Below are 51201 nucleotides of genomic sequence, written 5' to 3'. Positions count from 1 at the left end.
CCCTGCAGATATTTAAAATTTAAAAAAATTATTTTTGACAAAATATAATTGTTTAGGTATATACTAAAAATTTTTAAGTTTGTCAATTTTTTTGTTGTTCTTTTTCCCGCCGCACGCCACAGGCGGACAGCGTCAAAGAACCAAAAAGTGCAAGGATAAAATTAGTACTAAATCATACTAAAATTGTTTTACATGTAATATAAATTATCAATTTAAGCTAAAATATAGCCCTTCGCAAAGCGTATCCGAGCTTGTCGAGGATATAAGCTTCTTTGTGGCACGCCAAAGGCACTTCCTTCGGTCGCAAAAGAAATGGGGGGACAGATATTTAAAATTAAAAAAAATTATTTCTGACAAAACATAGTTGTTTATGTATATATTACTGAGCAAAACTGCTTATTAATTCTAATATTTTATTAGTATTTTCTGTATCATTTATTGATGGCATAAACATTTCATAAGTTCTTTTATTTTCTGCCATCTTTTTAATTTTTGATATTATTGATATTGGATTTTTTGAATTATATATTAAAGCATTCTTTTCATCTGTTGCTATTTCTGCAGATGAACTTTTTGAGTCTATAATTGGCAATGTTTTATAATGCCATGCTGCTATTAATTGTGTGTAGAAAGAATCTTTAATATTATGTATTATCATGCAATTTGAATTTGCTATAATATTTCCTATATTTGAATTATCATTTTCATCTATAAATTCAACATGCTGTTCTATAGATAATTTTCTTATATTATCCTTTAATTCTTTGTCATATCCTATTATTTTTAATTTATATATATCTTCATTTTCTTTTATGTATTGAGCATAAGCGGCAGTACATTTAAATATACTATCTTCCTTGTTATAAAATAAAACAATAGATTTATCTTTATTTTTATTCTTATTTATAAATATATAAGGTGAAAAATATGGCTGTATAACTTCTATGTTTTTTATTTCCTTATGAATATATAATAATCTTTCTTTTATTTTATTGCTTCCGCAAATTATTAGATCCATATTTAAAGTATGTTCATAATCCAATTTTAATAGTCTTTTTTCAGCTAATTTTGTTTTATTATCTCTATTTTCTTGGAAATATAAATGGCTTTGAAAATTAAGTGCATACCATACTACGACAGGAATTTTTTTCCCAGATTTTTTTTTCATAATAATATTTTTACTCATTGAAGCTATTATATTCATAGGAAAGTCTACTGCTATAATTGCATCAGCATTTTCAGCGGTATTTGCTATATCTTTTGCTGATTTTGTAAAAAATATTGTAGATAAATGCTTTCTTGCTATATAAGCAGGAAAGTTTTTTGAAAATGATTTTGAAAATACTGTTATTCTTATACCAGATTTATAAAAATGTTCTATCATGTTTAAAATAAATTGATTAGATTTATTTTTTAATTCGCTTACATTTGATATTAGTATAACTATTTCTTTCATTTTTTACCTGCCGAAATTAAAATATAGCAACTCCATTTCCGATACTTTAAAGTAGTAAATAAGGACTTGCTATGAAATTAATAAAAATCATACTTATAGTTTGTACTCTCTATATTTCGGCATATTCCAGAGATATTTTACAATATCAAGCCATAATGAACGATAGAAATATAGATATTTCTTTAGAAAGTACAAAAATATCTACTAATTTAACTCAAATTGTTTTAACTGAAGATAATAAAATAAACCTTAATAGAGAATTAGATAATGTTAGAAAGTTAATGGAAAATGGAAAATTTTTTGAGGCTATAACATTATGTAATGATTTAGAATCTGTTTATACAAATTACTATGAAATATATTATTTAAGAGGCTTATCATATTTTAGAAGAGCTGACTTTCATTATGCTTCTTTAGATTTCACAAAACTTTTATCTTTATATGTAGATAAAGAAGATTATGATAAAGTTTATGGAGAGATCGGTAAGTTTTTTGATACTATAAATGAATATGAACAAACAGTTATAGCATATCTTACAGCATATAAAGTAACTAATAATCCTTATTGGTTATTTTTAGCTGGTAATGCTTCATTAAAAAATGGAGATGTAAAAAGTGCTGATTATTATTTTAAATCTTGTTTAAAAGAAAATTCTTCTTATGCTAATGAAGGTTTAGGGGATTTAAACTTATTAAACAATAATTATGACGGTGCTATAAATAATTATAAAAATGCTAAATATTCAAATCAAGATGAAAAAATAAGAATTCAAACAAAAATATCTAATGCCACAGTAAAAAAAGAAATATATTCTTGGAATACAAAGCTTCAAGTTAAAGATTATACTAATGCTTTAAAAATACTTGAAGATATTTCATCATATTCTATAGATTATCCTGAAATAACAGTTGCATTAGGAAAAACATATTTTCAAATGCAAGATTATACAAGGGCAAAAAATATATTATCAAAATTAGTTTCAGTAGAAAAGGATTTTGATGAGGCTTATGCAATTTTAGCACAGATATACTTATATGAAAATAATGAGATAGAGGCAATAAAAATATTAGAGAAAGGTTTAGAATATTCATATAATAAACCAAGATTGTATGAAACTTTTGCTTCTATGCTTTATGATGCAGGTTATACTTATTACCCTGATAAAATTATATCTCAAATAATTAACTTTTATAATATTTCAGATGAAAACAAAATTGATTATAGTAAAAGTTTAATAAGAAAAAAGAGATATGAAGAAGCTAAAAAATTATTGTCAGAAGTAAAAAGTTATGAACCTATTGTCAAAGGTCTTTTAAAGAATATAGAATATAATATGATACTAGACAAAGCAGAAGAATTAAAGAGAAACGATTATTCTGTTGACATGATGCAATTACTTGCAATGTATAGATTCGAAGGACAAGAAGAACAGCTTAGAATAGGGTATATTGCTGAATCTTATTATAATTTAGGTTCTCTTGATAAAGCTATAGATATACTTAAAGAGGCATTTAATGCTAATATTATAAGTGTTAATAATGTTTTCTTATTAAGAAAATTATTATCAATTAGAGCTTCAGATAATGATACATCTCGTTATCAAAAAGAGAGAGATTTAATAGATATAAAAGCTACAGAGTATTGGGAAGAAGAATTAAAATTACATTTAGACCTAGTTACAGATAGAATATATGAGTTTATAAAGTTTAATAGATTTGATGAGGCTTTGGCTTATATATCAGATTTAAGAAATAAAAATTATGATGTTGCATATATAAAGAAAATAGAATCAATAACTTACGGACTTTATGCAGCTTATCTTTATGAAAATCATAAATATGAAGATGCTTCTAAAACAGTTGCTTTAGGTATTAGAAGAAATAGAAGTAATTATGATGCTATTGCTGTAAAAAATGAAATGGATATTGATTCATATTTAAGTTCTGTAGGATATTATGATAATGTTGATGGTTATATTAATTTATCATCTACTATGAAAGAAGTTTTAAGAATAGCTCCTGCATATATAGAGAATAGAATCAAATTAGCTGAAAGTTATATCAGAGAATATAATTTAGAAGGCTTGAATATGATAAATAAAATAACAGATTATATCAATGTTGACGGCGGAAAAGATTTATTATTAGGCAGAGAGTATAATAAGGCTTATTTATATTCTTATTCTATAAAATGCTATGATAGAGCTTCAAAATATTTAAAAGTTAATCCTATATATATAGCTGAAACTGCAGTTAATTTAAATAATTATCAAGTATCATCATCAGATATTAAAAAATCTATCAATGAAAATGATGCAGATTCACTTTATGCTGCTTCAAAACTTTATTCAAAAATAGGTGATTATAATAGTGCTATGAATACTATTAATAAAGCTATATCATTTGATACTAATAATGTTAATTATCTTTATGAAAAAGCTTATATTAATGAGTTAGTTGGAAATACAAGAGAAGCATTAAAAACATATCAAGACATAGTAAAAATTAGAAAGAATTACGCTGCTGCTAATTATAGAGCTGCAATAGTTTATTTGAATAATTTCAAAGATGATATAAGTGCTGAAAGTTATGCATTTAATTATTTGGCATTGGTTCCAGATGATTACAGCGGATATGAGCTTCTTGGAAAGATTTATAAAACAAGAGCAGAAAAATATATAGACAGTAATACAGTTACTTTATTAAAAGAAGCTTTGAATTATTATGAAACAGCTTTAAGTAAAGCAGTATGGGGCAGAGATTCAGAGATTAGAAAATCAATACAAGCAGAAATTGATTATATACAGAATAAAATATTAGAATGATAGATTATTAAGTGATTATTTAGCTGCAGTGAATATTTATTATTTTCTGCAGCTTTTTTATATAATAAATATATATCTAAACAATTATATTATTTTGACAAACTTAAAAATTTTTAGTATATACCTAAACAACTATATTTTGTCAAAATAATTTTTTTAATTTAAAATATTTTCAGGGCTTTGCCCACCGCTCACTTATTTTGTGACCGAAGGAAGTGCCTTTGGCGTGCCACAAAGAAGCTTATACCCTCGACAGGCTCGGATACGCTTCGCGAAGAACTGCATTTTTGACCTAAAACTAGGGTATTACACTATATTTAATATATATTCTTAAAATATAAAGTTCTAGCAATTGCGTTTTTTGCAACTTTTTTGTGCGGCAAAAAAGTTGATAATTCTATATAAAGTGCATCGGTTGACAAACTTAAAAATTTTTAGTATATATAAAAAATAGTATGTTTAATTTTAAAGTAAATGAAGTCTTTTTTCTATAGATATTCCATATACTCTGTCATCATTTTCTTTTACAGATAATTCCACAGATTTATATATGAATTTAGTTGCTTTTTCTAATGCATCTTTTATGGAATGTCCATGTAATATATAACCTAATAAAGAAGAACCGAAAGCATCTCCTGTACCAGGTATGCTTATATCTATTTTAGGATAGTAGCTTGTTATAAACTCATTATTATCATAACATAAACATCCGACTTTATCTTCTTTTGAAACGCTTGTTACTATTACGGTTTTTGGTCCAAATGTAGAAAGTTGTTTAGCCATTTCTTCTACTTCTTTTTCTGTATAACTTTTTGAAGGATCTTTATCTAATAATACAGCTAATTCGGTTATATTTGGAGTTACTATATTAGCATATTTGATAATTTCTTTCATAGAGTTAACATGTTCATTTGACATAGAAGGGTAGAGCTTTCCATTATCTCCAAGTATAGGATCTACTAAAATAGTATTAATATTAAAATGCTTGATTATATCTATTACTATTGAAGGCTGCTTTCCAGAAGATATCCAGCCAACATAAAAAGCATCGAATTTTGGATTCTTTCTTTTTAATTCATCAACAATTTGTTCTAATTCATTTGTCAAATCAAAAGCACAAAACGAATCAAAAGCGGTATGATTTGAAAGTATAACACTTACAAGAGGAGAAACTTTTATACCAAAATGTGACAATACTGGTATATTAACGGTTAGAGAAGCTTTGCCATACGAACATAAATCATTAAGAAGAAGTACATTTAAATTTTTATTATACATTTTATTTAAATATTATCAGAGATTCGCTATCAGCAAGAACTTTATAACCAGCTACTTGAGCAAAATATGCAAATTGGTCAAGAGTTACATCATATCTGTCTTCTATTTCTTTTTTTGTGACTTTCATTTTTTTACCGCCATACAAAAAAGAATTAAGTTCGAAGCCAGAAGTGCCAAATTTTCTTTCTATCTCTTTTTGGAATGGATTTTTTTTACCTCTTTTCATTATCTTCTCCAAAACAATATCGCATATTATAATATCATATAATTATTTTTTTTCAATGGTAAATTTTTAAATAGTTATAATTATAATTTGAAAAAAGCCTATACATAATATTATTATGAATAGGCTTTTATTTTGCTTAATTATTGTTAATTAATTCAACTTTACTTCCATCTGGTTTAGTATATGTTGCTTTTGTCTTATCATCACTAAATACTATTTTATGTTCTTTTGTACCTTCTCTTGAAGAATATTGATACATAGTTAATGTATTTCCTACAATTACAGGAGTGTAATTATCGTATCTTGTAAATATATTAAATTTGATTGTTTCTACTCCAACAGTCAAAGTCATAGTACCATCTTCGGAACTATATGTGCCGCTGTATGTACTAAAAGAATCATATCTTTTTAATGTTTCATATTGTAATTGATTATTAATCCAAGTATTACCAAATATTAATTTATAATTCTGTTTTCCATCTTTGTCATAAAAATGAAGTTCTTGTTTAGTTGAAGTACCGCCTGTTTGTGTATATGTTATTATCAATACATTATTACTTAATTCTGCTTTTGAGTAATTTATTTTAAAATTATCATCTATATATACTTGTCCGGTTGTATCTATAAGTATATAATATTTTTTAGAATCATCATAATCATAATAATAATAGTTTCCTGAATAAGTTATCAATTTTTGTATAGGTTCTCCAATTGCAGTGGCATATCCGCTTGTTTGTTGATATGTATCTTTGTGAAATATTGCATTAGCAAAAAGATAAATATTTCCGTCGCTTCCAAAATTGAAAGTGTACATTTCATCATTCATTTCATATCCTAATGCACCGGAACCTTCTGCTTTTCCTTCTATGTATATTTGAAGTTTATTTCCTAATAAGGTTTTCATTGTTGCTATAACTTCTGTACCATATCCATTGTATATTAAATCTTGATCTATTACATATCTAATGTCAAGGCTGTCATCTTCATATCTTGAATAATAAACGCCATTATGTTTTTTTATAAATTCAGATATTTGTAATGGATCTGTTATTATAACTTCTTCAGGCTTTGGCTCAGGTTCAGGATCTGGTTTTGGGTCAGGATCTGGCTCAGGTTCAGGATTAGGTTTTGGTGTTGGATCTATAAAACTTCCATCTCCTACATCTGGTTCTTTTTCTGGTATTATTGGAGACATTATATCAGATGAACATGATATAAATGAAAAAGCAATTATTATTAAAGTTATTAATAAATTTTTGGTATTCATAATTATACTCCCAACATTAATAAATATACTATTTTGTTATAAAAAGATTGCTTAAAAGATTATGTATTACAGTATTTTTTAAAAAATTAATTGAGGTATTATTTAGAGATTTCATATTATCATATTAATTTACCTTTTATTATATATTTAAAAGGATATATAAAGTACATTAAAAGTCAATATTTAATATTTATTTTTTATGAACTATAATAGGTTTATTTATATATTTAACTATTTTTATATTATGTTATTTAGTGTAAAGATATTAAAAAAGATATGTTTTTTCTTTACAATATATTGACATTATTTTTTTATTTGTTATAATACTTTCATACATAATCAAATACTCATGAGGGAGTAATTGGCGTATCTTACGCGGCAAAGTCAACATCGCAGCTCTTAATTGGTAGAGTTTGGCAAGCCTTAATTAATGAGACTCAAGTATAAATAAATCTTTAAGGATTAGTTTAATATTCTTTAATGATTTATTTATGCATGAGTCTTTTTTTATGCATTTTTTCTTTTTATAAAAATAATTAATTAAATGAGAGGTAGTTTTTTATGGACAGTTTTTTAGGAAGTAAAGATGATATTCTAAAGACCCTGAATGTTGATCCTAAAGTAGGTTTAACAGAAGACGGCAGAAAGAAAAGTTTGGAAAAATACGGTTCAAACAGTTTTACAAAGGAAAAAGGTGCTACATTACTTCAGAAAATATTAGAAGCATTAAAAGAACCTATGATATTAATGCTTATATTTGCTGGTATTATAGCTATAGGTGTAAATACTGTTGCTTATTTTAACGGAGGCCATGCTGACTTTTTAGAATGCTTAGGTATATTTTTAGCTATAAGTTTATCAATTACTATTACTATAGTTATGGAAGGTAAAAGTGCCAAAGCATTTGAGGCATTAAATAGTATTAATGAAGATATTAGAGTAAAAGTTATAAGAGACGGTAATATAGAAATAATAAATCAAAAAGATTTATTAGTAGGTGATATTGCTTTTATAGAAACAGGAAATAAACTTCCTGCTGACGGAAGACTTCTTGAAAGCGTATCATTAAATATTGATGAATCAGCTTTAACAGGTGAAAGTGAACCAGTAGAAAAAGATGCTGAAGCTTTATTATCCGATGTGAAAACTCCAGTAGCTGAAAGAATAAATATGGCTTATTCTGGATCATTTGTTACTACAGGTAATGGTAAAATGGTAGTTACATCTGTAGGAGATACTACAGAGTTTGGTAAAATAGCTAGAGAGTTATCAAAAACTAAAAAGACTTCTACACCTTTACAAGAAAAACTTGCTCAGTTAGGTAAAAGAATAGCCATGTTCGGTATAACTGCTGCTGTAATAGTATTTATTATACAGGTAGTTAATTTTATAAGAACAGGAAATGCTAGTTTTGATACTATTTCAGAGGCATTCATTACAAGTATAGTATTGATTGTAGCTTCAGTACCAGAGGGACTTCCAACAATAGTTGCTGTTTCTTTGTCTATTAATATTATAAAAATGGCTAGACAAAATGCATTAGTAAAGAAGATGGTAGCTTGTGAGACTATAGGAAGCGTTAATGTTATTTGTTCAGATAAGACTGGTACTCTTACAGAAAATAAAATGACATTAAATAAATTATTTGCTAATGGTGAATACATAGAGCCTGAAAATATAAAGAATGAAAAGATTATAAAAAACTTTGCTATTAACTCTACAGCAGATGTTGATTATAAAGACGGCATTGCTAAGTTCTTAGGAAACCCAACAGAATGTGCATTGCTTGTGGCAGCTAGTAAATCAGGATTTAATTATAAAGAGATAAGAGAAAAATCAAAAATTGTATATGAATATCCTTTCTCATCAGATACTAAAAATATGACTACAGTTGCTAAAGTTGAAAATGAAACTATAGTATTTACTAAAGGAAGCCCAGAAAAAATAATGGCTATGTGCAGTATCAGTGATGATGAGAAAAAAGGAATTGAAAAAGCTATAGAACAATTCCAAAATGAAGCTAAAAGAGTAATAGCATTTGCTCATAAAGTTGTTTCTGATAATGTTGAAAATATCAGAGAAAAACTTGAAAGCGATATGATATATGACGGATTTGTTGCTATATCTGACCCAGTAAGAAAAGAGGTTTATGATGCTGTTGACCAATGCAGAAGTGCTGGAATAAACATAAAAATGCTTACAGGTGATAATATAGTTACTGCTACTGCAATTGCAAGAGAATTAAAGATACTTAATGAAAATAGCATTGTTCTTGAAGCAAAAGACATTGATGCCATGGACGATAACACATTAAAACAGAATTTAAGTAAGATATCAGTTATAGCTAGAAGTACTCCTACAGTAAAAATGCGTGTAGTTAATGCTATAAAAGAAATGGGTAATGTTGTTGCTGTTACTGGTGATGGTATTAATGATGCTCCTGCTATTAAGAATGCCGATGTTGGTGTTGCTATGGGTATAACAGGAACTGAAGTATCAAAAGAGGCTAGCGATATAGTTCTTCTTGATGACTCATTTGCTACTATAGTAAAAGCTGTTCAGTGGGGCAGAGGAATATATGACAATTTCCAAAGATTTATACAGTTTCAGCTTACAGTTAACTTGGCTTCTGTAGTAGTTGTTCTTATCTCTACATTAACAGGATTAAAATCTCCATTTTCTGCTATACAGTTATTATGGATAAACATTATTATGGACGGACCTCCTGCTATTGCTTTAGGACTTGAGCCTATTAGAGATAACTTGATGAAAAGAATGCCTACAAAAAGAAATGCAAGCATTGTATCTAAAAAGATGATATTCAAAATAGTATTTTCAGCTACTGTTATGATTACATTATTTATGCTTCAAAGTAAATTAAATATACTTAATGTTGCTGAAGCAGAACAGTCTACTGTACTATTTGCTATGTTTGTAATGTTCCAGATATTCAATTCATTTAATAGCAGAGAATTAGGATTCGATAGTGTATTTAAATACTTTTTGAATAATAAGTTAATGCTTTTAAGTATTGGAGTTACTTTTATATTACAAATATTGGCAACTCAATATGCTGGAGGATTCTTCAATACTGTACCTTTAAGTGTAAATACTTGGTTAAAAATTATTGGAGTTTCTCTAATTGTTATTGCTGCTGCTGAGATTTTTAAAATATTTATGAGATTATTTAAAAAATAATTTGGATAAATTTATATTAAAATATTGAAAATAATTCCGAATTTATATATAGTATAGAAATTAAAAAAATAAAGAATAGAGTATGAATTATAGTATTTATATTATAGTATTTATATGTGTATTTGTTACACTATTGCTTATCTTAAGGAAAGTATTATTTGGCAATAAGCATTATAAAGGTTCTGATATGGATAGGGTTGACGCCCTCATTTCGGAAGGTAAAGATGATCTTGCTTTATTAAAGCTAAAAGAAGTTTTAGCAAAAGATAAGTCTGGAGTAAAGAGAGCTAAAATACATACTATGATAGCTAATTGTTATGCTAGAATGGAAGAATATTCATTTGCTATAGTTGAATATAGACATGCTATAGATGATGGAGATAAGGATCCAGAAACCATTTTGGCATTAGCTAGAGCTTTATGTAAAATAGATAAAAAAGCTGAGGCTTTAGCTCAATATCTTACTTTATTAAAAATAGAAGATTATAGATTAATAGTTGATACTGAAGTAGGTGCTATATATTATGAAAATAGGCAGTATGATACAGCAGTAAAATATTTTTCTGATGCATTAGATATTCAGCCTAATAATTCGGAAGCTTTAAAATACAAGGCTTTTTGTTTTGTTAATTTAGGTAACTATAATGAAGCTATATCCATGATGAATACAATAGCTAAAAAATTCCCAGATGATGCAGCATTAAATTATAATTTGGGAAGAGCTTATAAAGGCAGAGAGGATTATAAAACAGCTATTAAACATTATGCTATTTCATATAAAGATAAAGAATATTCTGTAAAATCATTATATGAAATGGGTCTTTGTTATATTAAACTTGAGAGCATTGAATCGGCTATAAAAAGTTTAGAAAAAGCTATAAGTTATGAAAGCTATGATAAAGACTTAAATTTAGCAATACTTTATACTCTTTCTGAATGTTATGATATAGTTGGAAATGTCAATAAATCTATTGAGATATTAGAGGGTATTATAGTAATAGACCCTAATTATAGAGATGCTAATGAGAAGCTTAATAATTATAAAGATTCAAGATACAGCGAAAATATTAAAAAGTTTTTCAAATTGGAGGGAGAAGAGTTTATCAATGTTGCTTTAAAAGTTGTAGCAAGTATAGGTCTTATACCTTATTCATTAAAAACTACAGATAAAAAGTATTTGATAGTATTTGCTAAAGAAAGCAATAGTGCACATGCTCCAAAAAAGGTAGTGTATTTTAGAACGTCTTACAGCCCTATATTTAATGATGAGCTTGTATGTTTATATGAATATTCTGTAAGTGCTAATATTCCTAATTCTATACTTATAACTTGTGCTATGGTTAGCCCTGATGCTATAAGATATGCTGCTATGTCAAGAATAGATATAGTTGGTATTAAAAGATTAGAAAATTTAGTAGAGAAAGCGGCTCTTACTAATTTACCTGTAGGTGTTACAAGGACAGAGGAAAAATTAAATTGGGTATTATAAAAAATAATATTTAATTTTTGATTGATAAAAAAGCAATAGGCTTGAATAAAGTCTATTGCTTTTATTTTTTATATATTATAATATCTAAAACTAATCATAATAAAATATTTAGGTTTGAACTTAATGAAAAAGGTACAAGATTTTTATTTTAAAAAAGCTAAAGAAGAAAATTATAAAGCTAGAAGTGTTTTCAAATTGGAAGAAGCACAAAATAAGTTTAAGTTTATAAAATCATCTGATAGAGTTCTTGATGTGGGCTGTTCTCCAGGATCATTCAGTCAATATATGCTTAATAAAATATTGAAAAGCGGTTCAGTTGTAGGGGTTGATATATTGCCGAATTCTTTTGCTCATCAAAGATTTACTTTTATATTGGGTGATATAAAGGATATGGATAGTTCTACTTTTGACAATGTTGAGTTTGATGTTGTTGTAAGTGATGCTATGCCTAATACAACTTCTGATAGGGAAACTAATCATTTTAGGTCGATTGCTTTATGCAGAGCTATATTTAATTTAGCTAAAGACGTTTTAAAAAATGAGGGACATTTTTTTATAAAGGTTTTTGACGGTAAAGATTTGCAGGATTTTAAAAAAGAGCTTTCTGAATATTTTGAAACTGTAAATGTATTTAAGCCAAAAAGTTCAAGAGATGAAAGCAGAGAAGTATTTTTATTTTGTAAAAGTTTTAAGAAATTATGATTAAAATATTAGTAGGATAATAAATAATGAAAAGAGAATTTGCTTTAGTATTAGAAACATATAATAACAATATAGCCAAAGTTGAATTACAAAGAGGTTCTAGTTGTGACGGATGCACTATATGTTCAAGAGGAAAACCTATTGTATTAAGGGCTTTTAATAGAATAAATGCGAATAAAGGAGATAGTGTAGTAATTGAAGTTGAAGAATTGAAAAGGGGAACTAATTTTTTTGTTTATGTTATTCCTTTGATATGTCTCATAGCAGGTTATTTTATAGGCGAGTTAGTATCAAAGCTTATTAATATTTCACATAATCTTGGCCCTATATTTTCATTTGTTGTATTTTTTATATATGTCATTTGGGGAATACAAAAATTAAAGAAAGACAATAAAATAATAGCTAATATTATTTGTAAGAATGACGTTATAAAAGATAATAAAGAATAATTTTTTATAAGTTTTTAATAAAGGTTTTTTTATATATGAAGAGAATAATACCTACTACGATTATAATTGTAATTGCAGCAGTTGTAACATACCTTTTTGTTGCTAAGGAAAAGCCATACGATGAGCTTTATACTATAGGAGTTGATGCTATATCTTCAGTTAATAAGGTTACAGGTTTAAAAGTGCATCCTAGAGAAGATATTTCAGAAGGCGGTGATATAAAAATATTAACTTTTCATAATGTAGATGATGTTATGAGTTATAGTGTGAAATATGCAAATTACTTATGGAAAAATGAAGGCTATTACATTACAACTAATTATAATTTTGGGAAGTCGCCTGATGGAAAAATAGAGCTTGCAAAAAATTCTGCAGATAAAGGCAGAGTTATTAGAATAAATGTTGATTGTTATACTAATGATTCTTTTTCTGTTGTTATAAGTTTAATTAATGGAAGTTTAATGATTAGAAATACTAATGAGTAATAAAATAAATTTTTGATTTTTATTACTCATTAGTTATATATAAATTAAATATTATCCATATTGAAGTTAAGCCATGCACCTAATTCTTTAAATGACTGTTTTTCTTCGTCGTTATTGAATTTTATGTAACCGCTTCTATATTTTAGAAGTATTTTATAGAATATATTTTCAAATGTATTTCTGTCTATAGGCATATCGTTATTAGATAAGAATTTAATATCTCTAAGAAGATCATATATAATTTTAGCATTTCCTGTTTCATATAAATCATTCAATGCATTTTTTATATTATCACCTATCAAACTAGATATACCGCTGTTTGAAATAAATATGCCAGCATTTCTAGCGTCTTTTAAATTTTCAGATACCTCATCATAAGCATCTCTGCCTCTATCAGTGATTTTTTCTCTAAGTATAGGAGATGCCATAGCCCCCATTATTCTTCTATAGTCATAATCCGGTGTTATGCTGTTTAAATTGAAATATGTGAATAATTTTCTGTATTCAGGATATATTTGATGCATTAACATATCAAGTTTTTTTATGTCTTCTTCAAATAAACTATCAGCCAATTTGTCTCTTATATCAGAAGTTAAATCTTTTAAATACATTGTATATGCTGTGCTTTTATCCAAAGTTTCATAAGATTCAGAAATCTGAATTTGATTTTTAAATTCATGATTTTCATGAAGCATATTAACTCTGAAGTATATATTAGCATCTATATTATCTATTAATATACCTTCAACATAATGCTGATCTATTTTTGTTGATTTTATTTCATGTTTAAAAATATTTATATCACTATCTTTATAATTGCTTGATATGAGATTAAATATAAAATAGTTTATTACATATAGTTTAGTAAATACATCTACTTTTGCTTCTTTTTCATAAAAGTATCTTGCAGTATGATGTTCCGGTTTATTGCTTATAGATCTTTCTAAAGCTGATAAAAATTCCTTATGAGCTTCATTAACAAAGTCTACATTTTTATCTTTTACTAATAGTCTTGCATAGTGGAAAGACTGTTCTGCATACTGCATATTTTTTATGGGTTCTAATCTTGATACATCTTCAAAGAACCAACCGCAGGAAGTATATGCAAATAAAGAATATTTATATGATTCCATTAAAAATACAAATTCTTTGAATGATATATATTTACTGCATATTTCATATAAATCTTTAGCATCTAAATCATTATACATAGCACGTACATACTCTTCTCTTAAAGAATTTCTAGTTTCATCTGTAAAGTCTAAGAATGTTTTAAATAATTTATCCTGCATCTTTCTTAAGATATCAAATGCTTCACGTAAAGGACCTCTCCAAGATAAATCACATCCGTCCCAACCGCCGCAGCCGCAATTACTTCTCCATCTTTCTACACCATGTGAACAGCTCCAAGAAGTACCTCTTCCGCCTTCACCATGATGAAGTATAACTTCTTCCATAGGAGGATACATACTTAAATAATGTTCATAATTTGTTGGAGTAATATTGTCATAATAAACATTTTCTTTGAAATATCTAGCAAGACACATATCAGCAAATGGTTCATGGTGTCCGTAACTTTCTCCGTCAGTTGCTATATTAACAAGTCTTCTTTCTCCATAAGCATTTCTTATTCTTTCAGCAAGTTTATCAGAAGATGTTAACAAATGTTCAAATGCTATAGCTTGAGATATATAAGGATCATAGAAAAATACTGCAACTCTTTTTCCATTATGTCCGTATAACCAATAAGGTTTTGAAGTATCTATTTTTCCGCCTGAAACATCTTCAGTTGTGATATTTTTTACGTAATGAGCTTGATAAGGAGATAATATAGTAAATTTTACTCTGCAGTCATATAAAGCATCAACTACATCTAAATTGATAGCTGTTTCTGAAAGCCATATTCCGCTGGATTTTCTTCCAAAATATTTTTCAAAATTGTAGAGTCCCCATTTTATTTGAACTCTCATATCTTCTTTTTTTGCTAATGGAAGTATTATATGATTATATACTTGAGCTATGGCATTACCATATCCAAGTCTTTCTATACTTTTTTTATCAGCTTCTATTATTCTGCCTAATAAATCGGTTCTAGTTCTTGCTATATAATCAAGCAGAGTAGGGCCGAAGTTAAAACTAATATATTCATAATTATTAGACATATCAAGTATTCTGCCGTATCCGTCTAATATTCTTGAGTAAGCATTAGGACTGTAACATTCATTAGTAATTCTTTCATTCCAATCATGAGCCGGAGATGCACTAGCTTCTTTTTGAATTTCTCCTAAAAAGGGATTCTCTCTAGGAGGCTGGTAGAAATGTCCGTGCAATATCAAATATCTCATATTATTTCCTATAATCTAATAAAGTATGTTCGATTATAAATAATTTAATGATATTTGCAAGATTTTTTTATGTAATATTATGATTTTTTATTTCTAAATTTATTAACAGATTTTGTTAATATACTTGACATTTAATTACAGTCTAATATAATATGTAATAATTATAAATTTAAGGAGCCATTGATGAAAAGGGTTGTATTAGTAGCATTATTATTTTTATTGACATTGAGCACTTTTACATACGCTGTAGATAAAAAATATATTCCTAATAATGTTGATAGCGTTGTTTCTCTTAATGCTGAATTATTATCGCAAAAAGCTGAAATTGATTTACAACAAATTCTAAATCAGTTATTTATGCAAAAATATGCTGATAATTTTTTAGAATATAGAGATGATCCATTCGTTGCAGAAGTTATGACAAATAAATTAAATGAATATATTGATTTTTCTAAACCTGCTAAAGTAGTTTCTTTCAATGGTTATCAGCAAATATCTGTAATATTAGATGTGAAAAATATTACTGAATTAGATAGAGTGATGATAAAGATAGCAAGCCAGGAAGATAAGCTTGTAGCTTTTTCAGAGAACGCTGAATACAGATACATAATGTTAGATGAATATAATTTAATTTCTTGGAATGATGAAGTTTTTACTGTTACTTTGAAATTAAAGGGCAGCTATTGGTATGATGAGGAATTAAATAAGGAAGATATCACTTCTATAGCTAATTATATATTTGTTAATAATACTCCTTTAGAAGATGAAAAATTTCTTTCATTAGAAAATGAAACTAATGATAGTTATGCTTGGGTTAATTTGTCTATATTGGCTGATGAAAATGCCAGCTTTTCTAAATTCTTATTGGGAAGAAGTTATGACAGCATACCAAAAGAAAGTTATAAAGATTCTATTATAACTACAAAAATAAATTTCACTAATGGCGAAGCTGAAATGATATTTGATAGTTATGCACCTAATTATCCTTATGATATAACATTATTAAAAAAACAATTAGCTGATAATATATATGGATTTGTTAATGGTGAAAATAATTATGGTTTCTTATCTTTATCTTTGAATACTAAGGAATTAGCAACTCATATGAAAAATGTTTTTTCAAATATGAGAGGTTTTTCTTTAGCTGAAGATTTTAAAACTTTAGAAAAATATGGTGTAGATGTTTATAAATTTATAGAGATATTTGGAGGAGATATATTCTTCTCAGTTTGGGATAATAGCGAAGGTGATGAAAATATGCCTTCTTTATTATTTTCAGCATCAATAGCTGATGTTGATATGGCTAAAATAATATTAAAAGCTTTATCTGATAGTATTAATAATGATATTTACACTATTGATGGTTATGTATGTTATATAAAAGACTCTATATTATATGCTTCAGATAGTGAAGATGTTATTAATTCAATAATAAATGGAGAAGCTCCAGCTACTAAATTAGATGAAAATAAACTTAATTTAGCAAAAAATAACACTATGTCTATATATTTAGAGTTTAGTCCTAATTTATCTTTATATGGTGTTGGTGATGAGTATACAGAAGCTTTTGAATCAATGTACTTTACATCTAATATATTAGAAGCTAATCATACACAAATGGTTTTAAAAGTTACTACAAGAGATAAAGAAAGAAATTCTCTTGCAGTTATGAAATCATTTTTTGGACTTGAGTAATTAGTTGCCAATGAGATTAGATGAGTATGTTCACCAGGAAGGATATACAGAAAGCAGATCTAAAGCACAAGATATAATACTTGCTGGGTGCGTATTTGTTAATGGAGTAAAAGTTACTTCTAAAGCACAGAAAATAAAAGATACTGATACTGTAGAAGTTGTGCAAAATATCAAATATGTATCCAGAGCAGGTGATAAATTGGAGAAAGCTTTTACAGAATTTGGTATTTCTGTAGAAAATAAAATATGCTTAGATATAGGAGCTTCTACAGGCGGTTTTACAGATTGCCTGCTTCGATATGGAGCTAAAAAAGTATATGCTTTAGATGTTGGACATAATCAGCTTGTATATAAATTACGCAATGACAATAGGGTAGTATCTATAGAAGATTTTAATGCTAAAGATATTAAAAGAGAAATGTTTAATGATATTATTCCAAGTGTTGTAGTAAGTGATGTTTCTTTTATATCAATATCAAAAATAGCTCCTGTGATATACAAAGAATTATATGATTTGGAATTTTGGGTTAGTTTAATAAAACCGCAATTTGAAGCAGAAAAAGGAGATGTTTCAAAAGGCGGTGTTATTAAAGATGATAGTCTAAGAGAAAAAATAGTAAATACTGCTGTAGAGCGTATAATTTCTTTGGGGTTTACTGAACTTCACAGAACAGTATCCCCAATAAAAGGCTCTAAAGGAAATATAGAGTATTTATCTCATTTTATTATTTAATTGTTTTCTATTTTGTATGAATTTCTTTGTTTATATATTTCATATTCTTTATAAAAGTCATCTATATTATTAATAGCAATATACTCTCCATCTAATATAGTTAATCCTTTTATTTTTGATATTTCATTTTCTATATTAGGGTTATATTCTACTCCTATCATAGTGCATATATCATTTATATTATAAGGGAATTGAATTTTATTTAGTGTTTTAAACAATAATTCATTTTTTATTAATGCTTCTATTATAATAACAAATTTACTTACAATATTGTTTGCATTGAATGCTCTTATTCTTGATATTGTACTATATATACGCATACTCATCATTTTTACATAATATAGTCTTAAAGTTTTATCATATTGCACCAAATTCATGGCATCTTCTTTTTTTATTAATTCTATAATGGAGTCTTGAAGAATTATAGCTGTTGTTGAAAGTGATTTATTTTTTGTAACAGGAGTATATCCATTAACCACATCATTAGTTGATAAAATTCTTCTAGTTACAAGTTTTGAATCGAATATATTGTATATTCCAACTTGTCCATGTTTTATAACATATAAATTATCAGTTCCCTGAAGTTCTGTATAAAGACAATAACCTTTTTTATATTTATAAATATTTTCATCTAATTTTTCAGGTTCTTCAATAGGTTTTACTTTTTTTAGTATATCATCAATTTCTTCATTTTCAATATATTTTTCAGGGTGCAATTCTTTATAGTTATTATATGTTTTGTATACTACATCATCATATCCGGTTTTAAAATATATTTTTAACATTTCTAATATATTATGTTTATGACCATGATTTCCATAGTAAATTTTATTTTCCTTGTGTAGGAAATAATAATATCTTTTGAGCCATCTTTCTATATTAATCATTAGATAATCATATATCTTATTTATAAGACTTAAATTATCTATTTTTTCTATTTCATTAATATTTAATTCAATGACTTCAACATCTTCTAATGCTTTTACTGTAGAGAAATATGGTTCATTTAATACAGCATTGAATAAACCTATGATTTCTCCTTCATTATATTTTATAATGAAATTATCAGCAAAGTAGCTGTAAACGATTACACTTCCTTTTTTAATTATATAGAATGTGTATTTTGGTTCTTGACCTTCTATAAATATAGTGGCATCTTTATTAAATTTAATAGTATTGTATTTTAGCATAAATAATCCATTGAGTAGTTTATAAATATTTTAATACATTTATAAACTATGTCAATAATTATTTTTTTGATATTCATGATATTCTTTAAAGAAATTATTGATATTTGTAATTTTGATATTTTGATTTTTTATTAATTCTATAGAGTTAATTTTTCTTATATTATTTATGATATCTTCTTCTGTTAAATTAATGGAATTCTTTATGTCTTTAACTGTATGAGATAATAAAATACTTTCAGGTTCTTTAAATAGTATTTCTATTCTTAATATAGAAGATATTACCATAAAAATTTTTAGTACTATATTTTCTTCTTCTATTGCTTTCATTTTTAGAAGTATATTAACAACTTTGACAGCCATCATTTTTATATTATATGCTCTTAATTGCTTATCTTTTATTAGCATTTCTAAAAATGCTTCCTTAGTTATGACTTTTACATAAGTTGTGTCTATAACTATAGCTGAAGTTGATAATGGTTTATATTCCAATTTTGGTTCATATCCATTTAATATGTAATTTTTTTTGTATACATCTTTTAAAAGAAGTTCCCCATTTACTACATTATATACTCCTACTTTACCAGACATTATAATGTAAAGGTTATTACTTGGTTTTAATTCAGTATAAATACATGCACCTTTTCTATATAAAAAAATATTATCACTAAATTTTCTTGGAAGAGGCATAGGTGATAATTTTGAGAATTCTTTTTTTGCTTCTTCTATGTTTTCAGCATAATTCATGAAATCTTTTATGTATTCATCATATAATTTATATGCTGCATCATGAAAGCCATTTTCTAAATATATATTTGCCATAGTAAATAAACTTTCTTTATAGTATAAATCTACTTTGTTTTTTACTACCATAATATAATACCTTGATAGCCATGTTTCTAAAGTTGTGTTTAAATAATCATATATCTTTTTTATTAAATCAATATTTGTTAAATTTTTTATATCTGATATATTTAGTTCAATAACTTCAACATCTTCAACGGCTTTTAATGTAACGAAATAAGGTTCATTAATAGCTAAATTTACTAAACCGATAATAAAACCAATATTATATTCTCTATTATAATTTTTTGAATGGTTTGAGTATGATATGACTTTTCCTTTTGTTATTATGTAAAATACATCAAGCGGATAATTGCCTTCTTCATATATCAAAGAGTCTTTTGGAAATCGTATCGTTCTGTAATTGTTCATCTCTAGTAAATCATTATATAATTATCTTTTCACGATTTATTATAATAATTTTTTGAAAAAATACAATCAATTATTTTAGCATATTATTATTTTTCAATTTTTATTGGTTTTTAATCAAATATTTTTTATTATATTATATATTTTTTGTATTCATCGAAGTAGCTTTGGAAATTAGTGATTTTTATATTATTAGAAGCATCTACTTCTACATATTTTATTTTATTTAATGTTAATATTATTTTATCATTTTTTATATCTAAATTAAGTGTATTTTTTAAATCATCTATTGTATAAGATAGTTTTACTACTTTAGATTTATTAAATAATGTTTCTATTTTCAGAATAGAATATAATAATATTATCAGTTTTATATCTAGTTTATCTGTATTAATTGCTTTAATTTTTAAAGTAGCATTATTTATTTTTGTTGCTGTTATTTTTATATAATTAACTCTAAATTCCGGGTCTGTATTAATTATATTTATTAGAGTTTTTTTATTAATTATTTCTATTACAGAATCTTCAAGTATTATTGCTGTTGTGAGAAGAGGTTTATATTCCAAAACAGGTTGATAACAGTTTATAATATATCCGGCAGGATAAATTAATCTTACAGTTTGTTTCGAATTTACTATATTATAAATACCTATTTTACCAGATTTAATAATATAGATATAATCATTCGGATCAATTTCAGAATATAGACAATATCCTTTTTTTATTCTATATATATTATCTGAAATTTTTTCAGGTTTTTCTACCGGCCTTATATGTATAATTAATTTTTTAGCTTTGTCTATATTAGTGTCATCTTTAAATGATTTTATACAAGTAGTACATATCTTATAAGTGGCATCTTTAAAATTATTATCTTTATAAATATTTGCCATAGTTAATATATCTTCTTTATTGTATAAATCTACTTTATTTTTTGTTATTTTTGCATAATATCTGCTTAGCCAATTTTCTAATATAAATGATAAATAATTAGAAATTTTATTAATAAGATTATAATTATCTATTTTGTTTATGTTTGCTATTTTTATTTGCAATAATTCAACATCTTCTAAAACTTCAACAGTAGAATAGTAAGATTCATAAGTTATAGATGAAATTAATCCTATAATATCGCCTTCTTTGTAAGTATTTGTATAATTTTCGCAGAAATGATTACGTGCTAATACAGTTCCGCTAAGAATTATATAAAAATACTCTTTGGACATTTCACCAGCTTTAAAGATAATGGTACCTTTATTAAATTTGACTTTCGTGTATTGTTCCATATTATTCTATTATTGATGATATATTATAATTATAATGTACAATATAATTATGTCAACTATAAAATATATACAAAATCAATTTTTTCATTCATTATAATGTGTAACTTTCATATTCTTTAAAGAATTTTTCTACATTATATACAGTTATATTCTTATAAGTATCCAATTCTACATATTTTATTTTTTCTAATATTAGATATACTTCTTTCGGATCTATTTCTACATGTAGCATATTGGTTATATCTTCTATTTTGTATGATAATTTTACTGATTTTTGTTTTGTGAATAAGGTTTTTATTTTTAGAATTGCATATATTAGTACTATTAGTTTATCTTTTATTGATATTTTGTTTAAAGCTTTAATTTTCAGTACCACATTAATGATTTTTATAGAACTCATTTTGATATATTGTATCCTATTTTCTACATCATTATATAGTCTTTTTATTAAGTCTTCGGGATTTAGAATTTCTATAACAGAATCTTCTATTGCTATTGCAGTTGTCAGTAACGGCTTATACTCAAGTACAGGATTTCCTCCATTAAGAATATATCCAGCTGGATAAATAGCTCTGGCAATAAGTTTAGAGTCTAATACAGTATATATTCCAACTTTTCCAGATTTTATATAATATATTTTTCCAGTCCCTTCTAATTCAGAATATAGACAATAACCTTTGTTCATTTTATAACAGTTTTCTTCTACAAGAGTAGGTTTTTTTGCGTGCCCTATATTTTGCATAAATTTTTTAACTGCTTTAATATCGTAGGCTTCCTCATATAATTTTATATAGTTTGAACAAAGTTTATAACTAGCGTCTTCAAAATCATTCTTTTTATATATTTTAGCTAGAGTTAATATATCTTCTTTATTATATAAATTAATTTTATTTTTTGTGATAATAGAATAATATTTACTGAGCCAAGTTTCTAATATGAAAGATAGCTGATTTGATATTTTTCTTATTAGATGTTTATTATTTATTTTACTTATGTTTTCTATTTGTATTTGCCACAGTTCTGTGTTTTCAACAGTTTCCATATTCGAGTAATACGATTCACCCGTAATGGCCTGCATTAAACCAACTATATTTCCATCATTGTACATAATGGTATAACCTTCACAAAATGCATTATAAGATGCAATTTTTCCGCGAGTTATTATATAGAAATAGTCTTTTGCCTTATCGCCATTTTTAAATATTGTAGTTCCTTTTGGATATTTAATTAATTTGTATTGTTCCATACCTAATATATGTTTATTAATATAATCTTATTAATTATAATGTTTCAAAAAATTATGTCAACTAAAAAATCTTCGTATTATCTTAAAAAGTATAACTTTTATATTCATTAAAATAATTTTCAACTTCTGATATAGTTATATTGTCAAATGAATCAACTTCTATATATTTTACCTTTTTAATTCTGGTATTATTTCTTTGTTAGAATTATTTATATCAAGCATATTTTTTATGTCTTTTATTTTATATGGTAATTTTAAGTTTTTTTTGCCGTTATTAAATAAAAATTCCATTTTTAATATAGAATATATCATAATTACCAATTTTTTATATAAATCTTCTGTTTTTATGGCTTTTATTTTTAGTATAGCATTATTAACTTTTACAGCTACCATTTTGATATAGCTTATTCTTAATTCTTTATCTTGGTCTATCATTTGCACCAATTCTTTTTTATTTATAATACTTATTATAGATTCTTCTAAAACTATTGCAGTTGTAAGTAAAGGTTTATAATCAAGAATAGGGTGATATCCATTTATCATATAACCATCAGTATAAACACATCTCATAGTTTGCTTACTGTTTAATACACTATATACACCAACTTTGCCTGATTTTATTATATATATGATTTCTTGAACGTACCTCAGAGTACAGACAATATCCTTTTTTGAATTTATAAACATTTTCTTCTATAAGTTCTGGTTCTTCTCTTATAGGTTTTACTGTTTTTAATATGTTGTTTATTTCATTAATATAATTATTGTCTGGAAATAGATTCAAATATTCATGGCACATTTTATATACTGTATCTTCATGACCATTATTTTTGTATATATATGCCATAGTAAGAATATCGTCTTTATTGTATAAATCCACTTTCTTTTTGGCTAGTATAGTATAATATTTGCTAAGCCAAGTTTCTAATATAAGATATAGATAATTATATATCTTATCTAATAACTCTTCATTATTAATATTAATTATGCTGTCTATTTTGATTTTAAGAACCTCAGTTTCTTCTAATGCTTCAACGGTAGAAAAATAAGGTTCATCTATTAGAGATGAAATTAAACCTATAATACTTCCTTTTTTGCTTTGATATTTGTAATTTTCGTAGAAGTCATTGTGACTTTTAGCTTTTCCTTTTACAATGATATAGAAATATTCTACAGGTTTTTCTCCGGACTTTATAATAATATCGTTTTTATTGAACTTAATAATATCATATTGTTCCATAAAACTCCCATACACTATTTTAAATAAACACACTATTACGACCAGCATTATAATATAAAGAATAATTATGTCAATAGAAAAAAATATTAACAGGAAATAATTAACTAATTTACTAAAATTTTTATTAATTACAATGTATTATATATTATTATTTTTTTGTTATTGTTTTATTTTAGTAAAAAATACTCTTGAATTATACTAAATATATTTGTTGTATAATCTGAAATATTTATTTTTGTATAATTATAACTAATTATTATATACTATTTACTTGTATATAGTATTCTATATTTAAATTTATAGTTACCGTACTCAAGTATGGCAGTATGAGAATTAAAATTTATAAATCAGTATTAATTATGTTTGATATGTATTATAAATGTATGATTTGTTCTTATTGATTAAAATTTTTTTCTATAATGAAGTAGGTGTATAGCGTTTATTTATTTGTGTATAATAAAATAAATATTAAGAACATTATTATAAATATATTTGTAGTATAAAACTTGTATAGTTCTTTTTATAAGTTTAAATACTATTAATATATTCTAAATAGGTATTAAATTTTACTGTCTATATTTTGTCTAAAAAATATTAAATGTTTATATTGTTCTATATTTTTAATTTATATTGAAATTTTTGTTGTATTTATTTGGTTTTATAATATAAGTGTATATATGTAATATCTGTTTTGAATGTATTTTATTGTCTAAATGGTACAATAATTGTTAATCATATAAATTGTTCCATTGATATATTTTTATATCTTTAATAAATTACAGTTATTTTAAATCATAACATTTTATTAGTAAAATAAATTTGTTTTATACTTGACTAAGAATATATTTTTTATATAATGTATATTATAAAAATATATTTCTGGAGTTTTATAATGCAAGAATTAGATAAAGATACATTTGATGAGAAAGTTATTAACTCAAAAGAATTATGCTTAGTTGACTATTTTGGCGATACTTGTGAACCATGTAAAGCTTTAATGCCACATGTTCATGAATTAGCTAAACAATATGAAGGTAAAGTACCTTTCTATTCTTTCAACACTTCTAAAGCTAGAAGATTAGCTATTCGTGAGAAAATTTTAGGACTTCCTACTATTGCTATCTACAAAGATGGTGCTAAAGTTAAAGAAGTTACTAAAGAAGAAGCTACTATTGAAAATATCAAAGCTATGGTAGATAGTATGCTATAATAAACTATTAACTTTTGTCTTAACAATAAAGGGGCTTTTTTTAAGTCCCTTTATTTTTGCATTATATTTTTTACATACAATAATAAAACTTTTTATATATTGACTGTTATTATTATTAAATATATAATTTAAGAAAATATCACAACAATGAAGAAAGAATGAAGAAAATCCTTGTTTTAATATCCTTAACAATTTTATTAATATCATCATGCCAAACATTAGATATTATAGTACCAAGTAATTTAAGGTCTAAGCTTGTAAAAAATATGGACGATGATAGAAGTATAAATCCTCTTTATAGAGAGTTTAGGGCTGCATGGTTTTCTACAGTTGCAAATATAGATTGGCCTGTAAGAGGCGGAAGCGAATCGGAACAGAAAAAACTTGCTATAAAACATTTAGATACATTATATAAGAATAATTTTAATGCAGTATTTGTTCAGGTAAAGCCGGATGCAGGTGTAATATTTCCTTCAAAAATGAATCCTACAACAAGATATTTTTTTGGTTCTAAGTCTACAGATGAAAGAGATGATTATCCTTTCAAAACTGATATGTTAAAATTTATAATAGATGAAGCTCATAAAAGAAATTTAGAAGTTCATGCTTGGTTTAATCCATACAGGATATCTGCAACTTATGATTCAAATAAAAGTTATGCTGAACAATTTTCAAAAAAGAATTTTGTACACACTTATGTTTCTAATGATTTAAAGCCTATACAATGGTATGATAAAAAATTATATTTAGATCCCGGCGAACCAATAAGTGCTGAATATATAATAGCATCTGTTATGGAAGTTGTTGAAAATTATGATGTAGACGGAATACATTTTGATGATTATTTTTATCAGAATATAGCGGGGGATAAAACTTACAGAGATTGGCCGGACAAGGTAAGTGCATCTAAATATGGAGAAAAAAGAGGCTATAATATAACAAATACTTCACTTGATGATTATGGAGTTGACGGACTTTATGCTTGGAGGAGAGATAATATTAATAGGCTTGTAAGTGATTTATATAGAGAAATTAAAGCGAGAAAACCTTATGTCAAATGGACAATTTCACCAGCAGGAGTTTGGAGAAATAAAAATCCTTTATCAGAATATGCCGGATGTGAAAACGGAAGCGACACTAAATCATATAATCCTAATTTTGATGCCTTGCATGCTGATGTTCTTTTATGGATGTTTAATGGAGAAAAGACACCTACTTTAAGTAAAGCAACTGTTAAAGACGGGTTAAATAGAATGTATGTTGATGCAATAATACCTCAAATATATTGGAGCTCATCGCATCAAACAGCACCTTTCGATATTATAGCAGATTGGTGGATTAATGAAGCTAAAAAATCAAGAAGCGGAAATCTCGCTGATTTATATATAGGACATGCATTATATAAAATGGGAAGGGATACAAATGTAGAGCCTTGGCAGGATATAGATTTGATGTCAAAACAGGTAGAGTATATAAGAGAAAAAGGAAAAGGCTATGTAAAAGGTTCTACTTTTTTTACAATGCATAGCATGTATAAAAATGATAGGGACAGCGGAGATTTTGGAAACGAAGCACTTAAGTATATAAAAGAAAATGATTATATATTTAAAGCAATAGTTCCTACTATGAATACCATGAAAGATTTGAGAAAAGCTCCTTTGAAATTAGAAAATCCAACTATAAAGAAAGTTTTCGGCGGAATAGAAATAACATTTACAGACCCTAACGAATATAAAACTGATAAATATAATCATGCAGCAGTATCAACATCTACATATTATGCTATATATAGAGAAACTATCGGAGAATATGGCATAGAATTAATAGATAAAATAAGAAGAACAAATTTTGATGTAAATTCTAAAGTTAAATATAAAGATAAAACGGTAGATTCCAAAAAAACTTATATATATTATGTTACAGCATTAGACAGAATACATAATGAAAGCGAATATCTAAAAATCATAAATTAAATAAAAAATTAATGTAATATAATTTGACAAATCTTATCATTGTTCATATACTTGTATTATGGTATTAGAAAATTTATATTATACAGAAAATTATAAAAATCATTGGCTTAAATATGGTATCTTATTTGATGATAAATATTACGAAAAAGATAAAAAAGTTATATTGAATAATGATTACTATATGATCAATAAAAAGTATACTGGTTTCATTCATGAGAAAGATATTATAGGCTATGAAAGAAATTTGTATAAAAACGATGAATTAGTTTATAGTTATAAGAGTGATGATTCTCGTTTATTGAAAATAATAAAGCATGCAAATAATAATGATTATTTTTTCTTTAATAGAGATTTAACAGGTTTTTCTATATTAGATTTAAATCATAAAAATAAAGAATTTAATTTTTATTATAATAAACCTATATACAATGATGAACATTTAAATGGTGTTTGGATTTTTATAGATTTAGAATATTCAAATGGAAAAATACTTTTTTATGGATTTTATCTTTTTAAAGAGGATAGCGGGGCTTATAAAAGAGTATTCAATTATATGATTTATAATTTTTATGAAGATGTATTTAATAATCAAAAATATATTAATTTAGTTGATGTAAGAAAATTTATATATGATAAATATAATTACAATCTTGATGCAAATTACAAAGCGTACTTCAAAGAAGATTATATAGCAGTAGAAGATATGTTGAATAATAAATCATTTACTATAAAACATGATGAGTATTAATATGAAAAAATAATATTAATATTCTTGTTATATAAAAATAATGAAGTATAATAATTTATATAAAAATGAAGGGTTTGTTATTATGGTAGATTTTAATATTGTTGAGTTTAAAAAAGATTCTCTAATATTTGTTGCAGGTGAAAAAGCAAGAGATATATTTTATATAATTAAAGAGGGAAGCGTAATTGATAAAAATTATGTAGTAGATAATACTAATTTTGAATTTGTTGTTGGAGATATTATAGGAATGGTTTCTGCAGTATTGGCTGAACCTTATTATTCTACTATGATAGCAGCAACAGATGTTCAATTAATAGAAATACATGCTAAAGATATATACAATATTGAAGATGAAAAAATTATAGAAAATATATATAAGTATCTTATAAAATTTATGGAAATATGGCTTGGAAAGTATTTTTATAAGTTATCTGAAGCTTTAAACATTGGAAGCTATAAAGAGAATAATGCACTTGAAATAGCTAAAACTTATGAAGAACATGCATTTTATCCTGCATCATTATATATGTATAAGAAAATCATAGAAATGTTTCCAAATGAAGATCATACAGAAATAAATGAAAGAATATCAGCAATAGAAAAAAATAATAATATAGAACCTCCTTTAGAAATAAGTACCAATTTGTATGAATATAAAGCAGGAAGCTGTATATTTTCAGAATTAGAAAATAATACTGATGTTTATCTAATCAAAGAAGGAAAAGTTGGAGTATATAGTGTATTTAATGGAAAGCTAATAAGCAGAATAATATTCCTTAAAGGAAATCTTATAGGATATAAACCAATACTTGGTAATAAACATTTGCTTACTACTTGTATTGTATTAGAAGATACTATATTGCAGGTTGTAGGAAAAGATGATTTTATTAGATTGGCATACTCAAATAAGAAGCTTCAATATTATCTTATAAATGTAATGACTAGAAGAATATACAATACAGTTATAAAAAGTTATACTATAAGCATAAAAAGTGTAGTAGGTAAATTTTATAGTATAGTATATTCTTTTACAAAAACTGAATTATTGTTTGAAAAGAATACTGATTTCTTAGAACTTCCATATACTGTTTATGATATATGTGCTATGGTTGGAATTGAAGATGTTGATTATATAAAATCTGAAATGAAGAAAACAAATGTAATATTATTTTCAAGACAAGGAAGAATTATTATACCAAGTATTGAGAGTTTCTTTAAAGAATATGAGATGTATAGAAAAAGAAATTCTACAGCTAATATTTTTATATAATTTAGTATATAGTGAAATTTTTTAAGTTTGTCAATTTTTATATTTTTCTAAATGTAAATTGTGATTTTTATAAAATAAAATATTATATAATATTGATTAAACATGTTTTTATCTGTAAGATTAATTTTTGTATAATAGGGTAATCAATTGCATACTTACAGTACTTCCTTCGGTCGTGTATAGTTGGCATTTGATAAGATGAAGCAGTGTTGTGCGGGAAGGTGCCCGCGAAGCGTACCGAGCTTGTTGAGGTAGAGCTCGCGGTTGACAATTTTTAATATTATAAATATATTAATAAAATGCTTAGTGATATTTTTAAAGATATAATAAAAAATAAAAAAGAATGGCTTAAAAGTAAAGAGGGAGACGAATTTGAAGATAGATTTGAAACCTCTTTAAAGCGTCATGGATTTAATAGACGTATGCATGACGATAAAGAAATGAAAACTATACTTTCATCTATAAAGAATGATATATTAGATAAAAAGTCCGACAAAATAATCGATAATATTTATGCTTTAGAAGATAAAAGTATGGAAAATTGTTTTGTATGCCAGCCTTATGGAAGTCAAAATTTTCCAGATTTTTTAATATTTACATGTAAAAAAATTATAGCTATAGAAATAAAATACAGCAGCGGTAAATCATCAAGTCCTATGTGGAACAGTAATTTACCAAAGGCTAATGCTATTTATATATTTGGTTCTTATGGCAGGGGAGATGTTACTTTCTTTATAGGAGATGATGTGCTCCCTATGAATGAGCGTAATGAACTTATAGATTTTTTTGAAGAAATAAAAAAGCTTGAAGATAATTTCAAAAATAAAATGAAAAAAGATAATCAGAATAATTTATTTGCATATAAATTTGATAGGGGATTTAATGTTTATGTCAGACGTGCTTATGAACAGAATAAAACTATAAATGAGAATGCAAAAATAGATTATTTTCTACATGAAGATAGAATAAAATGCGAAAATAATGTTATAGAATTTTGTAATAGTTTGTGATTGTAAGAGAGTTATATGCATCAAGAATATACTGAAGAAAGCATTGATTATTTAATAAATACGGATATAGAAAAAAGAAAAAAACTAGGGCAGTATTTCACCCCTAAAAGTATAAGAGATTTACTTTTAAAAGAATTAACATCTATTTCAGATAAAAAAGATAATCCTAAAATACTTGATCCTGCATGCGGAAGCGGGGAGTTTCTTTTATCTTGTAATGAATATTTCAATAATCCTAATTTGTATGGATTTGAAATAGATGAAAATTTAGTTAATATATCTAAAAAATTAATTGATAAAGCAGATATAAAATGTATTGATACTTTACAGCTTGATACTGAAAAATCTATTAAATATGATTATGTTATAGGTAATCCTCCGTATTTTGAATTTAAGCCGGATAAAGAATTAAAGAAAAAGCATTCTGATATAATAAGCGGAAGAGTTAACATATTTTCTATATTTATAAAATTGGGTTTGGAATTGCTTAATGATGAAGGTTATTTAGCTTATATTGTTCCGCCTTCAATGAATAATGGAGCTTTTTTTAGTAAATTAAGAGAATATATCATTAATAACAGCAGTGTTGAATATTTGCATGTCGTTGAAGGTTCTGATAATTTTTATATGGCTAATCAAAAAGTCATGCTGTTAATACTCAAAAAAACTAATAGTAATAAAAATAAAAAATATATATTTTCAAAGAATGATATAACAATATTTACAGAAGATAAAACTTTTTTAAATAATGCTTATAAAAACACAATTAGTTTAAAAGAAATAGGGTATGAGGTGAAAACAGGAAGTATTGCTTGGAATAATTATAAGAAAAATTTAACAGGCGATAAAAATAATTCTATACCTTTAATATATTCTTCTAATATAGTTGATGGTAAAATAGTTATACCATATAAAAGAACATTGCAGTATATAAGAAATATTTCTGAAGATTTTATTATAAGAAATGAGGTTATAGTTGTTAATAGAATAACAGGGTCTCATAAGAATGTAAATATAAAATCTGCTATAGTTAGAGAAAAAGAATTTGTATGCGAGAATCATGTTAATGTTATATATCCTTTAAGTAATTATAATAAAGATTATAGTTTAGAATATATTTATAATGCCTTAAATGATGAAACAAATATAAAGGTATTAAGCCTTATAACAGGAAACACTCAAATATCAAAAACAGAATTGGAAAGACTTCTTCCTATAAAAATTATTAATAAGGTATAAACTTAATGAAGTATAAGCCAAAATATAAATTCGGATTATTGGATTATATTAAAGATGAAAGTATCAATTTAGCTGATATAGATACAAGTGATATGATTGATATGTCATATTTATTTGAAGATAGTAAAAGAAAAAATTTTGACGGCATAGAAACTTGGAATGTATCTAATGTAACTGATATGAAATGCATGTTTAAAAATGCGGAATATTTCAATGCTGATTTAAGTAAATGGAATGTGTCTAAAGTTCTTGATATGAGTGAAATGTTTAGTAATACAAAATATTTTAACTGTGATTTAACTTCTTGGAATATTGATAATATTAAAGACTTTGAAAATATTTTTGAAAATGCTTATTCTTTTACACATACAAAAAGTGTTTTAAAATTTTATAATAAATGTAAGAGCAGAAATTATAAAAAGAAACTTCAGTCAATGTTAGAAACTCTTGATATAAAAGAAGTTTATACAGAATTAATAAATGATAAAACTTATTATAAGAAGAATAAAGATTTCATAAAAAAGCTAGAAAATACATACTATGATGAATTGAAATATATAATAGTTGAGCATTAATATATACCAAAACAACTATATTTTGTCAAAAGTAAAGTTATATTGTTATTTTGATATCTGTGGCTTTGCTACCTGTAGCGTGCGGCGGGGAAAAGAACAACAAAAAAATGACAAACTTAAAAATTTTCAGTATGTAAAAATAAAATATTAATATGCAATCGTTTTAATATTATATAGTTTAATAAATTAATATTCTATTATCATAAAAACTTTATTTTGTAATTATTAAATATATAAGATGATTGACTATTATATAAAAATATGTTATAGTATATAGAAATGTTTGCAATTTATTTTGTAAATATAAAGTATCAATTCAAGAGGTGTAATAATGTCAAAAATTAATTATTTAGGACAGTCTTATGAATTGTCCAACGGAGAGTCTTTATTAGACTTCCTTAAACAAAATGCTAAAAAAGATTCCAAAGATGCAGTAGCAGCTAAATTTAATGGAACAGAAGTTGACCTTACATATACGCCTGAAACAGACGGCGATTTAGAATTGATACTAACCACCTCAGAAGAAGGCCTTGAAATATTAAGACACTCTACAAGCCACTTAATGGCTCAGGCAGTTAGAAGACTTTATCCTAATACTCAAGTTACTATAGGACCAGCTATTAAAGATGGTTTCTATTATGATTTTGATGCTGAAAAGCCTTTCACTGAAGAAGATTTGCCAAAAATCGAAGATGAAATGAAAAAAATCATAAAAGAAAATATTCCTGTAGTAAGAAAAGTAATGAAAAAAGATGAAGCTATAGAATATTTCAAGAAAGCTAATGAACCTTATAAAGTTGAAATTATAGAAGGTATAGATGCTGATACAGTATCTTTCTATGAACAAGGCGATTTTATAGATCTTTGCAGAGGACCTCATGTTCCTTCAACAGGTTATTTAAAATCATATAAACTTATGTCTGTTGCTGGAAGCTATTGGAGAGGTGACTCTAATAATAAAATGCTTTCACGTATATATGGTACAGCTTTTGAGAGTAAAGAATCATTAGATAAATACCTTAAAAAATTAAAAGAGGCTAAAGAAAGAGATCATAGAAAATTGGGTAAGGAATTAAATTTATTTAGTTTCCATGATGAAGGTCCTGGTTTTCCTTTCTGGCACCCTAGAGGAATGGTTATTTATAAAGCTGTTGAATCATATATAAGAAATGAAAATGACAAACGCGGATACGTTGAAATAAAAACTCCAGCTATACTTAATGAAGAATTATGGCATAGAAGCGGACACTGGGATAATTATAAAGAAAACATGTATTTTACAGAAATTGATGACACTAAATACGCTGTAAAACCTATGAACTGTCCCGGCGGTTTGATTGTTTATAATTCTAACATACACAGTTATAGAGATTTGCCTTTAAGAGTTGCTGAATTAGGTTTTGTGCATAGACATGAACTTTCAGGAGCTTTACATGGACTTTTCAGAGTAAGAGCTTTCACTCAAGATGATGCTCATATATTCTGTACTGAAGAGCAATTAGGCGATGAAATTATTAATACTATTGACTACTATTTATCTGTATATAAAGACTTTGGTTTCGAGAACTTTGAAATATTTGTTTCTACTAGACCAGCAAAATCAATCGGAAGCGATGAAATTTGGGAGCTTGCTACTAAATCATTAATTAATGCTTTAGACAAATTAGGAATAGCATATAAAATTAATGAAGGTGACGGAGCTTTCTATGGTCCTAAAATAGACTTTAATATTAAAGATGTTCTTGATAGAAACTGGCAATGCGGTACTTTACAAGTTGACTTCTCACTTCCTATGAGATTTGAGATTAGCTACGAAGGTAAAGATGGTAAAAAACATACGCCTGTAATGCTTCATAGAGCTATACTTGGTTCTATGGAACGTTTTATAGGTATATTAGTTGAACACTATAACGGTAAATTCCCATTATGGTTATCACCTTTACAAGTGGCTGTAGTTAATGTACTTAATGAACAATCTCAAATAGATAGAACTAATGAAGTAGCTAAGGCATTGAAAGATGCAGGCTTCAGAGTAGAAGTTGATGAAGGCGATGAAAATTTAGGTACTAAGATTAAAAAATACCGCTTGCAAAGAACTCCATATACAGTTATAATAGGAGCAGAAGAAGTTTCTAGCGGAAAATTATCTATTAGAACACGTTCTTCACAAGAAATTAAAGATATGGATTTAAATGAGTTTATAGAGAAACTCAAAAAAGAATCTAAGGAGAGAATGAATGATTCTATATTTACTACTAAATGAGGTAGCTAAATAATGGCAACAGTAAAAAAAGAAGGAGAGAGAATTAATCAATTTATTACTGCACCAGAAGTTAGAGTTGTGCATGATGAGAGAGGAAGCCTTGGTGTAATGAGTATTAAAGATGCTCTAGCACTAGCCAAAGAGGAAGGTTCAGATTTAGTAGAGATTGTACCTACAGCAGAGCCTCCTGTTTGTAAGATTATCAATTATGGTAAGTATAAATTTGATATTCAGAAGAAAAGTAAAGAAGCTAAGAAGAAGCAAAAGTTAGTGCAGCTTAAAGAGATCAAGATGCGTCCTCAAATAAGCATACATGATTATAACTTTAAAATGAAGCATATTCGTGAATTCTTAGATGAAGGCAACAAGGTAAAAATTACTATAATGTTTAGGGGTAGGGAAATGGCACATACTGAATTCGGCTATGACCTTATCAATAAAATTATACAAGATTTGGAAAATGAAGCTACTACAGAAAAGCCTGCTAAATTAGAAGGTAAAAATTTATCTGCAGTGCTTAATCCAATGAAGATGAAAAAGACTTCTTCCGATTCAGAAGGTTCAAGCAAGAAAGAAGTTTCTGAAGATACAGAAGAATAATAATTTATTAGCCCACTAGCTATGCGTACTTATCATACGTATAGATTGAGCATACAGTAAATATAATTTTAAAAGGATATTAGTTTATGAAACAAAAGTTAAAAACAAAAAGCGGTGCAAAAAAACGTTTTAGATTTTCTAAAAGCGGTAAAGTAAAATTTGCTCATGCATTTGGAAGTCACAAGTTTTTATGCAAAAGACCAGATACTAAAAGAAAGTATCGTAAAGCTAGAATTGCTGATGATACTAATATGCTAGAAATGCCAAGATTAATGCCTTACGGCAGATAATAAAGGAGACTAAGATGAGAGCAGTTAGCGGAACAGTAAGAAAGCACAAAGTTAAAAAAATATTAAAGATGGCTAAAGGTTACTATGGTTCTCATAGTAAGCAAATGAAACAAGCTAAAGAAGCTGTAATAAGAGGTTTAAAATACGCTTATCGTGATAGAAGACAGAAAAAAAGAATGATGAGACGTTTATGGACTCTAAGAATCAATGCAGCTTGCAGACCTTTAGGTATATCTTATAGTAAATTCATTAATGGTCTTAAAAAAGCTAATGTTATTATTGACAGAAAAGCTTTATCTAATTTAGCTATTGATGATTATAAAGCATTTGAAGCTGTAGTTGAAGTAGCTAAAAAGGCACTTGCTTAATTGAAAAACTAAAAATATTTACTTATGTATAAAATTACCGTTAGTATTCATAATTTGAATGCTAACGGTTTTTTATTTTATAGTGTTTACTAAATCAATATTATTCTTTGTCTTATTTTGTTATATTATAAATACTGTAAATATTTACAATTAATAAAAATTATGAAAAATTATAATATTTTTTCTTTTTTTTATAAAAATACTAAAGTTAATTTCCTTGCGGCCGATAATATATTTAGTTGATTGGACTACCCCCCAATAACTATATTTGTAATAAGCCGCTTTGTTCATCCCACAAAAGCGGTTTATTTTTTTTAAAACTTATTTTTAAGATGAAATAATATATATTTTTCTACACTTAAAACTGATATGGATTTTTGAATTTATATTTTAAATACTTATAGATATGGATATATTTTATAGTTAAAAAAATTAACAAAGCGTTAATAATTATAAATTAAAGTATTGTTATGAGTTACTTTTTAAGTCTTTTAAGTTTTTTTCAAGCATAATAAATTTATTATCAAAGAATTTGAACATTCCTATATAATCATCATCTGTCTGCATAGTATTTCCATCTTCAAGATTCAAATTATTTTCTATAATACTTCTTGATAAGATAGTTAATATCATTATAATGCTCTCTGCTTCTCTAACCGTTTTATAAGCCATAATCTCATATTTGCCAAAATTTTTTAAACCTTCAGTAAATGCATGATTGCCGTTATTATCAGAGAAAACATCTATTCTAACCCATAAACGAGTAGGGAAGTATTTGTTGTTTTTTCTATATTCATTCATTTCAAATAAATACCTATTGGTGGATATTAGTAAATTAATTTCTCCTATTAAGATTGCTGATACATCATTAGTATTTATTATGGAATAGCATACTTTATTAAAAGTCAAAGCAATATCTTTAAAATCTGTATTATCAGCATTTACTTTCATAGATAAAAATGCATTATGACTCAATACTTTTTGTTTTGTTTCATCATCTATATCATTATAATTCATTAATATTTCAGCTTCTTTATCTGGTACATTGAATGGAGCTAATTCATATTCAAAATTTATATCATTAATAGTAAATTTATTTTTATTATTAAAAGTAGATATATTTATGTTTATATCCCAATCTATTTTTAATTGAGATGTGAAATCATTAAAGCTTTTATTATCTAATAGTATAAAAGCTATTATAGAATTACTTTGATTATTCATTTGTTATAGCCTCTATTATAGCAGCAAAACCCATTCCTAAAGATGCTTTTATTAACATTGCAGTATTATTATTTAAAAATTCTTTTACCTTTTCTATGGCACTTTTAGCATTATCAAAATGATATTTCTCACAATTAACAATATTGTAAATATCTTTAGAATGATTTCCAATAGCTATTACAACATCAATATTTTTTAACTCATTGATAAGATGTCCTATATCTTTATGATAAGTGGAATTTTCAGTTTCTGTTTCAAGCATATCACCTATAACAGCAATTTTTTTATTTTCATTTCTTTGAGATAGGAATTTAAGCATGTTTTTTAATGCTGACGGATTAGAATTGTAGCAGTCATTTATTACATTGCAGCCTTTAATATTGATTATTTGCATTCTGTTTTTCTGAGGTTCATAAGTATTTAAAATATCAGCACATTTTTTTAGATCAACATCATAAATTTCTGCTGCTTTTAAAGCTGATAATATATTATTTAAATTAAAATCTCCTATTAAATTATGCTTGAAAATAGTATCTTTATATTCAAATGTATTATCATCTTTTTTTGTTATCTCTTTTATATCAACTTCTATTATATTTTTTATATTATTTCTGATTGCTTCTTTTTTTAATATATCAACACAATTAGTTTTTTTATTTATTACAGCATTAGCATTTTCTCTAGTATTGTTAAAAAGTTCTGATTTTGCATAAGCTATATTTTCTATAGAACCTAAATGGGCAATATGTACAGGCTCTACATTATTTATTAAAACAGTATTTGCTTCAATAGCTTCTGATATTCTTAAAAGTTCATTTTTATGATTCATTCCAGCTTCAATAACTGCTATTTCATAATTATCATTTAAATTGAATATAGTTTTAGGAACTCCTATTTCATTATTTAAATTTCCTTCAGTTTTTAATACTTTATATTTTGTTGATAAAAATAGGGCAGTCAATTCTTTAGTAGTAGTTTTTCCGCAGCTTCCTGTTATTGATATTACTGGTATATTAAATCTTCTTCTGTATTCTCTAGCTAATTTTATAAAGAAAAGTATTGTATCATCACTATAAAAAACTACCGCATCATTTGGGAGTTCTATAGTTTTGTCGCTTAATATAAAATATCTGCATCCTTTATTATAAGTTTCTAATGCAAATTGATTTCCGTCAAATTTTTCACCTTTTATAGCTAGGAATAATTTATTAACATCAAAATTATCTCTGCTGTCTGTTGATATTTCAAGTTCTTTATTTAAATTTTCATTTTCTAAATTTTTACTGTATTGAGAATTTAATTCTTTGCTTACTTTTATTATATCTTTTAATGAAGTTTTACCCATAATAATTTTCCAATTAATTTATTTTATTAACATAATTAAACCATGTAAATAAATAATTGTAAAGTATATTATTATAAATATAATATTATATTTCATTATTAAATTATGAATGAAGTTATAAATATTTTTCTATAAGCTACTAAAAATTTTTGACTTTGTAAACTGATGCACTTTATATAAATGTTATCTACTTTTTTGTCGCACACGCTCTGCGGATTTCGTCAAAGTAGCAAAAAACGCAATTGTTAGAACTTTATATTAAATATATAGTTATTAAGTATAGTATATAACCTGAAATTTAGACTAAAAATGCAGTCTTTCGCGAAGCGTATCCGAGCCTGTCGAGGATATAGGTTCTTTGTGTCACCACCGAGTAGGTGCCTAATCGGCAAAAGAAGTGGGGGGTCGGGGGCTAGTCCCCGAAAATAATAACAATATAAAAAATAAAATTGACAAAGTTAAAAATTCTTAGTATATAAAAAAGAATGCTGTCAATATTAAATATCAACAGCATTCCTTTTCAATAACCAATAAATTTTAAATTAAACCAAAAGGTATCATAGTGTCAGCAACTTTAACGAATCCGGCTATATTAGCACCTTTCAAATAATCGCCTTTGAATCCGTATTCTTCAGCAGTTTGATAACAAGTATTATGAATATTAGTCATAATGTTTTTAAGTTTGTTATCAGTGTAATCAAATTCCCATTTATCCATAGAAGCATTTTGCTGCATTTCTAAAGCAGAAGTAGCAACTCCTCCGGCATTTGTAGCTTTACCAGGAGCATAAAGAATGCCAGCTTTTTGGAATACTTCAATAGCTTCAGGAGTAGCAGGCATATTAGCTCCTTCAGTAACAGAGATACATCCGTTTTTAACTAATGTTTCTGCACTTTTAGCATCAAGTTCGTTTTGAGTAGCACAAGGCAAAGCAATGTCGCAGGCAATATCCCAAATGTTTCCATTTTCAATATATTTAGCAGAAGAATGAGCATTAACATATTCTTTAATTCTTTTTCTTTCTACTTCTTTTAATCTTTTAACAGTATCTAAATTAATACCGTTTTCATCATAAATAACTCCGTTAGAGTCAGAACAAGCAATAACTTTAGCACCTAATTGAGTAGCTTTCTGCATAGCATATATTGCAACATTACCAGAACCAGAAACTACTACTTTTTTACCTTCAAAACCATTTTTACCATTAGTCTTAAGCATTAGGTCTGTGAAATATACAAGTCCGTAACCTGTAGCTTCAGTACGAGCTAAAGAACCGCCGTAAGCTAATCCTTTACCAGTTAATACACCAGGCTCAAATCTGTTTTTAAGTCTTTTATATTGTCCGAATAAATATCCAATTTCTCTTGCTCCAACTCCTATATCACCAGCAGGAACATCTATATCATAACCGATATGTCTTTGAAGCTCAGTCATGAAACTTTGACAGAAACGCATAACTTCATTGTCGCTTTTTCCTTTAGGGTCAAAATCGGAACCGCCTTTACCTCCGCCTATAGGTAAGCCAGTAAGAGCATTTTTAAATATTTGCTCAAAGCTTAAGAATTTAATAATACCTAAATAAACAGATGGGTGAAAACGTAATCCGCCTTTGTATGGTCCTATTACACTTGAGAATTGTACACGGAAACCTCTGTTTACATGTATTTCTCCCTTATCGTCCATCCAAGGAACTCTGAACATAATTTGTCTTTCAGGTTCGCATATTCTTTCTATTATCTTTTGTTCAATATAATGAGGCTTTTTCTTTAATACAACTTCTAAAGTGCTTAATACTTCTTTTACTGCTTGGTGAAATTCTGCTTCACCAGGATTTCTTTTTACTATTTTGTTGTAAATGGCTTCTAATTGTTCGTTCATTTGAGAAGACATAAATAAATCTCCTTTTTTTTATTTGTTGAAAAAATTATATATTAAATAGTATTATTGTCAATAGTAATTTTAAAGCATTTTTTATTTATTGTGCATAAATTTCTTTTTAAATTGAAAAATAATTAAAAATATTATAGATTTTATACATATAATGTTAATTATTAAAGCTATTTAGAAGGTGTTAATAAATGAAAGATAAATATAAACCAGTAACAAAAGATGAATTAATAGATTTGATAGAAAGAAAAATAAAATTTGATAGAATAGATACAAGCCTAATAACTGATATGTCAGGATTATTTGAAAATTCTATGCTAAGAAATTTTAAAGGTATTGAAACTTGGGATACTTCACAAGTTACAGATATGAGTTCAATGTTTTGCGGTGCTAAAAGTTTTAATCATGACATATCAAATTGGAATGTATCTAAAGTAAAGAATATGAGTAATATGTTTTGCCGTGCTGAGAAATTTAATCAACCTTTAAATAGTTGGGACGTTTCTAATGTTACTAATATGGAAAATATGTTTAGGATTGCTAGACTCTTTAATCAGCCTTTAGATAATTGGAATGTAAGTAAAGTAAAAAATATTGATGGTATGTTTTGGGTAGCTGATAGTTTTAATCAGAATTTAGATTCTTGGGTTTTGGCAAAAAATGCAAAGATGAATATGTCTTTTTACTGCTCTGCTATGCAGGATAATACTCCAGTTTGGTATAAAAGTGAGTAATAAATAATGAGTATTGAAATGAGTAAAATAGAAGATAGTAATTTATTTATGATGTGCAAATCGATTAATAAAAATGCATTGTCAGATATTCCTAATGGTTATCATATAAGAAATTGCAAAAGAGATGAATTAAATTTATGGTTTGAATTTCCATTTGATAATGAAGAAGATAAGAAAAACTATAGAGGTTTTATGGAGCAATATTTCAAAGATGTGTATGGAAATAATGAAAAATTATTTTTTGAAAAATGTTTATTTATTTGTGATGAAAATGATACTCCTATAGGAACATGTTTTGCTTGGAAGGCTTATAATTCTATAACTACGATACATTGGTTTAAAGTAAAAAAAGAATATGAGGGGCAGGGTATAGGAAGGGCTTTAATTTCTTATGTTTTAAATTCTATAGATGAAAAAGACTTTCCGATATTTTTGCATACTCAGGCTGGAAGTTTTAGAGCCATAAAATTATATAGTGATTTAGGATTTGTTTTACTTACCGATGAAAAAATAGGGTATAGAGAAAATCATTTAAATATTGCTTTGCCTTATTTAAAAGAAAAAATGCATTTAGAAGATTATAATAAATTAAAGTTTGATAAAGCTATAAAAGAATTTTTAGATGCTGTAAAAACTTCTGAGATAAATCAATTTTAAATTTCATTACTAAAGGATAATTAATGAATAAATACAAACCTTGTACTAGATAAGAATTAAAAAAATTATAGATGCTCAAAGTATTTCTAATATGAAAATTGATTTTTTAGATTTTTCAAGTGTTAGTAAGAATTTATATAAAATAATACCTTTATATAAATATATGAAATATTTTATAAAAGTTATTATATAATGAATATATTATTATGTTTATAATATTATTAATGCTTTATACTGTATTAGTATTTATTTAATATTTGAAAAGTAATAAATTATATTATATATAGATTTAAAATATGTAATAAATGTATTAATAAATACTGTATAAATAAATTTTAGATAATTCTAACATAAGAACGATGTATATATTTACATTTCTTTTTTTATAGTGTATAATCCTACTGATTTTTTGTAGGAACAATATTTTTTTATTAAAAAATTTATTTTTCACATTAACAAATATTTAATTTGAATTGATTGTAAGCGGAGAGATTATTATGTCAGAAAAACAATTTAAACCAAAAACTAAAGAAGAATTAAAAAAATTAGTAGAAGATAAAAGTATTAATCTTGGAAGTATTGATACAAGTTTAATAACAGATATGAGATATTTATTTCTAATGAGTAAAAGAGAAGATTTTTCAGGTATAGAAACCTGGGACGTATCTAATGTTACAGATATGGCAGCAATGTTTAAAGAGTGTGAAACTTTTAATCAGCCTTTAAATAGTTGGGACGTATCTAATGTTACAAATATGTATGCTATGTTTTATGGTGCAAAAACTTTTAATCAGCCTTTAGACAAATGGAATATTTCTAAAGTTACGAGTATGGGTGAGATGTTTATGAATGCCAAGAGTTTTAATCAGGATATAAATAATTGGAATGTATCTAATGTTGAATATATGAATGAGATGTTTTTGGGTTGTGAGAATTTTAATCAGCCTTTAAATAGTTGGAATGTATCTAATGTTGAGAATATGGCTGGTATGTTTAAAAATGCTGAAAACTTTAATCAGCCATTAGACAAATGGAATACTTCTAATTTAAAACATATTATGGAGATGTTTAACGATGCTAAAAGTTTTAATCAAAATATAAATAACTGGGATGTATCAAACGTTGCCTGTATGATTTCTATGTTTGAAGGAGCTAAGAATTTCAATCAGCCTTTAGATAAGTGGAATACTTCCAATGTTGATGGTATGGGTCATATGTTTGCAGGTTGTGAGAATTTTAATCAGTCTTTAAATAGTTGGGACGTATTTAATGTTGCTAGTATGTATGCTATGTTTAAAGGAGCTACAAATTTTAATCAGCCTTTAGATAAATGGGACACTTCTAATCTAACAGGGCTTGCAGATATATTTTGTGATGCTTCTTCATTTAATCAGGATTTAAACAGCTGGAAAACAGAGAAAGTAGAATATATGAATAATGCTTTTTTTAATGCTTCATCTTTTAATCCTGATAATATAAAAAATTGGAGTTTCAAGAAAGTTAAAGAATTTGATAATATTTTTAATAATGTGTCATTAGAGTTAATAATAAAAATATATTCTTTTCAAAGCTCAAAATCTGCTATAAAAAACTTTGAAGAAATTATAAATAAATTTGATATAAAAGAAGTTTATAAACTTGGATTAAAATACAATAAAAAGGCAGTAGCTGAAGTTCTCAAAAAGCTTGAAAATACTTGTTATGATGAATTAAAAGAGCTTATTTATAGTAAAGAAGATATTATAAAAGAGTATAAAGAATTAGAAAAAGAAGAAAAGAAATCGTCACCTAAAAAAGAGAAAAAATATACTAAAGAAAGTAAACAGATACAAATGCATCAGCCAAAAAACAAAAATGAATTAATTAAACTAATAGCAGAGAAAACAAAATTTGATAAAATAGATACTTCTTTAATAACAGATATGAGTAATCTTTTTAAAGGTTCTAAATTAAAAAAATTCGATGGTATAGAAACTTGGAACGTATCTAATGTAGTAAATATGGAAAGTATGTTTGAGGAAGCATTAGGTTTTGATCATAATATAAACAGTTGGGACGTTTCAAAAGTTGAGAATATGAGTTCTATGTTTAAAAAATGTAAAAAGTTTAATTCTCCTCTTAATGATTGGAATGTATCTAAAGTTGTTAATATGAAAAATATGTTTGCTAATTGTGAGAGTTTTAATCAGCCTTTAGATAAGTGGAATGTAAGTAATGTAAAAGATATGTCATCAATGTTTTATTATGCTGAAAGCTTTAATCAAAATATTAATGACTGGGATGTATCTAATGTTGAAAATATGTCTAGTATGTTTGAAGGTGCTAAGCTTTTTAATAGTGCTTTATACAAGTGGAATGTATCTAACGTAAAAGATATGTCATCAATGTTTTGTTTTACTAAAAGTTTTAATCAGCCTTTAAATAGTTGGAATGTATCTAATGTTGTTGATATGGAAGGTATGTTTAAATTTTCTAGTTTCAATCAGCCTTTAGACAAATGGAATGTAAGTAATGTAAAAGATATGTCAATGATGTTTGATAATGCTAAAAGTTTTAATCAGCCTATTAATAATTGGAATGTTTCTAATGTTACAAGTATTAGTACAATGTTTCGTTATGCTTCATCATTTAATCAGCCTTTGGATAATTGGGACGTTTCTAATGTGGAATATATGAATTCTGTATTTTATGAAGCTGAAAGTTTTAATCAGAATTTAGAATCTTGGAATGTATCCAAAGTAGAGCCTAATCGTATGAGAGATATGTTTGATAACTCAGCAATGGAAAATAATAAGCCTTCTTGGTATAAAGATTAATTTTTATTAAATTTTAATTAGCTAATAATTTGTTAATAAAGTTATTGGTTAATTAAATTAAGAAACCTATATAGCAGTAAAATGAACTAATTAAAGATTATATCAGCTTTTACCAAAGCTGCAAAAGGTAAATGATATAATTTATTTAGTATAATAAAAATTTGAAAATATTAAAAAATATAAAATAACATAAGGATATATTATTATGAAATACAAACCTCAAACAAAAGAAGAATTAAAAAAATTAACAGATGATGAAAGTATTTGTCTATCTGATATAGATACAAGTAATATTACAAATATGAGTGAATTATTCAGAAATAGTGAAAGAAAAAATTTTGAAGGCATTGAAACTTGGAATACTTCAAAAGTTACAGATATGAGTTTAATGTTTAATAATGCTATATATTTCAATAATGATTTAAATTCTTGGAATACTGAAAATTTAAAGAAAATTAATTATATGTTTTTGGGAGCTTTAAATTTTAATAAATATCCTGATAAATGGAATCTTGATAATATAAAGGAAGCTTATGATGTTTTTAATAAGGATATTGATATAAAAAAACTTCCTATTAATTTAAGAGTTCTTTTATATTTTGAAGATTTTGATAAAATAAAAGACATTAATATAATAGATATATACAAATCAATAATGACCTCTAACAATAGAAAAATTATATCATTTAGAATAAAGCTAGAAAAAGAATACTATGATGAACTTAAAAGTTTAATAGAATATAGAGAAAGTATAGAAGCTAATAGTGAAATTAGTTTTAAAAATATAGAAGAAGTTGAAAATTATGTTGCCAGTAATTATGAAGAATCTTTTGATAAAAGTTTAAAATTTATTAAAGATGATTACAATGTTTTAACAAAAGATAAAAATAAAAGAATTGACATAAAGATTATAAGGTTTATTTATGGCAGTTATTTAAAAATCAAAGATAATGTAAGAAGATTAAAGATTATAGACAATATAATAAATTTACTAGATATTGATAGTTTTAGAGAGGCAGCATATAAGATATTTGAAAGCGACAGGAGTAAAATTGCTTCAAGAATAATATGCGGTATATATGGTAATGGAAATATTATCAAAGATTATGCCAAAAGTATTCAAGGAAAAGAATTTTATCCTCGTTCTTATTATATTTATATACTTGCTTTAAATGACGGTAAATATGCATTAAGTTTATTAGATGAAATGTCAAGAAAATCAAAAATTGAAAGTGTGATAAATGCTTCAAATTTTGCTCTTGATACAATAGCAGATAAATTGAAAGTAAGCAGGGAAGAATTAAGTGATTTACTTATCCCTGATTTTGGACTCGATAAAAATGGTGAGAGAATTATACATATAGAAGATAAAGAATATAAAATATCTGTTAATTCTAATATGGATATTGATATAATTGAAAAAGATAAGATAATAAAAACTGTTCCTAAAATTTTTTCTAAGGAATTAAAATCTGAAATTAGTTTTATAAAAAAAGAAATAAAAAATGTAATAAAGAGAGAAAGGGAAAAAATATTATTACTTATTATGAATGGAAGGAAATATAATTATTTATTTTGGAGAAATATTTATATTTATAATTCATTTTTGAGTTGTTATTCTATAGAATTAATTTGGAATTTATATGATGAAAATAATAATTTTATAACAACTTTTAGATATTTAGGCGACAGAAGTTATATTGATTCTAATGATAATTATGTAACATTAAATGAAAATAATTTTATAAGTTTAGCTTCTCCTTTAGAAATGAATAATGATTTAATAGAAAAATGGATTAAACAATTATATGACTATGAAATATCACAGCCTATTAAACAGCTTCAAATTATTGATAATTTAGAAAAAGAATTTTATAAATATAATGATGTTAATGTAACATTATCTAAATTAAAAAATTCTATAAATAAATTTTCTTTTAAAGAGATTTCTCATGATTATCAATTTGTAAATGGTTATGAGTATTTTGACAATAATAGCGGTTTATCATTATATATAGATGCTCAATTTGATAGAAATACAAATTATACTGATGAAATTGATATTAAAGTTTCAATTCATGGTGAAAATGAAAATAATAAACATTTATTGAATAGATTTATGTATGGAAGTATTTTGATTTTGGAGAATTTATTTAATTAATATTAAATCTAATGATAAAAAATTAATATATACCTAAACAACTATATTTTGTCAATTTTAGTTTTTTCAATTTTATTGCTTGTGGTGGCTTTGCCCCCACACCCCCAGTTCTTTTGTTGGCACAAAGAACCAAAAAGACTGCATTTTTAGGCTATATCCTATATTTAATAGGCATATTTTTAATATAAAGTTCTAGCAATTGCGTTTTTTGCTACTTTTTTGCCGCACACGCTCTGCGGACTTCGTCAAAGTTGCTGCCGCAGGCACGCTTCGCGAAAGTGCAAGGTATAAAATTAGTACTGAATCATACTAAAATTGTTTTACATGTAATATAAACTATTAATTTAAGCTAAAATATAGCCCTTCGCAAAGCGTATCCGAGTTTATCGAGGATATAGGCTTCTTTGTGGCAATACCACCCTAAAGGACTTCCTATGGTCGCAGGCACTCCTTTCAGTCGCAAAAGAAGTGGGGTGTTGCGTAAGCATGCAGAGCGGTGGGCAAAGCCCCGCAGATATTTAAAATTAAAAAAATTATTTTTGACAAAGTATAGTTGTTTATGTATAAAATCACACATTATTTTTTCTATGTAATAATTTTTTTTATATATGGTATAAATTCTATTTTTTTGTCAAGAAGTTTACCTATAAAAGAAATAGCTTTACCCATTGTAAAGCAGCAAGTACAGTACCTATTCCAAGACCTTTTATATGTCCTAAAAATACAAATGTAAGTATTGCTGTTGTCAATAGGCAAGTTACATCGAATATTATTTTTACCTTTGCATAAGGTACTTTTATTATATTGGATAATTCTCTTGGAAATAAATCTGTTGGTATTATAGGAAGTCCGCATCTATTTGATAAGGCTATTCCAAATGCTAATATAAAATAGCTTATTATAAAATATATAATCCTGCTTGTTATTGTTAATGGTAAATGATTTATCCAAGCGGCATGTATATCTACAAATTTACCGAAACAAAATCCTACAACAAAACTAAATAAATATTCTCCAACAAATTTTTTCCTTAATATCATAAGTACTAATACAAGTAAAGTTTGAAAAATATAAGTAAAAGTTCCAAGAGATATGTTCTTTATAACCTCAGAAAAAGCATAAGGTACACTTGATATAGCAGATATTCCTGAACCTGAATAAAGCATTAATACAACTCCGAAACTATTTATAATTACGACTAAAATTAATGCTAATTCTCCGATTATTATTATATGCTTGTTTTCTGATGTCATTTTGTAACCTTTATACAATACCGATTTTTTATCGCAAATATTATATAACTAATTATATATTAATCAAGGTATTTTTTATGAGTTGTGTTTTTTAATTTATTTAAAATTCCCACCCTTTATTTTTTATAGTTTTATTTTGAAATTATAATATTATTATATTTATAGCTTTATCAGAAATTTCAGCACCCGCCCAAGATTTTTTTAAATTTAAGACTTTACTCTACGCACGGTGAACGAAATTTCAAATATAATAAAATTATAATTCATAATTAATATATATTTTATAGTTTTATTCTACGTGCGGTGAAGTAATTATATAGTTAAATAAAATTTGGGTGGGTTTTCTAATTTCAGTATTGTTTTTAAAGAAATTAAAAAATAAAAATAACAAATACAAGTTGTAAATATAGAAGGGTGGGACTTTTTAATAAAATTGCAAAATATGTAAAAGAATATAGAATAATAAAAAAGAATAAGGAACATAATAATGAAATACAAGCCTCAAACTAAAGAAGAATTAAGAACTTTAATACAAGATGAAAATATTTATTTAGGTGATATAGATACAAGTTTAATAACGGATATGAGCAGATTATTTTCATCAACAAAAAGAGAAGATTTTTCTGGTATAGATAAATGGAATGTAAGTAATGTTATAGACTTTAGTTATATGTTCAGTGAGTGTGTAAATTTTGATGAAGATATTTCTAAATGGAATTTATATAACGCTGAAAATATAAAAGGAATGTTTAAATATTGTAAAAAATTTAATCAAAATTTGAATTCTTGGAATGTATCTAAAGTAAAAGAAATGGTTTACACATTTGCTCATTGTTCAAATTTCAATCAGCCTTTAGATAATTGGGATACTTCCAATGTAATAAGTGCTACTGGTATGTTTATGAATTGTAGAAATTTCAATCAAAATATTAATAATTGGAATGTTTCTAAATTAGAATATGCCAATAACATGTTTGAAGAATGCTGGAATTTCAATCAGCCTTTAGATAAATGGAATACTTCTAGTTTAATAAGTACTGCTAGTATGTTTAAGCATTGTATAAACTTTAATCAAAATATTAATAATTGGAATGTTTCTAAATTAGAATATGCAAATAGTATGTTTGAAGATTGTTATAATTTTAATCAGCCATTAGACAAATGGGATACTTCTAATTTAAAGTATATATCAAATATGTTTAAATTTTGCTATGAATTTAATCAGCCATTAAATACTTGGAATACATCTCAAATTATAGAAATGGATTATGTTTTTCATAAAGCTAAAAAGTTTAATCAGCCACTGGATAAATGGGACACTTCTAATGTAGTATCTATGCAATGTTTATTTTATGATGCAGAAAGTTTTAATCAGAGTTTAGGTACTTGGAAAGTTGATAAAGTAGAAAATATGATTGGAATGTTATTTAGAAGTGGTTTTCAGTATTATGATTTTTTGGAGGATTGGAATATTGAATCTCTTGAGTATTTAGGCGATTGGTCTAATGTTATTTATAAAAATATAGATAAATTAAGTTTGAAATGGATTTTATATCTATATGCTTTTGACAATGATAATAAAATTATAATTAAAAAAATAGAGGAGAATATAAAAGAGATTCATAAAATAGCTTCAGAAATAAAAAATAAAAAAGTTCAATTTGCTAAAAGAAAATTAGAAAATATTTATTATAATGATTTGAAAGAAGCTGTTAATTATGAAATATTTGACAGTATTGAAAAATATGAAGAAAGTATCAATAAAAAATTAAATAAAAAAGAGGAGAAGAAAGTTTCTTATATAGAAAATTGTAATGTATTAATAAAAGATAAATCAAGAATAGTTGATACAAAAGTTATAAAATATATATACTTAAAATATTTAGAGTTAAAAAGAGATATTTATTATTTGCTTGAAATTAATTCTATAATTGGTTTACTTGACAGAGAAAGTTTTTTGACTTTTGCTAAAAATATTTATATAGAAACATATAAAGAAGCTGCTGCTATTGTTTATGGTTTGTATGGCGGAGATGAAGCTTTAAAAGAAATATACAAAAAAGAAAAAGACTCTAACTTATTTTTAATAATTTTATCATCAGTAAAAACAACTGAATATAGTATTAAGTTATTATATGATATTTATTCAAAAACTAAAAAATCAGAATTGAGAGAAAATGCTTTTAATTTAATAAATAAGATATCAAAGGAAATAGGACTTGATATTGATGATTTAGAATTAAAGTTTAGTTCAAATTTGGGATTCGATTCAAGAGGAGAAAAAATTATTAATGATAATTATAAATTAATTTTGAATGCTGATTATTCTGTAAACGTATTTGATGTAAAAAATAATAAAGAATTAAAAACTACTCCTAAAAATTTAGAAGAAAGTATAAAAGAAGAAATTAAATATATAAAAAAAGAAATACCAAAAGTAATAAAGAAACTTTCTATAAATTTAACAAAATTATTGATGCATGAAAAGAAATATAATTATAGCTTTTTCAAAGAAGTATTTATCGATAATCCTTTAATGAATAAATTTTCTTCTTCTCTTATATGGAATTCGTATGATAAAGATAATTTGTTTTTAACTACATTTAGATATGCAGGTGACGGAAGTTATACAAATTGCGATGATGAAGAAGTAAATATTTATGATGATAGCTTTATAAGTTTAGCAAGCCCTATAGAAATGGATAATGAAAGTATTACAAAATGGAGAAAACAATTAGAAGATTATGAATTAGTTCATCCAATCAATCAATTAACTATAATAAAATTAGATAAAAATAATTTGGAAAGTGAAATAAATAAATTACAAAACATTGAAATATCTTATGGAACTTTTAAGGCTTTTGGTGCTAGATATTTAATGACTCCTAATTATTTAGATTATGGGGTAGTTGAAGGTTATAAATTAAAAAATGGAGATTGTTTTGAAATAAAAATAGATGCCAATAATGAAATTGATTATAAAGATAAAGTAAAAATCAACATTAACTTTTATAATGAAAATAATAAAAAAGTGCATGATAGATTTATTTATACATTACTTATTTTGATGATTTGGGATTTTAGGATTACTGATATGTTTTATTAATAATTAAGAAGTAAAAATTATTTTGAAGTCCCGCCCTTTATACTTTTTTGTTTTTAATTTGTAATTGTAGTTTCATTATATACTGAAAATTTTTAAGTTTGTCAATTTTTTTAATATATTGTATAATAATAATATGGATTTTAATTTAACAGA

The 51201-nt window shown here is 25.6% G+C and carries 39 protein-coding genes; 24 read left to right on the top strand and 15 right to left on the bottom strand.

Going from position 1 to position 51201, the window contains the following annotated elements; translation table 11 throughout:
• Window positions 1-379 precede the first annotated feature (379 nt).
• A complete protein-coding gene (locus Q0K52_RS05140; protein WP_297297160.1) occupies window positions 380-1456 on the bottom strand; it encodes a glycosyltransferase in 1077 nt (358 codons plus the stop codon).
• A 71-nt stretch (window positions 1457-1527) separates the two neighbouring features.
• Between Q0K52_RS05140 and Q0K52_RS05135 the strand changes: the two genes are divergently transcribed.
• Complete coding sequence (locus Q0K52_RS05135) at window positions 1528-4281, top strand: tetratricopeptide repeat protein (RefSeq protein ID WP_297297158.1); 2754 nt, start codon at window positions 1528-1530, stop codon at window positions 4279-4281.
• A 465-nt stretch (window positions 4282-4746) separates the two neighbouring features.
• Here Q0K52_RS05135 and Q0K52_RS05130 read toward each other — a convergent pair whose 3' ends face one another.
• From Q0K52_RS05130 to Q0K52_RS05120, 3 genes are all read right to left on the bottom strand, one after another.
• Window positions 4747-5559, bottom strand: a complete 813-nt coding sequence (locus Q0K52_RS05130; RefSeq protein ID WP_297297156.1) for a pyridoxamine kinase — start codon at window positions 5557-5559, stop codon at window positions 4747-4749.
• Between the two features lies 1 nt (window position 5560).
• Entirely contained in the window at window positions 5561-5785 is a 225-nt protein-coding gene (locus Q0K52_RS05125) for a hypothetical protein (protein WP_297297154.1), read from the bottom strand.
• 136 nt (window positions 5786-5921) lie between these two features.
• Window positions 5922-7052, bottom strand: coding sequence for a hypothetical protein (locus Q0K52_RS05120; protein WP_297297152.1), 1131 nt, complete (start codon window positions 7050-7052; stop codon window positions 5922-5924).
• Between the two features lie 561 nt (window positions 7053-7613).
• On the opposite strand from Q0K52_RS05120, the gene Q0K52_RS05115 reads away from it, so the two are divergent.
• From Q0K52_RS05115 to Q0K52_RS05095, 5 genes are all read left to right on the top strand, one after another.
• A complete protein-coding gene (locus Q0K52_RS05115; protein ID WP_297297150.1) occupies window positions 7614-10250 on the top strand; it encodes a calcium-translocating P-type ATPase, PMCA-type in 2637 nt (878 codons plus the stop codon).
• 82 nt (window positions 10251-10332) lie between these two features.
• Window positions 10333-11739: a tetratricopeptide repeat protein gene (locus tag Q0K52_RS05110; protein WP_297297148.1), complete on the top strand. Its 1407-nt coding sequence runs from the start codon at window positions 10333-10335 to the stop codon at window positions 11737-11739.
• 123 nt (window positions 11740-11862) lie between these two features.
• Window positions 11863-12441, top strand: coding sequence for an RlmE family RNA methyltransferase (locus Q0K52_RS05105; RefSeq protein ID WP_297297146.1), 579 nt, complete (start codon window positions 11863-11865; stop codon window positions 12439-12441).
• Window positions 12442-12467: 26 nt separating this feature from the next.
• Window positions 12468-12890, top strand: a complete 423-nt coding sequence (locus Q0K52_RS05100) for a SoxR reducing system RseC family protein (RefSeq protein ID WP_297297144.1) — start codon at window positions 12468-12470, stop codon at window positions 12888-12890.
• A gap of 35 nt (window positions 12891-12925) precedes the next feature.
• Window positions 12926-13375 carry a hypothetical protein gene (locus Q0K52_RS05095; protein ID WP_297297142.1) on the top strand — a complete coding sequence of 150 codons (450 nt, stop codon included), beginning with the start codon at window positions 12926-12928 and terminating at the stop codon, window positions 13373-13375.
• Between the two features lie 44 nt (window positions 13376-13419).
• Here Q0K52_RS05095 and Q0K52_RS05090 read toward each other — a convergent pair whose 3' ends face one another.
• A complete protein-coding gene (locus tag Q0K52_RS05090; RefSeq protein WP_297297140.1) occupies window positions 13420-15720 on the bottom strand; it encodes a DUF3536 domain-containing protein in 2301 nt (766 codons plus the stop codon).
• 183 nt (window positions 15721-15903) lie between these two features.
• Between Q0K52_RS05090 and Q0K52_RS05085 the strand changes: the two genes are divergently transcribed.
• The gene (locus tag Q0K52_RS05085; RefSeq protein ID WP_297297138.1) at window positions 15904-17415 is read left to right on the top strand and encodes a DUF4836 domain-containing protein; all 1512 of its coding nucleotides are present in this window, start codon (window positions 15904-15906) and stop codon (window positions 17413-17415) included.
• Window positions 17416-17425: 10 nt separating this feature from the next.
• Complete coding sequence (locus Q0K52_RS05080; RefSeq protein ID WP_297297136.1) at window positions 17426-18148, top strand: TlyA family RNA methyltransferase; 723 nt, start codon at window positions 17426-17428, stop codon at window positions 18146-18148.
• Here Q0K52_RS05080 and Q0K52_RS05075 read toward each other — a convergent pair.
• From Q0K52_RS05075 to Q0K52_RS14750, 6 genes are all read right to left on the bottom strand, one after another.
• Window positions 18145-19338: a cyclic nucleotide-binding domain-containing protein gene (locus Q0K52_RS05075; protein ID WP_297297134.1), complete on the bottom strand. Its 1194-nt coding sequence runs from the start codon at window positions 19336-19338 to the stop codon at window positions 18145-18147. The two genes, Q0K52_RS05080 and Q0K52_RS05075, sit on opposite strands and share 4 nt — an antisense overlap.
• Before the next feature lie 51 nt (window positions 19339-19389).
• Complete coding sequence (locus tag Q0K52_RS05070) at window positions 19390-20550, bottom strand: cyclic nucleotide-binding domain-containing protein (protein WP_297297132.1); 1161 nt, start codon at window positions 20548-20550, stop codon at window positions 19390-19392.
• 128 nt (window positions 20551-20678) lie between these two features.
• Window positions 20679-21833, bottom strand: a complete 1155-nt coding sequence (locus tag Q0K52_RS05065) for a cyclic nucleotide-binding domain-containing protein (RefSeq protein ID WP_297297130.1) — start codon at window positions 21831-21833, stop codon at window positions 20679-20681.
• 91 nt (window positions 21834-21924) lie between these two features.
• Complete coding sequence (locus tag Q0K52_RS05060) at window positions 21925-23079, bottom strand: cyclic nucleotide-binding domain-containing protein (RefSeq protein WP_297297128.1); 1155 nt, start codon at window positions 23077-23079, stop codon at window positions 21925-21927.
• 168 nt (window positions 23080-23247) lie between these two features.
• Window positions 23248-23766: a cyclic nucleotide-binding domain-containing protein gene (locus Q0K52_RS14755; protein WP_367270966.1), complete on the bottom strand. Its 519-nt coding sequence runs from the start codon at window positions 23764-23766 to the stop codon at window positions 23248-23250.
• Window positions 23672-24319 carry a cyclic nucleotide-binding domain-containing protein gene (locus Q0K52_RS14750; protein WP_367270965.1) on the bottom strand — a complete coding sequence of 216 codons (648 nt, stop codon included), beginning with the start codon at window positions 24317-24319 and terminating at the stop codon, window positions 23672-23674. The genes Q0K52_RS14755 and Q0K52_RS14750 overlap by 95 nt, the downstream gene beginning before the upstream one ends.
• Window positions 24320-25211: 892 nt before the next feature.
• Between Q0K52_RS14750 and Q0K52_RS05050 the strand changes: the two genes are divergently transcribed.
• From Q0K52_RS05050 to rplT, 11 genes are all read left to right on the top strand, one after another.
• A complete protein-coding gene (locus tag Q0K52_RS05050) occupies window positions 25212-25529 on the top strand; it encodes a co-chaperone YbbN (RefSeq protein ID WP_297297126.1) in 318 nt (105 codons plus the stop codon).
• A 158-nt stretch (window positions 25530-25687) separates the two neighbouring features.
• Entirely contained in the window at window positions 25688-27502 is a 1815-nt protein-coding gene (locus Q0K52_RS05045; RefSeq protein ID WP_297297124.1) for a family 10 glycosylhydrolase, read from the top strand.
• Window positions 27503-27560: 58 nt separating this feature from the next.
• Window positions 27561-28250 (top strand): hypothetical protein, encoded by a 690-nt coding sequence (locus tag Q0K52_RS05040; protein WP_297297122.1) that lies wholly within the window; start codon window positions 27561-27563, stop codon window positions 28248-28250.
• Window positions 28251-28332: 82 nt separating this feature from the next.
• Window positions 28333-29520 carry a Crp/Fnr family transcriptional regulator gene (locus Q0K52_RS05035; protein WP_297297120.1) on the top strand — a complete coding sequence of 396 codons (1188 nt, stop codon included), beginning with the start codon at window positions 28333-28335 and terminating at the stop codon, window positions 29518-29520.
• A gap of 299 nt (window positions 29521-29819) precedes the next feature.
• Window positions 29820-30530: a type II restriction endonuclease gene (locus Q0K52_RS05030; protein WP_297297118.1), complete on the top strand. Its 711-nt coding sequence runs from the start codon at window positions 29820-29822 to the stop codon at window positions 30528-30530.
• Window positions 30531-30545: 15 nt separating this feature from the next.
• Window positions 30546-31769: an N-6 DNA methylase gene (locus tag Q0K52_RS05025; protein WP_297297117.1), complete on the top strand. Its 1224-nt coding sequence runs from the start codon at window positions 30546-30548 to the stop codon at window positions 31767-31769.
• A gap of 5 nt (window positions 31770-31774) precedes the next feature.
• Window positions 31775-32344: a BspA family leucine-rich repeat surface protein gene (locus tag Q0K52_RS05020; RefSeq protein WP_297297115.1), complete on the top strand. Its 570-nt coding sequence runs from the start codon at window positions 31775-31777 to the stop codon at window positions 32342-32344.
• A gap of 331 nt (window positions 32345-32675) precedes the next feature.
• Window positions 32676-34607 (top strand): threonine--tRNA ligase, encoded by a 1932-nt coding sequence (gene thrS / locus Q0K52_RS05015; protein WP_297297113.1) that lies wholly within the window; start codon window positions 32676-32678, stop codon window positions 34605-34607.
• 12 nt (window positions 34608-34619) lie between these two features.
• Window positions 34620-35207, top strand: a complete 588-nt coding sequence (gene infC, locus Q0K52_RS05010; protein WP_297297110.1) for a translation initiation factor IF-3 — start codon at window positions 34620-34622, stop codon at window positions 35205-35207.
• 86 nt (window positions 35208-35293) lie between these two features.
• The gene (gene rpmI, locus Q0K52_RS05005) at window positions 35294-35497 is read left to right on the top strand and encodes a 50S ribosomal protein L35 (RefSeq protein WP_297297108.1); all 204 of its coding nucleotides are present in this window, start codon (window positions 35294-35296) and stop codon (window positions 35495-35497) included.
• A gap of 14 nt (window positions 35498-35511) precedes the next feature.
• Complete coding sequence (rplT, locus tag Q0K52_RS05000; protein ID WP_297297106.1) at window positions 35512-35865, top strand: 50S ribosomal protein L20; 354 nt, start codon at window positions 35512-35514, stop codon at window positions 35863-35865.
• Window positions 35866-36333: 468 nt separating this feature from the next.
• Here rplT and Q0K52_RS04995 read toward each other — a convergent pair whose 3' ends face one another.
• From Q0K52_RS04995 to gdhA, 3 genes are all read right to left on the bottom strand, one after another.
• Window positions 36334-37089, bottom strand: coding sequence for a hypothetical protein (locus Q0K52_RS04995; protein WP_297297104.1), 756 nt, complete (start codon window positions 37087-37089; stop codon window positions 36334-36336).
• Window positions 37082-38434 (bottom strand): UDP-N-acetylmuramoyl-tripeptide--D-alanyl-D-alanine ligase, encoded by a 1353-nt coding sequence (gene murF, locus Q0K52_RS04990; RefSeq protein ID WP_297297102.1) that lies wholly within the window; start codon window positions 38432-38434, stop codon window positions 37082-37084. Before murF ends, Q0K52_RS04995 begins: the two co-directional genes overlap by 8 nt.
• Window positions 38435-38971: 537 nt before the next feature.
• Entirely contained in the window at window positions 38972-40324 is a 1353-nt protein-coding gene (gene gdhA / locus Q0K52_RS04985; RefSeq protein ID WP_297297100.1) for an NADP-specific glutamate dehydrogenase, read from the bottom strand.
• Window positions 40325-40512: 188 nt separating this feature from the next.
• On the opposite strand from gdhA, the gene Q0K52_RS04980 reads away from it, so the two are divergent.
• The 4 genes from Q0K52_RS04980 to Q0K52_RS04965 all read left to right on the top strand — a co-directional run bounded on the left by Q0K52_RS04980 (window position 40513) and on the right by Q0K52_RS04965 (window position 46689).
• The gene (locus tag Q0K52_RS04980; RefSeq protein ID WP_297297098.1) at window positions 40513-41055 is read left to right on the top strand and encodes a BspA family leucine-rich repeat surface protein; all 543 of its coding nucleotides are present in this window, start codon (window positions 40513-40515) and stop codon (window positions 41053-41055) included.
• Between the two features lie 18 nt (window positions 41056-41073).
• Entirely contained in the window at window positions 41074-41712 is a 639-nt protein-coding gene (locus tag Q0K52_RS04975) for an N-acetyltransferase (protein WP_297297097.1), read from the top strand.
• Between the two features lie 497 nt (window positions 41713-42209).
• Window positions 42210-44528 carry a BspA family leucine-rich repeat surface protein gene (locus tag Q0K52_RS04970; protein ID WP_297297094.1) on the top strand — a complete coding sequence of 773 codons (2319 nt, stop codon included), beginning with the start codon at window positions 42210-42212 and terminating at the stop codon, window positions 44526-44528.
• Window positions 44529-44733: 205 nt separating this feature from the next.
• Entirely contained in the window at window positions 44734-46689 is a 1956-nt protein-coding gene (locus Q0K52_RS04965) for a BspA family leucine-rich repeat surface protein (RefSeq protein ID WP_297297092.1), read from the top strand.
• A 644-nt stretch (window positions 46690-47333) separates the two neighbouring features.
• Here Q0K52_RS04965 and Q0K52_RS04960 read toward each other — a convergent pair.
• Window positions 47334-47942, bottom strand: coding sequence for a DUF6198 family protein (locus tag Q0K52_RS04960; RefSeq protein WP_297297090.1), 609 nt, complete (start codon window positions 47940-47942; stop codon window positions 47334-47336).
• A gap of 484 nt (window positions 47943-48426) precedes the next feature.
• Between Q0K52_RS04960 and Q0K52_RS04955 the strand changes: the two genes are divergently transcribed.
• Entirely contained in the window at window positions 48427-51048 is a 2622-nt protein-coding gene (locus tag Q0K52_RS04955; protein ID WP_367270968.1) for a BspA family leucine-rich repeat surface protein, read from the top strand.
• Window positions 51049-51201: the final 153 nt, after the last annotated feature.

The organism is uncultured Brachyspira sp., from assembly GCF_944390845.1.
Classification (GTDB): Bacteria; Spirochaetota; Brachyspiria; order Brachyspirales; family Brachyspiraceae; genus Brachyspira; species Brachyspira pulli.
This window is presented reverse-complemented; position numbering and strand designations above follow the sequence as displayed.

Coding starts and splice junctions, on each gene's coding strand:
- Q0K52_RS05140 (WP_297297160.1), bottom strand. CDS start 1,456: ATGAAAGAAATAGTTATACTAATATCAAATGTAAGCGAATTAAAAAAT.
- Q0K52_RS05135 (WP_297297158.1), top strand. CDS start 1,528: ATGAAATTAATAAAAATCATACTTATAGTTTGTACTCTCTATATTTCG.
- Q0K52_RS05130 (WP_297297156.1), bottom strand. CDS start 5,559: ATGTATAATAAAAATTTAAATGTACTTCTTCTTAATGATTTATGTTCG.
- Q0K52_RS05125 (WP_297297154.1), bottom strand. CDS start 5,785: ATGAAAAGAGGTAAAAAAAATCCATTCCAAAAAGAGATAGAAAGAAAA.
- Q0K52_RS05120 (WP_297297152.1), bottom strand. CDS start 7,052: ATGAATACCAAAAATTTATTAATAACTTTAATAATAATTGCTTTTTCA.
- Q0K52_RS05115 (WP_297297150.1), top strand. CDS start 7,614: ATGGACAGTTTTTTAGGAAGTAAAGATGATATTCTAAAGACCCTGAAT.
- Q0K52_RS05110 (WP_297297148.1), top strand. CDS start 10,333: ATGAATTATAGTATTTATATTATAGTATTTATATGTGTATTTGTTACA.
- Q0K52_RS05105 (WP_297297146.1), top strand. CDS start 11,863: ATGAAAAAGGTACAAGATTTTTATTTTAAAAAAGCTAAAGAAGAAAAT.
- Q0K52_RS05100 (WP_297297144.1), top strand. CDS start 12,468: ATGAAAAGAGAATTTGCTTTAGTATTAGAAACATATAATAACAATATA.
- Q0K52_RS05095 (WP_297297142.1), top strand. CDS start 12,926: ATGAAGAGAATAATACCTACTACGATTATAATTGTAATTGCAGCAGTT.
- Q0K52_RS05090 (WP_297297140.1), bottom strand. CDS start 15,720: ATGAGATATTTGATATTGCACGGACATTTCTACCAGCCTCCTAGAGAG.
- Q0K52_RS05085 (WP_297297138.1), top strand. CDS start 15,904: ATGAAAAGGGTTGTATTAGTAGCATTATTATTTTTATTGACATTGAGC.
- Q0K52_RS05080 (WP_297297136.1), top strand. CDS start 17,426: ATGAGATTAGATGAGTATGTTCACCAGGAAGGATATACAGAAAGCAGA.
- Q0K52_RS05075 (WP_297297134.1), bottom strand. CDS start 19,338: ATGCTAAAATACAATACTATTAAATTTAATAAAGATGCCACTATATTT.
- Q0K52_RS05070 (WP_297297132.1), bottom strand. CDS start 20,550: ATGAACAATTACAGAACGATACGATTTCCAAAAGACTCTTTGATATAT.
- Q0K52_RS05065 (WP_297297130.1), bottom strand. CDS start 21,833: ATGGAACAATACACGAAAGTCAAATTTAATAAAGGTACCATTATCTTT.
- Q0K52_RS05060 (WP_297297128.1), bottom strand. CDS start 23,079: ATGGAACAATACAAATTAATTAAATATCCAAAAGGAACTACAATATTT.
- Q0K52_RS14755 (WP_367270966.1), bottom strand. CDS start 23,766: ATGTTTATAAATTCAAAAAAGGATATTGTCTGTACTCTGAGGTACGTT.
- Q0K52_RS14750 (WP_367270965.1), bottom strand. CDS start 24,319: ATGGAACAATATGATATTATTAAGTTCAATAAAAACGATATTATTATA.
- Q0K52_RS05050 (WP_297297126.1), top strand. CDS start 25,212: ATGCAAGAATTAGATAAAGATACATTTGATGAGAAAGTTATTAACTCA.
- Q0K52_RS05045 (WP_297297124.1), top strand. CDS start 25,688: ATGAAGAAAATCCTTGTTTTAATATCCTTAACAATTTTATTAATATCA.
- Q0K52_RS05040 (WP_297297122.1), top strand. CDS start 27,561: ATGGTATTAGAAAATTTATATTATACAGAAAATTATAAAAATCATTGG.
- Q0K52_RS05035 (WP_297297120.1), top strand. CDS start 28,333: ATGGTAGATTTTAATATTGTTGAGTTTAAAAAAGATTCTCTAATATTT.
- Q0K52_RS05030 (WP_297297118.1), top strand. CDS start 29,820: ATGCTTAGTGATATTTTTAAAGATATAATAAAAAATAAAAAAGAATGG.
- Q0K52_RS05025 (WP_297297117.1), top strand. CDS start 30,546: ATGCATCAAGAATATACTGAAGAAAGCATTGATTATTTAATAAATACG.
- Q0K52_RS05020 (WP_297297115.1), top strand. CDS start 31,775: ATGAAGTATAAGCCAAAATATAAATTCGGATTATTGGATTATATTAAA.
- thrS (WP_297297113.1), top strand. CDS start 32,676: ATGTCAAAAATTAATTATTTAGGACAGTCTTATGAATTGTCCAACGGA.
- infC (WP_297297110.1), top strand. CDS start 34,620: ATGGCAACAGTAAAAAAAGAAGGAGAGAGAATTAATCAATTTATTACT.
- rpmI (WP_297297108.1), top strand. CDS start 35,294: ATGAAACAAAAGTTAAAAACAAAAAGCGGTGCAAAAAAACGTTTTAGA.
- rplT (WP_297297106.1), top strand. CDS start 35,512: ATGAGAGCAGTTAGCGGAACAGTAAGAAAGCACAAAGTTAAAAAAATA.
- Q0K52_RS04995 (WP_297297104.1), bottom strand. CDS start 37,089: ATGAATAATCAAAGTAATTCTATAATAGCTTTTATACTATTAGATAAT.
- murF (WP_297297102.1), bottom strand. CDS start 38,434: ATGGGTAAAACTTCATTAAAAGATATAATAAAAGTAAGCAAAGAATTA.
- gdhA (WP_297297100.1), bottom strand. CDS start 40,324: ATGTCTTCTCAAATGAACGAACAATTAGAAGCCATTTACAACAAAATA.
- Q0K52_RS04980 (WP_297297098.1), top strand. CDS start 40,513: ATGAAAGATAAATATAAACCAGTAACAAAAGATGAATTAATAGATTTG.
- Q0K52_RS04975 (WP_297297097.1), top strand. CDS start 41,074: ATGAGTAAAATAGAAGATAGTAATTTATTTATGATGTGCAAATCGATT.
- Q0K52_RS04970 (WP_297297094.1), top strand. CDS start 42,210: ATGTCAGAAAAACAATTTAAACCAAAAACTAAAGAAGAATTAAAAAAA.
- Q0K52_RS04965 (WP_297297092.1), top strand. CDS start 44,734: ATGAAATACAAACCTCAAACAAAAGAAGAATTAAAAAAATTAACAGAT.
- Q0K52_RS04960 (WP_297297090.1), bottom strand. CDS start 47,942: ATGACATCAGAAAACAAGCATATAATAATAATCGGAGAATTAGCATTA.